Raw genomic sequence first — 52,069 nt, forward strand, 5'->3', positions numbered from 1 at the left:
TCTTTTTCTTTACTGTTTCGCTTGCGGAAATTATCAAAATCGGCAGCAATTCTGAGATACTGGCTTTGAAAGGCATCCCGTTGATTGGAGATCTCAGCCAACTTAATCGTCAGTGATTGAATTTCCGATTCAGAAGTCGCAGCAGGTTCGGATTCCACATCGAGTGATGGCACCTCTCCTGGGGTATTAGCTTCCAATCCCGCATTTGTTGCAACTGCTTCAACTACCAAGTCTGGAGTAGCACTGGGTGCTGAATCAGTTGGGGGTGATGTCACCGTTTCCTCTGGTTTGGGTGGAGATTCGAGATTGTCTAATGGTAGTTGTGATGAGAGTGTCTCATCATTTGGGCTACTTTGCTGTTGTGGGGTTTCGCTCATCGTTCATTTATTCTCTGTTAACAGACTGCTAGGCGATTTCGATGGTAGATGCTCCAGAGGAGACGCTACGCAAACGAGTGTGTGCAAGCCAATGGTCGATCGTTAAATATAGACCTATCGGAGAGGCTAATTCAGTGAATCTGCTTTTTGAGTATAAATCTGATTTGGGTCGATCGTGCACTTTTTCAAGATTCGTTGGCATAAGCCTGCTGCTTTAGCACAGCGTCTATATAAAGAGTATCGTTGACACTATCGAGATTTATAGTCGGAAATCCGACCATCTTTTTGTTAACCTAAGTTTAATGCTCCGATCTCATTGTGCCCAAATTATCGCCAGAGTATCACTCTTTGTTCGCAAAGCCGCTCTAATTAGGATCGACTTATTGACTCAACAGCACTCTCCATCCCAATCTTTGCCATTAGGGCAGCAATCCCAATCACTGCGGATTGCCAAAGGAGAAAGGACAAGTAGGCTTAACCCCAGGACTGCACTTTTCGCTTTCAACTTTCTGTCTTGATGCGCTGAACCGTCGGGGAACAAAGACGTGCGCGCATCGCAACTTTCAACTTACCTAGCTTCCCAGCTTAAATGCTTCAACAAATAAACCATAAATTAGTCCTAATTTCAGACTATTTAAGATCGCAATCCAAATCGGACGTTGACCAAAAATCGAGTTTTGATCGTCCAATTTACGCCGACCTAATCCACTTCCATAGGTGAGCCAACCGATCGATTCGGTCATCCCTAACAAAATGATACTGATAAAAATATCTAAATCGGCTTTTTGTCCAGTCGATGTCGAGATCGCGGAAGCCATAAAATTGCCAACCAACAAACTAATAATAATAATTGATAGTCGTCGCCAAGGATTTTCAACCCATTGAATAAATTGTCGATTTAAACGATCTATCAGTGTGTTGAGACGGGTATTTTGCATAATTATTCCTTCCGAATGCGATTATTTTCTTGCCAAATATTCCCGACTCCTTTGATTATCCCCCGACCGATTAAACCAATGCCTCGTCCGATAATTTCCGTCAGTAAATAAACAAGGCTACTACCCAGAAATGTAGTTGCTGACTTTAATCGTGGTGAAAGAGCATCTCTGGTCTCAAGTGCTAAGGTTACTATTAAGGGAATCCCATTTAGTTGAGCTAATTCCAGGGGACGATGAGCATAGATCGTCATTCGATCGATTCCATAACTTGCAAAAATAAACAAGTGATATTGACTCTCAAAAATGGCTTGAGGTTCGCTAATATATCGATCGATCCGATATCTCCAAGAGAGGTTGTTCCGAAATCGTTCTATCTCTCGACTGGAAAGTAGTCGCCGATCGTAAAAACCCGCTTTTATTGATTCCATATTGCCAAAATTGTTGAGCAAAGGTTGCATCACCGCATTAGCCATTTGAATCGTGAGATTTTCGAGCAGGGTGCAAGCGCGCTCTTCGGCGGCGTTACTGTCAAATGCACAGAGCATATTATCGATCGTTATTGGTGCTTTAAATAGTAAGTAACTTAATAACTCGATCGGTTGAGGAATTTTAGCGAGAATTTCGATCCGAACGATCGCAGCATCTTGAAGTAATGTTGGGACAATTTCAATCTGGTCATGCTCGATCGACAAGGTTTGATATCTTCCGAAAAAATCGATCGTTACCGATCTCCATAAGTCTGGTAATATAGTAGCTTGTTTTGCTGATAATTGTCCGATGGTGACTTGAGAAAATCGTAATTCATCTACCAATCCTTCAAACTGCTGCAAGATTAAATAAAACAATTCTCGCTTCTTTTCCTGGCGCAGGATATCAATTTCTAGGGTGGTGGTAGTGAGATTTTCTAGTCTAGACTGTAATTTTGAGGCAATGCGTTCAAACAGCATATCTGTTAAGCTATTAAAACTGCTAGATTCAGTTAGAGCTGATGATGTTGCTGGTAAAGTTGAGGAGATCGAGCGATCCGCTACCCTGTCAGTCGAGACAACTGGAATTGTCGGCGAAAATAGCCGATCGACTAGCCACCGAGCGGTGTTTAATTCGCGTTTTCGTCCTGTTAAAATTAATCGATCTAATTTTGAAAGTCGATCTCGATCGAGATTAGTATTTAGTTGTGTTAATGTACTTTCAATTTGCTGGAGACTAGCAAATCGCCATCGATCTTGCCATGAACTACTCGATCGAGTTTTTGCGTCGATTGTTACCTGTTGTAAAATTGCTAGTGCCCAACTAGTTTGCCCTGCAGCGACTTGCTTAATCCCTGTAACTAAATCTAAAATGGAATTACCGCGAACGCAACAACCCTCAATTCCTAATTGAAATGCAGTTGTTAAATCTCGATTTTGAGGAACAGCGAGTAACAGAATCGGTAGATGGGGATATTCAGCTTTAACTTGTTGACAAAATTCCAGATTCGATCCGTCTTCATGACGATCGTTTAGTGGTAGTCCTAACAAAATTAAATCGACCTCGATCTTTTTTGCCACTGGAGCTGTGAGGATTTGCCAAGCACTGGATAGAGTTTCCGCTTCAGCCGATACTTGTAAATCTGGAAACCGATTCAGACAAGTAACTAGCCCCGAAAGGATGACGGGATCTGATTCGATCGCTAAAATGCGAATAGATCGATCTACGAGAGGAGATTCTGCCATTGGCACTCGAAGCAATTACTAAGATCTATCATACTGGTGTAAGTTGCGAGCTTTTGGTATTGCCCATCAAATAAAGTAACGCCATCCGAATTGCTACCCCATTTGTCACCTGTTCGGAAATCAAACTCAAAGCGGGATCGTCCATCAAATCTGAAGTAATTTCTACCCCGCGATTAGTCGGTCCAGGATGAAGAATTTTAACATCTGGATGACATAATTTTAACCGTTCGCGCGTAATCCCATAATGTTGATGATATTCGCGCAAACTCGGTAACAAATGTTCGGTCATCCGTTCTTGTTGGAGCCGTAATGTCATCACAAAATCAGCATCTTTTAAAGCAGGTTCGACTTGCCAATGAACGAATAAATTCGACTTGTCGATGCCATCTCGCGGCTCCTGACAATAGTCAGCAAATTCAGCAGGGAGTAATGTCGGTGGTGCGGCGAGATGGACTTGGGCACCGCTAGCGGTGAGACTCCAGATATTCGATCGAGCCACGCGGGAATGTAAAATATCCCCAACGATCGCGATTTTTTTATCTTTAAGTAATGATAACCGAGGATTTAGCGGGTCGATCGTCGCACAGATAGTGAGTAAATCTAATAATGCCTGGGAAGGATGTTCGTGTTGTCCGTCACCAGCATTTAAAATCCCTACTTTCATCCCCATGTCATCCATTGCGGCGGCGATTGCTTGCGGAACTCCAGCTTGCTTGTGACGGATTACCATCAAATCCGCACCCATTGCTAAATAGGTTTTGGCTGTATCGAGAATGGTTTCACCCTTGGTGAGCGAAGAAGTCGCCGCTGCAAAATTGAGCGTGTCAGCAGAGAGACGTTTGGCGGCTAATTCAAAACTACTGCGAGTCCGAGTGGAGGATTCAAAGAAAAGATTAGCAACTACTCGTCCTTGTAAGGTAGGTACCTTTTTCACTGGGCGAGATAAGACTTCCTTGAAGCTAGCTGCCGTCTGCAGGACGGTATCATACTCCACTGGGGTAAAATCTGCCAAGGATAAGATATGTCGTCGCGTCCAAGTCATTTTAGGGGGAAGGGTAAAGGGACGTAATCTTAGGCTTTTTTCCTTTTCCCGATCGATCGATATCAATCGGACAAATTCATCGGACTCATGTCATCTTAACAGGGGCGCAGTCGATATAGTTATGCTAAATCCCTATCTTCGTTTCTCCAGGCGGAGAGTCTAGTAACGAAGATAGGGATAAGCATGATATTTTTAGCGATTCTAGCTAGAGAATACTATGAGACTGAAATTATCGAACATTTTCAGTTTCGACAACTTTATCGATCAGTCCATATGCTGCTGCTTCCGCTGCTGACATAAAGTTATCTCGATCGGTATCTTTTTCGATCTGTTCTAGCGTTTGCCCAGAACGCTCTGCCATCAATTGATTGAGCAAAGTCCGAGTTTCGAGAATATGCTTGGCTTCGATTTGAATATCCGATGCCTGCATCCGTCCAGTGCCCCCTAAAGGTTGATGGATCATAATCCGCGCATGGGGCAGTGCCAGCCGCTTCCCAGGGCTGCCAGCAGCCAGGAGAAAGGCACCCATCGAAGCCGCTAAACCAACGCAGATGGTGACTACTTCTGACTTGATGTGTTGCATCGTGTCATAAATGGCCATTCCCGCCGTGATTTCACCACCAGGGGAGTTGATATACAGATATATCGGTTTGCTGGAATCTTCGGAGTCTAAATACAGCATGTATGCAACGATCGCATTAGCCATACCAGCATCGACTTCCTCAAACATGAAGATAATCCGCTCGCGGAATAATCGATCGTAGATATTAATCCACTGTTCGTTAGAACTACCAGGGAGACGATAGGGAACGCTAGGAACGCCGATTGACATATGATTTAGGGGATAGGGGATAGGGGATAGGGGATAGAGGGTAGAGGATAGGGGGTAGGATAGTGGTTAGATGTTGGAAAGTCTTTTCCCTATTCCCTATTCCCTATCCCCTATCCCCTATTAAAGTTCTTTCGGGCTTTCTAGCACTCGATCGATCAGTCCATATTCTTTGGCTTCATGAGCCGTCATATAGAACATTCGCTCGCTGTCTTGCTCGATTTTTTCGACAGATTGCCCTGTCGTTTTGGAGAATACATCGATGATGTCGGTTTTTTTTGCCAGAACTTGAGCGGCATTGATGATAATGTCAGAGGCTTGTCCTCTGACACCCGCACGAGCGGGCATTAACCCGATGTTGGCATGGGGTAAACTCGCTCGTTTACCTGGACTACCCGCCGACAGCAGCAGAGTGGCAATTCCCATTGCTTGCCCCAGACAGATGGTGTATACCTCAGACTTAATGTGTTTGATGGTGTCGTAGATTGCCAATCCAGCCATCACAGACATCATCCCCACATCCGATTTTGCCATTCCTGCGGCGACAGGATCGCCGAGGGAGTTGATATATAGATAAATCGGTTTGGTATTATCGACTGACTCTAGGTACAGCAAGGATGACACCATACTATTTGCCAGTCCATCGGTAATCGGCGCATCGAGGAAGATAATTCGATCCTGGCTCATCCGCGTGTAGACATTAATCCACTGCCAATAAGAACTCCCAGGAAGGTTATAGGGTACTTTTAAAATCCGATCGATAGACATAAGAAGGGGGGAGGGGGGAGCGGGGAGCGGGGAGATAAATAGAAAGAGTAGTAGCCGTAGGGTGGGCATTGCCCACCATCTAGGTTTCAGGTTTACTACTTACTTTTTCATATTCACCTATCCGCTGATTTCGTACCTTTAAACTAAGGCAGGAATAGCTGTAGGCAAGTCTTTCGCACTATTAAGAACGATATCGATGATGCCATATTCTTTGGCTTCTGGGGGAGTCATGTAGAGCATTCGATCGGTATCTTTGGCGATTTTCTCCGCCGACTGTCCAGTACTGTGAGAGAAGATATCCAAGATCGCTGCTTTATTATCTAGGACTTCCTTCGCCCGAATCTGGATGTCGCTGGCTTGCCCCTGTGCGCCACTGCGAGGCTGGTTGAGGACGATCGTGGCATGGGGGAGACTCGCCCGACAACCTTTCGTCCCTGCGGCTAAAATCATTGCGGCTGTGCCCATTGCCTGTCCGATACAGATGGTATGGACGGGAGGCTTAATGTAGCCGAGGGTATCGCAAATCGCAAAGGCTTCAGTTTCAAACCCGATCGAATCGCCTGTGTACCAAGATGTCCCCGTGGAGTTGATATAGAAGTAAATCGGTTTTTCGGGATTGTCAAACTGCAAGTATAACAACTGGGCGATCAGCAATTTGGTAGGATCGTAGCCCATTTGCCGTTTGTAGTCATCCGATGATACCAAAGGGCCGCCCATGTAGACAATCCGCTCTTTCACTAGCAATGAGGGTAAATCTGGTGGCGGTGTCCGGTAGTAGCTATCGCCGCCGTAATATTGGGACTGAACCATGTCGTTATTCCACTAGCATCACTTTATATGGATCTATGGTAACTTGTTGGTGACTGGTGGCGGTTGGGTTGATAACCGATATCTAAAAATTTAGTTCTTTTTTTTAATCCAGCTAAATATCTGTTCTACAGTGATTTGAATTGCAGCGGCAAATTCTGGTACTGGCAGAATAGTGCTAGGTTCATCGATAATTTGAAAGGTTCGATCGGGCATACATACGAAGATGGATCGATCGTTAGGATCTATCAACCAGACCATTTGAGTGCCATGAGCCAGACAATGATTAATATTCTTCAGGACTCTAGTAGTGCTTTGTTCGGGTGAAAGTATTTCTATTGTCCAGTCAGGCGGAATACTAACAGCATTGACAATTTCCCCATTATCATCGTAGGAAATATTAGCCTCTTCAAAAACAACTACATCAGGAACAACTGCTCGTCCACAAAACCTCCACCGGAGTTCGGTAAAGGCTTTATAAATATCTTTTTCACTCCAAGCATGATTAAACTCAAACAACACACGACCCTGAATGACACTATGTTGAGTCTGAGGCATAGGTTTCTGAATAATTTCACCGTCGATATATTCACTAGCAGGCTTCGTATCTGGCAGAGCCAAGAACTCTTCTAGGGTGATTTGTCTAATTGGGGTCTGAACCATTTGCGACATGCTCCAAAAGTCTTACTTATATTATGCCTCAAGGCTCGATGATAGCAGCGTCTGGAGTTCCGCCGCGACTTGCCACGGATTGCGACTTTTGAATGGGGCGGCAATTATAGCTTCATAAGGATTGCGTCCAGTTTTCTGGACAGCCGCAATCGCCGCTTTACTAGAGAATCCGCGCCCAGCTACGAGCCATGCGGCTAAGATATGTCCTGTGCGCCCAATTCCACCAGAGCAATGAACGACTACTTTCTGATTTTGTCGATCTGCAATTGCCAAAAAAGGTAAAATCCGATCGACAAGCATTTCAGGAGTAGCTAAACTAAAATCTTCAATTGGTGCCCAACAAACACGTTCGATTCCAAAAGCTTGTTGATAATTACCAAGCAAATCAGCATAGCGATTTAGCTGCTTTTCACTCAATAAACAGCAGACATGCTGAATATCTCGACCGCGCATAAATTCGATCCATTCACAGACTCGATCGTGACTATATCCAGGTCGAGTAGATCCAAATACAATCAGTTCATTGTCTGAAGCTGCCGCAAATTTGTACATTTGTAGGGTGCGTTAGGCTTAATACCATATTTTAGATTATGTCAGAATCGCTTCAAGCTATACTTACAGCCGTTGCTGCTGGAGAAATTACACCCGATCGAGCATTGCTCAAATTACAATCACAAGGATACGAATCGATCGACGAATTTGCCAAGATCGATCGATCTCGTCAACAGCGCACTGGTTTTCCTGAAGTGATTTGGGGCTTGGGTAAAACACCCGCCCAAATCGCGAGCATCATCCAAGTCATGCGCCAACAACAGTCGGTAGTGATGGCGACAAGGATTACCCCCGCCGTCTATGCTGAACTCCACCAACAGATCCCCGATCTTGTCTATTACCAAATGGCGCAAATTTGCGCTCTCACACCACTGCAACCCACGCCGATACATTTGGGCAGAATTACCATTCTCACCGCAGGTACGGCCGATTTACCCGTGGCAGAGGAGGCGGCTTGTACAGCTACTCTCTGTGGTTTTGAAGTCGAGAAGTTATGGGATGTCGGCGTAGCTGGCATTCATCGGCTATTGAGCAATCACCATGTTATCGACAATGCGGATGTCTTAATTGTTGTTGCAGGCATGGAAGGAGCTTTAGCAAGTGTCGTCGCTGGTTTAGCCGATTGTCCGGTCATTGCCGTGCCCACGAGTATCGGTTATGGAGCTAGTTTTGGTGGCATTGCTCCATTATTGACGATGCTCAATTCCTGTGCCGCTGGAGTCGGAGTCGTCAATATCGACAACGGTTTCGGCGCAGCCATTTTAGCCTGTCAAATCCTCCGCACAGCTACCAAAATCACAACTCGTTCAAATTCTTAATTCTTCACATGACGGAACGAAGGGATGATTTTCGGCGTTACTGGATCAGGATGCAAAGCATCCTGATCCGATTCGGTACTTCCGCGAAAAATTAGCATTTCCGAATCCCAAATCCCGATCGACTAATTATCTCAGTATACCCGCCCGAAAGAGTGTCAATTATTGCTAACTAATGGCATTATTCACAAGGTTTTCGCTTATGGTACAATGATTCATATCACACACAAAATTTAACTAACCTTAATACTACGTAGTCAGTAGACTAAACTTGCCGTTGTCTCAATGGCCACAATCTCGAAACATTGACAGTTTCAAATGCTTCAGTATTAGCAACTGGAAACTCCCAGTTGCTGACCTTGTTTACTGCTGCGACTGATGTTCTCGACTTATTTAATCCTATGTTTTCTATCCAAATGATGCCTGCATCAACCCCCAAGTTGGATGATTTATCACTCAAATCAAAGCCCGACTTATCCCAACTGAATCAGATTAGTACAAAGCTAGATTTGGTGATGATTGCACTAGCAGCACTCACTCGCATCGATCGGATGGCAATGAAGCAAATCGCTCAAGATTTGCAATTAGAGACAATTGTCGTTGATTGGCTCGAGGAATGGCCGCTGGATCGAGCTACATCAATTACACAACTCGATGTCGAACAGATTCGATCGATAGTATTGATTGCCAGTCATGTGGCTCAATCGCGTCAGACCCTAGTACGTCAAACTATCAATGATTGGCAACAAATCGTCCAATCAGACCGACTACCACTACAATCGCCATCATTGGCAGATTATATCGGCAATTTTATTACAATATATCAAACTCGCCTTGGTAGGGAAACTAGTCAATCCTTTGAAGCACTCTCAGAAGCTGCCCTGACCTTACTGGTCGAACTATTGTTCTATGGTAGTCCCAACGGACATCAAAGATTGTGGGGAGCTATCCTACAACGGTCTCAAGTCGTTACCCCCAATTCGATTTAAATTAGGGGTAAGTGTTTCGCCAAACGCCAAGCCACTTGTTTGGAGCCTCTTGCATCAGAAGAAATAGAGATCGGAGCCAGGGGTTGTCAGAGCATAGACTAAAATCCCCGTCCGAACGCACATTCTGCAGCTAGAGATCGAAAAATAAACCCCAAATACTTTATTAAATTAATATATTCTCGAAAAACAGATGGAATCTAATAACTTAACAACACGCACATATACAGCACCGACTTGCACTTTAATTGTTGCCAGCAAAGACAAACAACAATCGCGCCTTAATCCACGGCATCAAACTAATCCCGTCGATTTTATCCTGCATCTAGACGATCCAGATCGCAGCGAACTAGTGGATTGCATTACCTTGCAGGGAGAACCCCCTCAATTAGATTGTCTGCAACAGGCAGTTAGCAAATATATTGCCGAACTAGTCGCCAAATTCCCCCTGCCAACCGCACCAAATAACTCTACATTATCAGAACCAGCACAACCCCAGGCAGCAGAACTGGATGATGCGTCGATCAGCAACCAGCTCTATCCTAATCGCGAGATTCCATCAACTCGATCGGGACTAATGAAAAATTTACCCGGATTGCGAAATAGTGTGCCGCAATCGATCCCAGGCAGCAACACAACGCCGCAACCCAATCCTGGTGCAAAGCCCAGTATCTCGGCGTTTTTCCTGGGTCGCTGGAATAAGCATAAAGACACCGATCGAGAAGTTGGGCAGCAGAATTTAACGGTTAGCACAACTGTGCCCAACCTACTGGCAACGCCCGCAGCAGTAAGCGATCGCTCGCCCACAACACCATATCTGACTGGTAGCGAGAGATCCCTCGATCACCACCTCCATTTAGGCAATTTAGCAACGATCGCCTCTGGTGAAGTGCTGACCCTGTCTGCAATCCAACTGTTCGACCTCGCCACGGTATTAGATGAATATGTATCAGGGACTGTAGCTGCCCCCGCGAAAGTTCAACAACACGTTACTCTCAACAAATCGAGCATCCCAGCTAATAGCAATCGCACCGCTCCGGTAGAAGTCACCGCCACCCCCCTCTCACAGTTGCCCAATTTACCCAGAATACCTGCAACATCAACCAACAGCCAAGTTTATTATCAAACTCGTAGTTCCCGATCGTCATCATTTATCTCTGCCATCCCTTGGGCGGTAGCAGCAGCGGTTACGGTGGGCGTGCCATTGTTATTACTCGATCCCAACCCCAATCCTGTCAAAGATATCGCCAGCAAGGTGAAAATACCCGATGGAGCCAAAAAATCTGTAACAGCACTACTGCCAAAAGAGCAGGCATCTAAACCCGATCGAGCCAGTAATACTCCTGCTACTTGGCCTACTTCGCCGATTGCTAGCGTTCCCAGCCCCACTCTCCCTGCACCTTGGCAAGCGCAACCAGTTAAACCGCCAGTTACCCCCCAAACCTCAGACACGGGGGTTCAAACACCTCAGCTTGGGAGCAAAATTGGGATTGCCCCATTACCCGCAGCGATTGTTGGTACTCCCAGCGGAAATCTTCCCACCACAAACATTTCGACAGGTGGAAATGCCAAACCAGGGTTAGTATCTAGCATTTTGCCCCGCAATGGTGCTCAATCTGGAGTCGCACCCAACCCCCTCAACTCCAGTGCCTCGCCATCAGTGCTTCAGGGGATCGACAGTATGACTGGATTACCCACAGATCGAGCCACCTCTACGACGATCCCTAAATCTATTACTGCCGCGCCCACTAGCAAATACCCGCTCCCCTCTACCACCGCGCCACGCGGACAACTCTCGACTGGCGTTGGTGTTTCGCAACAAGAGAAGCTGCGCCGCACAGGAGCAGCAAAAGCGAATCCCAAAGGCAAGTCAACGATCGATGAATCAAATCTGATTCCGAGCAGCTCCCCCATCAATCCTGGCACGATCTCGATCTCCAGACAGCCGATCTTAACACCACCAGCAGATCTACCCGCAATTCCCATGAATGCACCCAGTATTCAAAAAATGCCGTTGAATCCGATCGGGATTGATGGATCGAGTCGGGTAAGAGTTACCAAGCCAAAGGCCAAACCAACCGCAGTAGCGAGCAAACCCAAGCCCAAACCAGTCGTCAGACCAACTGGCATTCAAGCCACCCCACAGCCAGCCTTTGAGCCATTCACTCCAGTCCCAAGAAATCCCAATCTAATTAACCCCGAAGAAATTACGCCAGAGGCAGCCCAGCCTCAAAATCCCCCAGTCATTCCCAACCAACCCTTACAATCTAATAATGGTGCGGGTTTTGGTGCCGATCCTGCCGATAGCCCCTCACTTCAGGAAACCAAACGCTACTTCCAAGGTAAATGGAAAGCGAATCCCACTCAACCCAATTCTTTGCAATATGTAGTCCAAGTTAACGGTAAAAGCGGTACCGTGCGGAGTGTCAGCCCTCAAGGTGAAGCTGCCACTAACTATCTCCAGCAAACTAAATTTATTAAACCTGGACAAAAGCTGATTTCGCCAGCAGCCGCCGGAACTAGCGACCAAAAGATTCGGGTTCTACTCGAACCCGATGGAAATGTCGATACTTTTTCCGAACCATAGGATTAAGTGTAATTAAGATTGACAAGACTAATTAGTCCATTATTATTGTAGAGATCGGGTTGTGTTAAATCGTCATCGTTGGGTACTTAATTTAGTTGTAGCTGTGTCTCTGGTCGCCCTAACTGGGTTCTCGCTGTTTCCACTGGTCAATTTGGTGTTGGATGGTGGTGCAGCAGTAGCCACCGAACCAAATCATCTTTCTACTGCGCAAACTAGTCAAATTCAAGCGCAGGTACAAGGCTATACTCAGGTATTGCAAAAAGAGCCAGAAAACCAAGTTGCGCTCAAGGGTTTATTGAATGCTCGATTGCAATTGGGCGATATCAAAGGAAGTTTGTTACCACTCGAAAAAATCGCCGCACTCAATCCCCAGACTCCCGACTATACCGTGCTGTTGGGGCAAACCAAGCAGTATTTAGGCGATCGAGAGGGTGCAACAGCTAGTTATCGAATTGTCTTAGCCATTCAGCCGCAGAATATTAATGCTCTCCAGGGGCTAGTGAGTTTATTAATCGATGCCAAGCGTCCAGAAGCAGCAATTGGTGCCGTCCAAGCAGCTTTAAGGTCGAATCCAGCAGGGATGGATGCCACACCATTCAAACTGCTGTTGGCGCAAATTTATCTCACCCAACAACGCAATGCTGATGCACTAGCAATCTATGATGCCTCGATCGAGGCGAGTAAAGAGGATTTTCGTCCAGTATTGGCTAAAGCATTGGTATTCAAACAGATGGGTAATCTCACTGGAGCCGCTTCGCTACTAACTGCGGCGGTAGATCTCGCGCCTGCGGAGTATAAGGATCAAATTAAGCAATTGGCTCAAGCGACCCAACCGCCAAAGGTGCAGATTTCACCAAATCTTAATGCGCCCTTTCCGGCTACTGCGCCGATTAAGTCTTCAACGGCACCAACGGTGGTGAAATAGTCAGCAGTTAAGATTAGTTGTAGGCAATTTCAACTTCGCAGGGTAGGGGTAATTCTTGAATTACCCCTACCCTGCGAAGTTCAGTTTAGCCGCGATACCTACAAGATTTCACACCAGTAGGTTTATTGATGAAACTATCAATCTTCCAGACTCGTTCGCCTTTTTTGACAGTGCTAGCAATCACCGTTGGTAATTGTCTAGATTTAGGCATTTGGATACCTTGGATTTCCACTGAGTCGCGCACTTGAATGTTGAGACGAAGCTGCTTTAGATACTGACTCGATCCTAAATAAATGGAATTTTCTTCCCCAGTTGCCGTTTTCACCCGCAACCATGTAGCTAGTTCTTTCTGAACAATCTGCTGATTTTTGCCATGCTCGATCGCCACTACTCGACCTCGAATCGTCGTCATCGTCTGCGGATTGTCGATCGGACGCATGACGATCTCTCTAGACCAACAACCACCTTTAGGTGTCGGAGCTTCAGCTCTCACTACGGTTGGAAATAAACAACCGATTGAGACAACTACCAGCATTGCGACCTTAATTTGTTTCATATTCCCAGCCTTGGATAGTAAATCGATTGGTTCCCAATAACTACAGGCTAGATTGCAACTCCCATCTCTATTAAAACAGATAAATTTGGGAAACTTGTGAAGATGTTAATTTTTAGTAGTTAATTAAAGACCCAGTGTAACAATGTCGAAACAATCGATAAGATAATCGAACCGACAATCGTTGGTGCGATGCCATTAATCTGAAATCCAGGAATATACCACGAGACAAATGCCAAACACAAAGCATTTATACCTAGTGATGATAGTCCCAATGTCAGTAGTGTTAACGGAAAAGTTAGTATTTTCAGAACTGGACGCACGGTACTATTAATCAATCCTAGGGTTAACGCCGCAATCATTGCCGTCACAAAATCGCGAACCCGAAAATCTCCCGGCAAAATTTGGTCGATAATTCGCTGCGTAATTAAGAAGGCGATCGCATTGAGAACCCAGTTAATCAGTAATTTGGGCATAGTAGCTAGTAGCAACACTAATGGGGGTTATCTTAATTTTAATATGCAGTGGTGATGGGGTAGATACCATCGCCGATCTAGGGACAAAATTCGGGAGTTTCCATATCATTAGAGGTTTGCCAAATGATGTATTGTATTGTCTCACTCAGACGGTTGGGAAACAAAGGCGGGAGTGCGCCACTGGTGTAAGATGTGAATAAGCAAAAATCAAAGCTTTGTAGATATCTTCAGGTATCCATACCCCACAAACACCTCAAAATTATGTCCGAACTGTGGAAATATGTATCGCCAGGGATTCCCGATGAATTATTTGAAAGGTTGCCAGGGATTCCGATGAGTCAGCGAGAGATTCGACTACTGCTGATTTCTGCTTTGAGATTGGAAGCAAATTCAATCGTGTGGGATATTGGTGCGGGAACGGGGACAATTCCAGTAGAAATTGGGTTACTATGCCCTCAAGGACAAATTATCGCGATCGAGCGCGATGAGGAAGTGGCAAATCTGATTCAACTTAACTGCGATCGATTTGAAGTCAAGAATGTTCAAATCGTCACTGGTAGCGCACCACAATGTCTCAAACAAATTACAGTACGACCCCAACGAGTATGCATTGAAGGCGGTCGATCTCTCAAATCTATTTTGCAACAAGTTTGGGAATACTTACCAATAACTGGAAGAATTGTTGTGACAGCCGCCAGTCTAGAAGCTCTCTACGAAGTGTCCGAAAGTTTTACTCAGCTCCAAGCGCGGAATGTAGAAGTTGTGCAAGCCGCTGTCAATCGACTTGAAACCAGAGGAAATAGCCGTCGTCTCGCCGCCGTCGATCCGATGTTTATTCTTAGTGCAGAGAAGTTGGAGTAATTAGACGGAGGAAATGGGAAAATTTTGGATTTTGGATTTTGCGGCTCGCGCACGCCTTTGTTCCCCGACGGTTTAGCGGCGTTTTTATTCGGGGGGAACCCCCGAATAAAAAAACGACAAGACAGCGAGACAAGACAGGATTTTGGATTGAAATAGTCTCCTTTCCCCTTTCCCCTTTCCCCTTTCCCCTTTCCTCACACCCCTTTCCCCTTTCCCCTTTCCCCTTTCCTCACACCCCCACACCCCCAAATCCCAACTCCCGAAATGTCATTAACCCGCGTCATTAGTAGCCTCGTAGCAGGTGCTGTAGCTATATGTATGTTATTGCTAGGTGGCTGGTACTTTACGATCGGGATGTGTATTATTGTCTATCTAGGTCAGAGCGAGTACTTTAGACTAGTCCAGGCGAAAGGCATCGAACCAGCCACCAAAATTACGCTCGTCGTCAGTCAAATTCTGCTGCTAGTGGGGGCAACTGGCTCTAATATCGACGATGCACTGTTTCCCGTCGCAGGTACCCTAATTTGCTTTTACCTGCTGTTCCTGCCCAAAATAGCCTCGATCGCGGATATTTCTACTTCCCTGTTCGGACTTTTTTACAGTGGTTATTTACCTAGCTACTGGATTCGGTTGCGAGTAGGATTAGATCCACTGACAGCACATTCATTTCCATTTAGCACTGATTGGGCTGGGTTCCTGACAAATTTCGATCTGAGTATTCTCCCGCGTGCTTTCACGATTACTTTACTCTCATTTCTGTGCATTGCGGCAGCAGATATTGGAGCTTATTTGTTTGGCAAATGGTTGGGGCGCACGCGGTTGTCCGAAATTAGCCCCAATAAAACGGTGGAAGGGGCGATATTTGGAATTTTGGGGAGTGTTTCGGTGAGTTTGACTGGTGCGTGGGCATTACACTGGCATCATTGGTACATCGGTGGTGTAGCCTTAGGGAGTCTGATTGGGATGACTAGTCTGTTGGGCGATTTGACAGAATCTGTGATGAAGCGCGATGCGGGGGTGAAGGATTCGGGTGACTTGATTCCTGGGCATGGTGGTATGCTCGATCGAACCGATAGTTATATCTTCACCGCACCGCTCGTTTACTATTTTGTCACATTAGTTCTACCGCTGATTTAGAGGGTTGAGGGTAGGGAGTAGGGATAATTCGGACGCAAGCGTCCTTTTCTTGTTGGTACCCTCTACCCTCTACCCTCCACCCTCTCACTCCTGATGCCACAGTCTTTCTAGTTGATATTGCCAAGCTGTCATCATCTCTGTGCGGATATCTTCTGTCGCGCCTAAATCGCCTAAAATGCCCTCTGCATAAAACCTGTCGAGTGTTTGCATTGTTTGGGCGAGAGTATCCCCCCGTTGTTTGGCGATATTGACGATCGCTTTAACCTGTTTGGTGGCAAAATCTTGAAAGGCTCGATCGATCCCAATTCTTTTTAGGTCGATCGATCGGTCGATCGCTGTATTAAAATCTTCCGTAGTTAGTCCAGCTACGCTATGTTGCCACACCCCCCAGAGAACCCCCTGATTCATGGCGTAACGGGTCTCTAAGGTGACATCAAAGTTGGCAGAGAGGAATTCCTCAACAAAGGTCATTGCCTCTGCTGCTGGGGCGATTGGTACCAACATCCGAATCCAAGATTGTTGAGCTGAAAGAATAATTAACAGCCGATAATCTGGCGTTTCCACCTGATAGGAATCGGTATCGACAATTTTTATAGTGGTACCAAAACGGTTGCTAAGAAATGATTGAATATCTTCAGGTGTCACAGAATTATTTTATTTGGGTAAAGGTTAAGGGGGAAAGGTTAAAGGGGTAACGCCAAGTACCGTCGAAGCGTTATTGACGAACTCAGGTTAAATAGCATCCAGAAATAGGAAGCTTTTGTTCGTAAGAAAGTTCAAAGCATTCAGGCTTTGTTTCCTTTACCCCTTAACCTTTACCCTTTCCCCCAATATCACAATTAACGCAAGTTGAGTAATTTTAATGTTGCTCTTCTTCCTGATACTCGACTTGCTTAACAGTTTGGGGAATATCTACTTTTTGGGGAGGTTCGGGGATATTTAGTTTTTGAGGCTGATAGGAAGGCGATTGAGTGTCGTCACCCCACATGTCTTCATCGAGAGTGAGGATATCTTCTTCCTCTTTTTCTGATAGTTTCGCAGGTGTGGAGATCGGCGTGTAGGCGACATCCTGATAAACTTTGGCGGTGCTGGTTTGCTCGCGGCTGGTGTCATTCCAGTTTTCGCCCTCATCCTCGTCATCGTAATAGAGTGGTTCGGCTTTGAGACGTTGGGGTAAGGGAGCTGCAACTGCTTGAACTTCTTCCCAGTTGTCATCTTCCCAGACAGTTTGTTGGACTGGCGGTGCAGCGCGAACTATTGGTACGGGGGGTGCAATTGGGGTACCCGCTGCTAATTGATTTTCCGGACGGATCACCGCAGGGCGATAGCTGTACTCGTCTTCCCAGGGGGCTTTACCGAGTCCGATGCGTTCGAGGAAGCCGACGGAGAGCTGTTCGAGACGTTCTTCGGAGCCTTCAAAGACAATTAGCCGATTTGGGCCGCTACTGACGACTTCATCGATCGAGAATTCGTAGGTACTAATGACATTATCGGGGATTAGGGGCAATCCGATCGCGGCAATAATAATTGAAGTTAGTTTGCCATCGTCGCAGCTAAATTTAAAGCCCCGAACTTTCCCTAGCATGTCACCAGTTTCGGTGATTACTTCGCAATTGATCAGATTAGTGTAGTTTTCGGGATCGAGATCTTCGATCGCATCATCGTTGGGTACAAGGATTACATCACCCATTTTTTCGATCGAGGTGAGAAACATGTATTTTACCAGTCCCCCAGGCGAAGCCAACCAACCATCGCGCAAGCCTAGCGCAGCTACTTCCCGACTATCGATATCTACGAGCAGCTCTTTGACGATCCCTAGACGTTTACCAGTGTCTTTGGCGATAACTTGAGTATCGATCAGATCGGAGCGTTGACGAATCAGTTCGGATGTCATATTACCAGATTGGATGCGGAGTACGGGGCGCAGGCAGATGGAGATCGATCTAACTATATTTTATCCCGACCAAGGCTCACATCTATTGTACGGTTTTCTCTACCACATGTTATCGATCGACCTTTCAGGGATTATTTTTAAACCACACCAAGATGACTTTAGATTGAGATTAGATTGAGAAGGGAAATAAAATATTGTCAGTCTATTGCTTTTTCTAAATATCTAAACTATGAACTTTAATGTGACAATCGATTCTCGTTACGAGACGCTTTGCGAACGAGATAAAGATGGTGTTTGGATTGTAGAATTTCCGAGTATCCGTGGTTGCGTGAGCCAATGTCAGACAAAGAAAGAAGCTCTCCTCGATCTTCAAGCTGCGATTGCCCTTGACTTTTAAAAAGATTTATCGAGAGCGAGACTGGGAAACTAGTGTTTTGACTGCTGCTAATTGGGTTTGATAGATATGGATTTGGTCGGTTAAACCAGGAATACCAGGAATATCATTATCATAAAGTTTAAATCCTTGCCCGATCGATTTTGTCAGGACATCGGACGCAAAGCCTTGATAATATACTGGTACGGGGCGATTGCTATGATTTCCCCAGCCATATTTACCAGTTTCTGGTAATTCTTTACCCATTACATCTTTGGCAACTACTGGCTGAGAACCCCAGTAATGACCAGCGTCCATTGCTATATTGGCGGCTGTAAGACTCTTGGCACCCTGTTGACGGAGCTTGGTGGGGAAATCGTCATTTAGCGTAAAATAATGGTCGTGGTCAGCGGTGACGATGAGTTGATTCCGGTTCCAACCGCCATGATTTTCAATCCATTTAATCACTGTACCGACGGATCGATCGAAGTCTAGAACGGTACCGATGAGATTATCTAGGTTATTGTCGTGGGCAGACCAATCGATATCGCCGCCTTCAATCATCAGCCAGAACCCATCGGGATCTTTATTCAAGACGGTTAAAGCGGCGGTAGTAAGATCGTTGAGGGTGGGATTTTCATTCGATTCTCGTTGAATAAATTTAGCATTGGTTTCACCCTGGGCGAGGGGACGTTCGGTATCTGGTTTTAAGCCCCGCGTGCTGTGGACTTTAAACAGATCGAAGCCTGTCGTACCGTAGTCGCGATTTGCCGAACTGACGGGGATGTTGCCATTTTGCCCGCGTGCGCCATAAACACCGAGCAATCGTTGTCCGCGATTTGGATCGATTTTGGCGGCGGTTTGGGCCAATGTTTTGGCAGCGTTGGCACCGCGTTCGCGGAAGGTGTATTTATAGATATTACGATCGGGATGGGTTGTAAGTTCGCGATAGGTAGTTTCGCTAATGTAGGTATGGTCTGGTTCTACGCCCGTTGGTAGTGGTTTTTTGATGTTGGAGAGCGGATGTCCGCCGCCGAGCAAGACGGTGGGTTGATAGATCCGCAGTTCTTGCTGGAGAATATTATCGAGGGGAGTTGCATCAGGAGCATTGAGATCGTATTTTGTCCGCCGATTGACATTTGCTGCTGCGGCTCCAGGTGTAGCATGATCGATCGGGACTGAGGTGACTAATCCAGTTGATTTACCCAAGCTGGCTGCAGTTTTGAGGATGGTTGTCAGGGGACGTTCGTAGATGTCTACAGCGATCGCGTTATTGTAACTCTTTACGCCAGTGTAGAGAGTGGTAGCGGTATTGGCAGAGTCGGGATAACTGGCTTTAATATACTCTCGATCGATCCCTGGAGTCCAAGGATTTACACCACCTTTGATGGGATCGTAACCTACTAAATTCCCCACTTTTGGAGCGGTTGAATCGGGACTATTCTTGCCAGCTTGTCCTGGATTAAAGTTAGGGTCAAATTTGAAGTTGGGACGGACTGGGCTAGCTCCAGTAAGCTTGTGAGTGCCATCTAGGGCACTATTATTGCCACTATACTTACCATTACTATCGGCAATCGTCGTACCATAAGTGGTACTGAGAGCGTATTCTGCCAGTGTTTGCATGTTCAATCCAGAACCGCGCCCTCGAACATAAAAATCTTTGAGAGTTTTCCCCGATTTGCCCTTGTCGATTGAATTTTGAATCGCAGCAGCTCTAGCCATTTCCCAACCCATCCCATCACCAATCATCAAAATCGTATTGTGCTGTCGATTGGGTACCGATCTCGATAACACTGGGTTAATCGCAACTGCGATAGAGAGAGTAACTAGAGCTAGGATCGACCATTTATAAGCTGTCCGTTGAAACTGTTTTAACATTGAGTTGTAATAATATTCGGATAAACTTTGGGTCTGGATATTCTATCTATTGCTCTGTTCTAATAATGTGACGGCAAGATCTTGCCATTCTTGCCGGAGTTTGTTATCCTCAGGTCTTGAGCTAAGAGGACGATTATTTAGTTCTGGATGTTTGGCATAAAATGCTCGATCAACTTGACGATAAAATTTTGCTGCGGGGATATTTAGTTGTTTTAATTTTTGATTTAAATCTTGTTGGCGTTGTTGTACTGATGGCTGAGATTTAAGGGGATTGGGAATAGATTTGATGATTCCTGCGGTGGTGTCATTGATTTTATCATTGACCATTTTGAGCGGATCGATAGATTGTACCCATTTGATGATTCCACTAACTGCTAAACAGGTCGCAAAAATCACTGACATTACTTTGGTTACTTGCCAAGCAGGTTTTTTCCATTCATTCGGATCTCTAGTCGGTAATGCTGTTGGTGACGTGGAAACTGGCGGATTTTCTCTTGGGCTAATTTCTAGAGTTTTGAGTTGCGAGATCTGATTTGTATGGGCAATCGGGGTGGCATTTTTTGGTGATGCGGGATAAGGGGAATTAGTTGGCGGATAATGACGATCGGGCAGAACTACTAAAACTTCGGCTACTGATTGATAGCGATGTTGAGGATTGTATTGGAGTAATCGATCGATTATCGCGCCAAATTCGGGACTGAGATTGACATATTTTCGCCATTCCCAAACTGCCTCAGCCGGACTATAAATCTTACTAGCTTCCTTACCTGTTAGTAAGGTAAGTGCAGTTGCAGCCACAGCATAAAGATCGCTTGGTGGCGATACATTTCCTCGAATCATTTGTTCATCTGGTGCATAACCTTGCTTGCCAATTCGAGTAGAAATTTTCGCACTACTATAGCGAGAAACGATCGTAGTTGCAATTTCTTTGACACCACCAAAATCGATTAAAACTGGCAATTTATCGCGATAACGATAGATGATATTATCAGGAGAAATATCTCGATGAATTACGCCAAGTCGGTGGATATAGTCGAGAACTGGTAACAAGTCATGTAAAAGTTCAACTACCTCTCGTTCGCTAAATACTTGCTGTTGTTTTAGCAATTGATTTAACCTGTCGAGATATGTTTCTCCCTCGATATAATCTTGCACTAATAATAGTGATTCATTTCCACCCTTGTTCACACGTAACAATTCTCGAAAAGCTGGAATCTGTGGATGTTTAAGCTTGTATAAAACTCCCGCTTCTCGCTCGAATAATTCCTTCGCTTTGATTAATTCTGCTTGTCCGCGAACTTGGGGTGCAAATTCTTTGAGGACACATTTCTCGTTAAATTTATTGAGATCGATCGCCAAATAACTCCTTCCAAACCCACCGCGTCCCAATTCGCGCACGATCTCATAACGATTACCTAATACATTACCTGGCGTGAGCAAGGATGACTCTATCATAGAAGGGAAGAAGAATTTAGCCTATTAAATTCGATCGCCATGTTTATCGATCGACAGATACACCTTCACACTATTTTAGCTCTAGATCTGACACCAATCCCGATCTGTATGACAATAGATAGGCGCGAGATTCGCTTTTTATGGTTAAAGTAGCTCAATTAAATTAAATGTATATTGCTCTAAATTGGTTAAAAGAACTAGTAGACTGCCACCTAGAGCCGGAAGAGTTGGCAAAAACCCTTACTCTAGCTGGATTTGAAGTTGAATCGATCGAGGATCGCAGTACTTGGGCGGATGGGGTAGTCGTCGGGCGCGTGTTGACGCGGATTCAACATCCCAATGCTGATAAGTTAAGTGTCTGTACCGTCGATGTCGGCTGCGAGGAGCCGTTGCAAATTGTTTGCGGAGCTGCAAACGTTCGCGCGGGGATTCATGTAGCTGTGGCGACTATCGGTACCTATTTACCAAAAATCGATCTCAAAATCAAACCTGCTAAACTGCGGGGTGAAAAATCCGAAGGGATGATTTGTTCGCTGTCGGAAGTAGGATTGAGTAAAGATTCGCCAGGGATTCATATTTTCGGCGAAGCGGAAGATCCCAATACACCAGCGATTGGTACTGACGTTCGATCGATCTTAGGTTTAGATGATGTTATTCTCGATCTATCTTCTACAGCTAATCGCGCCGATGCTTTGAGCATGGTAGGGATTGCGCGAGAAGTCGCCGCGCTGACTGGGGGAGCGTTAAAATTACCCACCGTTGACAAGTCAGCGATTACGCTACAACCGCAATTAAGCGTCAAAGTTAGCGAACCTTTAGCCTGTTCGATTTATGCAGCCACGTTGATTCAAGGTGTCCAAATTGCACCCTCTCCCGAATGGCTCCAACGTCGCTTACAAGCTGCGGGAATTCGCCCAATTAATAACGTGGTGGATGTGACTAATTACATCTTGCTAGAGTGGGGACAACCTTTACACGCCTTCGATGCAGATAAATTGCAAGCGGTGGGTGGAAATGAAACTGTCCAAATGGGCGTGCGCTATGCCGAGAAGCAGGGTGAGAGCCTGAAGACGCTAGACGGACAGGAACGTCAGTTGCAGGCTCTAAACCTCCTAATTACTGCTAACAACACCCCCGTCGCTCTCGCAGGTGTCATGGGTGGCGAAAATACCGAGGTATCTGAAGGTACTCAAAATATCGTCCTGGAAGCTGCAATTTTCGATTCTGTCGCCGTGCGAAAATCGGCGCGGAGTCAAGGCGGAATGCGATCGGAAGCATCAACTCGGTACGAGCGCGGTGTAAACTTAGCCGAACTAGAAACAGCAGCTCATCGGGCGATCGAGCTAATTATCCAACTCGCTGGTGGTAAAATAGTCTGTCAGGATATCAACGATAATCGCCCCGATTTGACGCTCCAACCTCGGACAATTAAACTCCGGTTAGAACGGTTGAATCAAATCTTAGGTCCGATCGATGATGATGGCGAACCTGGGGATATTACGCCCGAAGATGTCGAGCGGACTTTGACAGCTTTGGGCTGTACATTAACAATCACTGAAGGCGATGCCGAAGAAACTGTCTGGAACGTCATCGTACCGCCTTATCGTTACCGCGATTTAGAACGAGAAATAGACTTGATTGAAGAAGTCGCCAGACTGTATGGTTACGATCGATTCATGGATACCCTCCCGTCAGAATCAGCAGCAGGTTTTCTCTCCCTCGACGAGGAATTATTACGTCAAATTCGCGCCGCTTTTCGCGCTGTCGGTTTAAATGAAGTCGTTCAATATTCTTATGCCATTGAGAAACTAAATAACGGCTCCCAAGTAGAAATTGTTAACCCGATGTTTACCGAATATTCTACCTTGCGATCGGAATTAATCTCTGGTTTAATTCAAAGTTTCCAGACCAATCTCGCCCAAGGAAACGGCGCACTTCAAGGCTTTGAAATCAGTAAAATATTCGGACGCGACGAAACCGGATTAACCGAAACCGACGTATTAGCTGGCATCATCGGCGGCGATCCTGGTGTCGGACGCTGGACGACTGGCGGTAAGCCTCAACCCCTCACCTGGTATGAAGCTAAGGGGATGCTAGAAAGCGTCTGTAGCAGCCTAAAAATACCCGTTGAGTATCAAGCAGATCGATCGGATGAAAAGCTCCACCCAGGGCGGACAGCCTCTTTGTGGTTGCAGGGACAAAAGCTGGGTTACTTTGGACAATTACACCCCCAACTCCGTCAGGAAAAAGATCTCCCTGCAGCGGTATATGTGTTCCAACTCAATTTAGATCCAATTCTCAATTATCTCGCAGCAGAAGAACGATTAGTCCCAGTATTTAAAACCTATTCTAGCTATCCTCCATCCGATCGAGATATTGCGTTCTTTGCACCTGTAGATCTATCATTAGCAGATATTCAGCGATCGATTACCAAGGCTGGCGGCGAACTATTAGAAGAAGTAGAAGTCTTCGATGAATATCGCGGTACTAACGTCCCAGATGGACAACGGAGTCTCGCAATTCGGTTGATTTATCGCGCACTAGATCGAACTTTAACAGATACAGATGTAGAACCATTGCAACAGAAAGTCCGCGATGTTTTAGTCGATAAATTTCGGGTGACTCTACGGAGTTAATTGAGGTATCCCCGCTGGTTAGTCACTGGCGGGGATATTTTCGATGATATGTCTCCGAATACCCCATCCGATTACTAGAGCGGCGACTCACTATTTAGTTGGGGATGAGATCGCGATCGACTGATAAGTTTGAGCCTAGCGGTTAAACTGGTAACTGCTAACTGCTAACCGTTTATCATGCCCATACCTGCAATTCAGTGGTATCCAGGACACATTGCCAAAGCCGAGCGTCAACTTCAAGAGCAGCTCAAAAAAGTTGATGTTGTGCTCGAAGTGCGAGATGCGCGGATTCCTTTTGCCACATATCACCCGCTGCTAGCGACGTGGATTGGGAATAAACACAAAATACTAGTGCTCAATCGAGTAGATATGATCCCGCCAACAGTCAAAGAATTGTGGACGGAATGGTTTCTATCCCAGGGCGAACAACCTTTTTTTGCCAACGCTCAACAGGGGACTGGAGTTGTCGCGATCTCAAAAGCCGCTCAGTCAGTCGGTGTCGCCATCAACGCCAAACGCAAAGAACGGGGAATGCTACCCCGTCCAGTTCGAGCTGTCGTAATTGGTTTTCCCAATGTGGGTAAATCAGCTCTGATCAATCGGTTGGTAAATAAGCGGGTAGTCGAAAGTGCCAGACGCGCTGGGGTAACTAGATCTCTCCGGTGGGTAAGGATTTCCGACCAATTAGAGTTATTAGACGCACCAGGGATTATTCCTGGACGTTTGAGCGACCAATCGGCAGCGGTAAAGCTGGCAATCTGCGATGATATTGGCGAGGCTGCATACGACAGGCAAGGGATGGCAGCAGCCTTTATCGAGCTATGTCAGGAGTTGGGTTATCTAGATACCTTGAACGCTAGATACGGTTCCGTTCCCACGACGTTGAGCGGAGAAGAATACTTGCATCAACTGGCGAACGAAAAATATCGAGGCGATCTCGAACGGACATCCCATCTGATTCTCAATGATTTTCGGACTGGAGTATTGGGCAATATTCCGCTCGAATTACCAACCAAGTCTAAATCCTAATTATTAATCGCCACGTTTCTGGTACAGAATCTTCTCTACCTAACTATGACAGAAAATAAGCTGTCATATAGTCCCTAGCTCTCTAGTAGACTTTACTGGTATATTAAGAAATACTAATCGCTTTCAACACTTAGGCTCTGCTCAGTACAAGCTTTCAACCTATTCAATATCCGATGTTTACTGAATACCGATCGATTTAACGAAAAATGCATATTGCGTGGCTGGGAAAGAAAACGCCTTTTTGTGGCAATGTTACCTATAGTCGAGAAATTACTGGTGCCTTAACTAATCGTGGGCATAAGGTAAGTTTCATGCATTTTGCTGACACCAAGGCGGATGGTGATGAAGTGCCACTACCATTTCTTTACACATCTCAAATTTTTACAATTCCCACAATTAGAGCAAAACGGGTACTCGAAAGATCGCTCCGTCGCCGCAAGCCAGATATCGTTCATGCTTCGCTAAGTTTATCAGCCCTCGATTTTCTCCTGCCGGAAATTTGTCAGGAGCTAGACTTACCACTAATTTCGACATTTCACACGCCCTACGATGCCAAGCGACGAAATGTGACTTCGACTAGTCAATTTTTAGCTTACCAATTATATGCACCATTTTTAGCTAAATACGATCGCACGATTATTTTCTGCGAGGAACAGCAAGACTTATTAGTCAAACTAGGCGTACCACGCAATCGCATCATCGTCATTCCCAATGGTGTTGACAATACAAAATACACCCCAGGTCCTAGCAATATTAAAGCCGAATTTAACGCCAAGCAAATCTACGTTTATCAGGGACGGATTTCGACCGAGAAAAATGTTGAATCCCTACTTAAAGCGTGGAAATATTGCAATATGCGCGATTACGGTTGCAAACTACTATTAGTCGGTGACGGTCCACTCAAGCCGAATCTCGAACCATTTTACGGTCTCGAGCATGGTGTGGTTTGGTTAGGCGCGATTCGGGATGATGCTCGTCGCATCGAAATTCTGCGCGGTGCTGATGTCTTTATTCTCCCTTCTCTAGTGGAAGGTTTATCGCTCTCGCTGCTCGAAGCAATGTCTTGTGGCACAGCTTGTATTGCCACCGACGCAGGCGCGGATGCTTCGGTAATTGCTGACGGTGCTGGAGTTGTTATCAATACCCAAGGTGTCTCTGGACAACTCCGTACTCTACTGCCCATCATCCGCGATCATCATGGATGGCGAGAGATTTTGGGCAAATCTGCCCGTCAGCGGGTGTTGGATCGCTACACCCTGACAGGAAATATCGATCGGATCGAAGACCTCTACGGGGAGATTCTCGCCCCAGTTCGGGCGGCCGGTTAGAATACCACCCAATCAAAACTCTTCTCTTTTAGCAAAGCTGATATCTTCTTTATTTGATAGTAGTTGAAAATATCAATATCATCGCGATCGTAGATCGTATTCATTCTGCCTGATATTTGTAGTTGCAATTAAAACGTCACGGCATATTGTTCTGCGTCGGTGGGTTCTGGTTCAAAATAGGGTAGACCATCCCGAATTCTGGCTTCCTCGGAATTAAGCTCGGTGAATTCATAACCACCATCTGTCATTGGATCGAATTCTGGTTCGGTGGCGGCTAAATCTAAAATATTTACTAATTGGCGCAAGAATTGACGGGGTACTATGCCGACATCGCCGCCAAATCCTTCGCTGACTTTGGCTACTAATAAATCTATAAATTCAGGGGTAACTTTTTTAGTTAATTGTTTACGTTGTTTTGTAGGATATAATTCTCGCAGTTTGAGGGCGACATCTTTTAATCGATCGCGATCGAATGGTGTGAGAACTAGTTGCGGTTGACGGGGATTGGCAAAGTTACCCGTTTTAATTAGTTTTAACCTGTCGTGTAAGGGTGCTAACCCAGCTACGCCGCGATTGGTATCAAAAAATTCGGGAGTACCTGTAAATACCCAGAATAACCCAGGATAGCGATCGGCTGCGTCGCAAATTTGGCGAATTCCATTCAGGGATTTGGCGCGAATATCGGACTTCATTCGCAACATTGTTTCGGCTTCGTCGATGACGATTACTAGCCCCTTGTAGCCCGCTGCCTTAGTGATGGCTAAAATGCCCTGAAGATAGTCCATCGCCTCTTTGGAGCCAATATCGCCCTTAATCCCCGCGATTCTTTTGGAGACTGCAGCGACGTTTTCGCTTCCCGACAACCAAGAGAGGAGTGCGCTGGCTTCGGCGAATTTATTCTGTTGTTTGAGGGCAAACATCGCCCGCAATACCCGCGCCATATCTTCTGGTGCTTTCCCGCCAGTGAGGGAGGCTAAATCTTCTTCCAGCCGCTGCTGTACTTGAGCATCGAACTCTGGAACGTCGGGATTTGCACCACCATCGATCGTCGCATCTTCGATCCGCGCAATCCATCGATCGATGATAAATCCCAACGCGCCTCGATCGCATCGATCGGTTGCCAATTCCTGCACCACTTTGCGATAGACATCATCAAACCGATGAAAGTGTAAATCATTATCCGACACCACAACAAAGCTGGTTGCAAACCCCTGAGCTTGAGCATCGAGCAGTGCTAACCGCGCCATAAAGGTTTTACCACAACCATAGCCACCCCGCAGGAATTTAAACACTCCTTCGTTATTTGCAGCTAGATCTAATTGTCGCCCAATCTCACCCCGCGCGCGATCGATTCCCACTGCAAATGCTTCTAATCCCCGCTCTGGCACTACACCCGATCGTAATCTTTCAAATATATGTTCGATATCGCGCGGGTTAATATTAGTCATTGGGGGTTATGGCTCGTAAGTTTGGATCGTGTGACGATTATATATTATCGATCGACCCCAATACTTCAGACTCTAGTTTCGGGAATAATATATGAAAGATTTTCAAATAGGGATAATATTGTGGATAACGATCTATTCGCAGGTCACTCGATCGAGATATTCATAGAAATAGACCGCAGTTTTAATGAAGCTCATTTGGCTGGTTAACTCTATATATCTAGGTTGAAGGATGAAAAAAAAGCAGCAACCCATTAAAATCGAACCAATCCTGATAGTTCAAACAATCCACTCATATTGGACAAAAGCATCGCGAGGTGCGCCAGGAGCTATTGCACGAAATAGTGTCCCGGAATGTTTTTCTATTCCACTCAAACAAGTCAATATACAAGGTATTCGCGTGCTTTATCATCAAATTGTTTTTAAAGAAGCAACTAATTTTAAAGTACCAGAAGAACAGATCTCGATCGATCCAACAATTCATCCACCGCATAGTTGTATCAAGGTTGAGCGGATAGCCAAAACCATATTTGCTACTTACAAATACCATAGCGGTGGTGGTGCGCCTAATCGTAGCACTTTGAAAGGCATAGTAAAAGCGGATGTAGGTAATTGGGTGCAGATCCGCGAAAATGGAAGATTCTCGGCAGCCTGGGCGGGCGATTGGTGGTATCAAAAAATTGTTGTCAATGCTGGAATATTCGATAATATGAATATTGATAGCGAACATTTTTTGCATACGTCACCAGTTGAAGTATTTAGTGCAATGGCAGACTTGTGGTGATACTTAATTAAGTAGTAAAGGTATTAAAATCAATGGAAAGATTACTTCCCCACCCGTTCTAGCTCTTCGCGCAAGACTCTTCGCAACGTCGTTTCTAACGGCTCATGTTGTTGTTGAATGTGTTGGCACAATGCCTCATTAATTAAACTTTGATAGTTACCTCCTCCCGCTGCATGAACTTGCGCTCGAAACCAATCGAGGACTTCATCATCTAACCGAATTGTGATGCGAGTCTTCCCTGCTGGAATCGGATCGATCGCGCCCCGTTTCCCCTGACTAAAATCATATTCTGCGTCCATTATTTACCCCTGTTCATATTACTTTCGTTCTGAGCGAGTTGCTGTTCGAGCGGAAATTAACCGAATCTCATTGCCTCGCAATGCATACACCACCACGAGAACTCGACCAAACGCATCGATACCAATGGTGATGAATCGCTCTTCCTCAAATCGCTCATCATTAACGGTGGTTGACAAGTCATCTGAAAATACTGATACGGCATCAGCGAAATCGATACCATGTTTGTTGAGGTTGCTAGCCGCTTTGTTTTTGTCCCACTGGTATGCCATGCCTTTATTGTATGCATATTAGTACACAACAGCAGAACAAATTGAGGAGATCGATTACCCCAGTTTACAATGAGCTTCTCCCCCCAGTTCGATCCAACCGCGAATCAGCCCAGAGGTGGACTGAGCCGCAGCACAGCGTCCGGTATGGTCGATCGCGATTACTCCACCTTCGCCATTCACCTTGGCGACCAAATAGTCAATTCCCGCCTGGGTTGCAGCCGCCGCATCCATGCCCCTGAACTGGACAAAATCGGAAATAGTCTTCGCTAGCACCGTGCGTAAGAATTGTTCGCCATAGCCCGTCGCAGACACCGCACAAGTCTCATTATCGGCAAATACTCCCGCCCCGACGATGGGTGTATCACCAACCCGTCCCCAGCGTTTATTCACCAATCCACCTGTAGATGTCGCCGCTGCGAGATTGCCGTGAATATCTCGCGCTACAGCTCCAATGGTACCCAGCTTTTGGGCTGGTTTAATTCGCTCGTGATCTAGTGTCATTCTCCCTGCTACCTGCGCTTCGGCTAATTGCTTAATTCGCGCCTCGGTAATAAAGTAATCGTCAGGGTAAGTCTCGATCTGACAGAATTTAGCAAACTCCAACGCGCCGTCTCCCATTAGCAGGACATGTTCGCCATGTTCTAGCACCCGTCGCGCGAGGGAAATCGGATTTTTGATATTGCGAAGACAAGCCACCGCGCCCGCTTGAAGGTTGCGTCCGTCCATCAGGGCAGCATCCATTTCTACTTTACCCTCAGCATTTAACACCGAGCCGCAGCCAGCATTGTACAACCTGTCGTCTTCGAGCAGACTAGCGCAATATTCTACTACGTCTAAGGCACTGTTACCGCGTTCTAAACGTTGACGACCCTGTTCTAAGATGGCGATGATACTCTGTCTAAAGGCTGATTCGCTGGCTTCGTACTTCAGATCTTCGAGAGCACCAGCACCACCATGAATCATTAGGGAATAAGACATAAATTAGGAGATAGTGAATAGATCGAGTGTTATCCGCTATACTTGTACGAATAGTTGTACGAGTATAGCATGAAAGTTGTCTCCTTCAGTGAAGCCAGAAATAGCCTCAAGGCGGTTCTAGATCGAGTGGTTGCAGATGCAGATTATACGATTGTGACTAGACGCGATGCTGATGACGTGGTGGTGATGTCGCTAGAGTCTTTTAATAGTTTGATGGAAACAGTTTATTTATTAAAGTCTCCAGCAAATGCTGCTCATTTGGATCGATCGATCTCCCAGTTTAAGCAAGGAAAAGCAGTAGTGCGAGATTTGCTAGATGACTAGAAAAATGGCTTGGACAGATGAGGTTTGGGATAGTTATATTTATTGGCAAGGGCAAGATAAAAAGACGCTCAAAAGAATTAATAAACTAATCGAAGCGACGATGCGCGAACCATTTGAGGGTATTGGTAAACCCGAACCTTTACGCGAGAATTTAACGGGGTTTTGGTCGCGGCGAATTGATGAAACAAATCGGTTAGTTTATGCAGTTGAAGATGAGTATTTGACCATTATTTCTTGCCGATATCACTACATATACTAGGGAATTAGTCCCCTATCTTGAAAAGGTAGTTGCGACTTCAGTCGCTGGAACTGTAGCTATTAAAAAAATTCATCATTTCCATTGATGTTTTCGACAATAGTTCTAGCCCATCTATACTACCAAATAGACCGATCTTTTTCTCGATCGTAGATCGAATAATGAGTGGTAGATCCATGAAATTAAAATGACTGGCTGACTGGAATGAGCGTTGATGTAAATTTACCTTGGTTGCAAGCTGTTCTCTCTGAATTTTATCTTTAGCGACGATTATCTCGATTCTACTTTGAGATTTTTTATCTTTGGGACTATACTTCTCCCAGTTAGAACTAATTAGTAATAACTCCTTGTTTGCATAATTTGTATTAGCTGGATTTACAAAGATTCCATCAAGATTAACACCCTTAGCAATTCGATCGTCTTTTCCACAGGCAACAAAACTTGCTGCGCCACCAATTGAATGTCCAACCGCAAATATTTTAGAATTAATTTTCTGATGCCACAGTGAATTAGCAGTATTATTTGCATTGATGATTGCATCTAAAACTTTAGATATATTATCGGCCTGTTCTACTACCAGATCGCTAAATAACGATTTGGGTTGCTCATATTCAGCGAACACTGACTCTACATCGATCGGATTGAATCCTACTTGCGATCCATCTACAAGGAGAGTCACTGCGCTCGTACCAGGATGATTAATTCCAATCACAATAAAGCCATGACTGGCAAATTCCAAGGCATAAAAAGTATTGAGGAAGTTTATCGATTGAAAACCAGGCGAAAAGAGAACAATAGGACAGCCATCTTGATATTGAATCGGCGTTGCGTTGATGAATGAGGGAGTTGTAATGTGACTTATATAAAGCTTGATAATACTCTTGAGCAAGGGATTAATTATAGCTAAAGTTCGATCAATCTTATCTATATAAGGACTGTGAATACCCTGATTATCGCTAGTTGGATACCAAATTTTTGCAATTATCCCCGCTCGATCTGGCGCATCCCAAATAAAATCGGATACACCAACTCGCCACTGTCCTGATGGTTGTGGAAATGGACGAGCCTTAATTAGCCAGTAAGGTAGAAGGAAAATACCGATCGCACAAAGAATAAGAAAAAGTATCGCCATAATTATTTAACAAGATCGAGAATTTCAGCTATTGCAGCAGTACATCTGCGGTGATTTTTAAACCTCCTCTCCTAGCTCACTCAAAAATAATTCCCTCATAGACATCCTCAATTGAGAAGGTTAAATCAACAGATTTTAATTCGACTAAATCCCCTGCTTGGTAGTTGATAATCTGCCAGTTGTTGCCATCATTCTTACGAAACATTTCAATCGATACCGAATCCGCATCAACCAATACATATTCTTGTAAGACTGGATTCTGCCGATACATCCTGAATTTATTACCTCGGTCATAAGCTTCTGTGCTAGGAGATAAAACCTCAATAATTAAGCAGGGATAAGTAATATATTGAGTAGTTGCTTTATCTCTCTCATTACAGGTAACACTAAGATCTGGATAGACATAATTAGTCGATTCGACAATATTAACTCTAAGGTCAGAATTAAATGTCTTGCAGCCACTTCCTCGTAGATGAGATTTAAGCAATATCAAGAAATTTCCTGCGACATCACTATGGTTTTTAGTTCCACCACTCATTGCATAAACTTCACCATTGATATATTCATGACGATCTAATTGTTGTTCCTCCCAGGCAAAATATTCTTCAGGCGTAAATCTTGGAAAATTTTCTCTTACAGCAACCATCTTTAAACCTCCAAATAATCTGATACGATCGATCTATTGTCTCTACATCACCAGGATTGCAAGTCAACAAAGTTTTGAGTTTTTTTGGAGCGGGGACGTTTGGCTTTGGACAGATCGAGATATTTGGTAATATCTTCCTCACGATCGAATTTTTGGTCAAATTCTACAGTTTTCATAAAATGTCTCCAGGAATTAGCTCGTCTAAGATCCGAAAACGAATGTGGTTGATGGCTAAATCTCCCATCGAAATATGCTCGGGTTTGTCAGCAGCTTTCATTTTTTCAAATGAGATCCCCTTGCCAATTTCGGTATGATACCAGGCTAAACCCATGAAAAACCGCTGGGGATATGGCCCGCGTTCGATCGTGTCGTCCATATTCGATTCCATTGGGAGCCAGCCGATTTCAGGTACATAAAACTCTAACCAGACATGGTTAAAATCGGGCTGAAGGGGCATGTTTTGTCGATCGGGATAGGCAGGACATTTATACCGTCCGATCGTCCGACAGGCAATTCCATTCAGGCGGGAGAGGGCGAGGAGGACTCCGACATATTCACCGCAGGAGCCAACGCCACGAGCGAGGGCGACATCGGGGGTGTCGATGTGGGGTTGGATGCCGTAGGACAGGCGATCGTAAACATAATTACGAATTTTGAGCATCTTCCGCAGCACATTTGTTTCTGTACCAGCGGCTTCTGTGGCTGCCTGACGCATCGTTTCTGTATCCATCGCTAAATCATCGTCATCGACTAAATAGCGTTGTTCTAACTCGGTTGGCAGGGTGGGGATATCTTCAATATCGCTGGGGGCGAGGGAATATTTGAGTCCGTACATTTCGATAACGGCTTTCCAACCAATTAAGCCGCCTTGATGGGGATTGATGCGATCGAATTTGAAGACTGCAACTTTTTGCCCTTCTTTTTCTTCGATCTCAAATTCATGTCCGATGGGTTCAAAGTGGCGCACCCGTTGGCGCAGGGTATCGGAGGGTAATGCAATCCGCCACTCCACGTTGTTCAGGGTGACAGCTTCGAGAGGGAGTAATTCTTCGACGTAGGACATTTCCACCAGGAAGCCGTTGGAGAGGGTATAGTGGTCTACGGGGTTGTGGTGGATGTAGAGTGGATGAATGAAGGTGCGATCTCGGAATGTTAATTGATAGGGGGATTTGGCATTAGGATCGTCGCGAATGTATGGTTCTTCATCGGCATAAGCAACATAACAAGTCGGCTCTTCATCCCCAGGCGGATAAAATGTAATCCCAGTCGGGGAGCTAAACGGCGTGAGCGCACTGAATTGAATCGCCCCAGTGGTACGATCTAGACAATAGACAGTTTGCTCGGCTCGATCGCATACCCAGAGAGCATCTTTATGTACTGTCAGTGTCTCAGTTCCCACTCCAGGCTGGGGAATCTTACTGAGCAATTCACCTGTATTGCGATCGAACAGATGGATATAGCCAGATTTCTGGCAAGTCACATATATATTTGATTCCCAAACAGCAACCCCCGTCACTGGATAAGGAAGACGAGTAAAGACAGTTGGAGTGAGGGTTTGACGATTGCATGACAGAACTTCCTGTCCCTTGGCAAACCAGAATGTATCATCCCAGAGAGTTAAACCCGTCACCCCAATCCAATCGGAAACATGATGCGGATTGAGAATAGTTGTATTATTACTGAGTGGATCGATCGAGACGAGATATCCACGCACAGTATCGATCGCAAGTAGTCGATTTTCCTCTGCCGCAAGTCCTGACAGGGCATACAGACCGATCGGCAGAATTGTACCATGTGGCAACGAACGATCGGATAATGTGCCTTCAGACTTGAGCATGATGTCGATCGAGATATTTATTAATCAGTATATCTTGTCTGCTGGTGGGTCGATTAATACGTCTAGATTTTGCTAGTGTAAATTGCCCATTACACCTCTAAAACATAGCTCCATATGTCCTGATAAATTCTTTGCATCATATCTCCAAAAGAACGATCGAGATCTGCTCCAAGAATTTTTGCACCAAAAGCCCACGCTTCCCACTCCCCTCTTTCATCTACATTTGACATAAATCGCTCGCTCGACAGATTTATCGATTAGTTCTGTCTCACTTTTGCTGTTTCTTGAAACTACGAGCCATTGCTTTGAATTCGGGTAGATATTCATCCCGAACCTTGGTGCCAACAATACCCTGAATCAAGGTGTAAGATCGATCGTCAAACAGCATCACTTGATATATGACAACTGGAGTGCCTGTAGCAATATCCTGGGCACTAGCAAAAATCTCATAACCATCAAGACCATCGATCGTAATTGTGTCAGTTGTAGTAACTGAATTTATCTTGATGCTGCTAGTCTGGGATAGTCGCCGAGTGGCAAACTCTTGTTTGTCAGAGATCGTAATCTGGGAGAATGATGGAGCGACGATAAATATGGGATCTTCTGGGGACTTGGCTGGAATCGTCCCATCTTTGGTATACAGCAGCATCTTCCCCATGCTCCGTGCGAGTTTTACTTTGTTGGAAGCGACGATCTTAAAGCCCAGATCAGAGCCGAGAGTGGGTGGCGGCGTAGTGTCATTTTTGGCTGTAAGTACGACAGACTTGAGTGAGGCGGACAATTTGGCTGTGCGAGTTTTTGGGAAGGTAGCCGTCACCATTTTTGTTTCTTTATCGTTGCCAAAAGCGACGATCCATTTGGCAAAATCAATGCCGTATGCAGTTTGAGTCAGACTAATTAAGATACCTTGATTGCCGTCGATCGTCACGTTTTCTTGACTTCTGAGCGTCATCCCTCGCGTTTTTAATCGTTCGGCGGTCAGACCATTCGTGACCTCCGTAAATGGCCCAGGAATCGTCACCAGCATGACGGATGACTGAGTGCTAGCCTGTTGGAAGCCATCAAAACTCTCAGCAGCTTCAAACCCATCTGGTCGGATCAATTTGACACCAGCAGTCGGAAAGCTAGTATATTGTGGTTGCCGATCTTTTTTACCGATTGGGGTTGTGCCCTGTGCTCGTGCAGATATCATCTGCGGTGCGAGGTTAGTAGCAACTAAAATACCACATGTAATCGCGACAAGGTTTAAGGTCGATCGGATCTTCATTTGTTTACTCTCTGGCATAGCTATAGATTTTTTATAATGAAGAGTCTGGTGAAATCCGATCTTTCATCTATGATACGGACAATCTCGATTTGAGTCATCGTGACCCGATCGAAAATAATCTGTCTTTCAGCAAGTAATCCTCGAATGCTAGGATGGAAAGGTCGGACAAAGTAATTCATGCAGACTCACCCATCCGTGACATCGCCACCAGATCTCTACATATCGGTAAATGAGATCGACACTCGTTATTGGCAGATGGGCGATAGCGGGAGTACGATTATCTTGCTACATGGCGGCAATGGATCGATCGAGTTTTGGCTCTATAATATCGCCGCTCTAGCCCGACACCATCGCGTTTATGCTTTTGATATGGTCGGTTCGGGGAAGTCAAATTGTCCAGATGTTTCTTATTCTCTCGCCAATCAAGCCGAATTTTTACATAGTTTTATGACCGCACTGAACATCGATACAGCTACGCTGATCGGTAACTCAATGGGTGGTGGAGTTGCTTTAGAATTTACTAGATTATATCCCGATCGAATCGATAAGTTAGTGTTGGTCGATAGTATGGGATTAGGTCGAGAGATTAGCTTAGGAATTCGCTTAATTACTTTACCAATAATTGTTAATTTGCTGCGTCCAGGACGATGGATGATTCCGGCAATGTTAAAATCTAATTTCTATCAGGGTAAGCAACTACCACCAGAATGGCTCGAACTTCGCTATCCGATCTTTGCTATTCCTGGTAGAAATCGCGTCATTCTTCGCCTCGGACAAAGTAACTTTAATTTAGCTGGCGTTCGGCCGCAAGTGTATCAACCAATTGTGAATAGTTTAGCTAAGATTACCCAAAAGACATTAATTATTTGGGGCGAATTCGATCGCATTATTCCTGTCAAACATGCCTATATCGCCGCTACAGGCTTGCCAAACAATCAATTGTGTATTTTCCCAAACTGCGGACACCATCCCTATCTAGAATATCCAGCTAAGTTCGATCGATTAGTTCTAGAATTTCTAGCAAAATAGGGCATTAAAAAAGTTGGATCGACCTAAATCAACCCAACTGCTTTCAATTAATTATCAATTATTAATTACCTTACAGATTGCCACTAAGTTGTGTATCTGAATTTTTTTGATTGCTGTCTGCTGACTCAAAGATCGCATTGTAGAAGAATCCAGCCACGATTGCGCCCAAAATCGGCGCAACCCAGAATAGCCAGACTTGTCCGAATAACTCCATTTTTCCAAATAATCCGACAATCAGAGCAGGTCCGGTACTCCTAGCTGGATTTACAGATGTATTGGTGACGGGAATACTAATCAGGTGAATCAGTGTCAGCATTAACCCAATCGCAATTGGGGCAAAACCCTGAGGTGCTCTGCGGTCTGTAGCACCTAAAATTACCATCAAGAACATGAAAGTCATCACTGCTTCCATCAGAAAGCAAGCTCCCATGGTATAACCTTGGGGTGAATGGATACCAAACCCGTTAGTTGCCAACGGCCCAGTTCCATTCAGCGAATAGCCATCTTTCCCATTGGCAATGAGATAGATAAACAATGCCGCTAAAATTGCCCCACCAACTTGGGCGAGAATGTAGGGGAGTAAATCCGAAGCCGGAAAACGCTTACCTGCCCACAAGCCGAAAGAAACAGCCGGATTGAGGTGACAGCCAGAGATATGTCCGATCGCAAATGCCATCGTCAATACAGTCAATCCAAATGCGACCGATACCCCAAAAGTTCCAATTCCCAAAGAAGCAGCGGCGGCTGCCTTTGCCTGACCAGCCGCCTGTGTATTGGCTTCTGTATATGATGCGGCAAGTACGGCACTACCACAACCACCTAAAACCAACCAAAATGTTCCGAAGAACTCAGCAATACAACGTTTTGTCAAAGGCATACTTGTTTACTCGATCTAGATCTAGGGTACGATTAACGATCATTGTCATCGGTAAACTAGATTTCGATCTGACCCTCGCAACATTTAGTAATATTTTTTACCAGTTTTTGTCAAATTTGATTTGTCAACAGCCAATTAAATGAATTAATTGACGGTCGCACACCATTAATTGTCAACTTTCAACTAACTTTGCTGTTTTCTTCTGCGTACCGCCGAGCGTCGGTAGATCTGAGAGTGAGAGCGTTTGGATTCGTGACTGCAGCAGTGCAGCTTCACGTTCGGCAGCAGTGTTGTAGCCCCATTCGGCTAGATACAGTTTGACCGACTCTAGTTCTGGTTGCGCCGCAACCTTGGAGAGCGTACTCAGACGATCTTCAACGAACCAAACAGTCGGAGATTTCTTGGCTCCTCGATCGAGAATCTGCTTGAGGCTGTCTGTTTTACTCCGTTTGAGTTCTTTACCCCAGATAAACTCACTGGCTATTTCTACACCCTGCTCTTGCAGCAGTTGAGTGACAAATCTACTTTCCTTCGTCGTGATAATTACTGGCTGGATTTTCCGGTTGGGGAGTTCCTTGAGCATGTCGATTACGCCAGGATAAAATTGGTGTAACCGCAACCAGCTAGCGGGGTCTTGTTGAATCCAATTATCTCGAACCGAGTCCAACTGCTGACTGACTTTCACCCCACTGAGCCGACTATCAGCTAAAATTCGATCGCGAATTCGCTGCCAAGAACTCTGCATCCGCTCAGTAGAAATACCTAAAGAAAGTGCCCGAATCAGTACGGGTAGTTCCCACCCCACTTCAATCAGTGGGCGCAATTCCCGAAATTTTTCAGCAACTCCGGGCGATGGCTCCAGCCTGTCGAGTTGCCACACTTGCGTGTAAGTTCGCCATGCCGTCTGCCAATACTCTGCCATTCCATCGCAGATTACCCCATCGAAGTCGAGGGCGAGAATTCGCGCAGCATTCATATTGTTATTGTTCCTTTGACTAGCATGAAAAACAGCCAGGGCGTTGGTAACTCGACTCTGACTGCTCTATCTGAATAAATTTAACTGGGGTGCAAGGATTCGAACCTCGGAATGTCTGGACCAAAACCAGATGCCTTACCACTTGGCGACACCCCATTGCAATAACATTCGTAATCATAACATAGGTATCTGGGTCAGTGTCAAGGGGGTGGGGAGATTTTTTTTGAGGAGAGTGTGGGAGTGGGGGGAAGGGGTACAGGAAAAGACTGCGTTCTTCGATTACTCTGACTGCACGTCTTTCTACCCCACCCTTGTTGTGGTTATGGTGAAAAAGTGTCGTAAACTGCCAAAACATTCTGGTGTCTTCGCCTTTACCCCTTCTAAATAAAGTGAATCGATCGCCATCATTGCTGGAGAGCCGATGTGAGCATACCAAAGGTCAAAATACTTGGTATTAAATATTACGCCAGCTAAAAAAATAGTGATGATTTTCGATCGATTGGCTGCTAGTTAATGAATATCAACTTTAGAAAATATTTGTTGTCCAAGCTACATTATTCGTCAAATCTAAGCATTCTCTTGCCTATCTGTCGATCCGTGTTTCCCAGGATGACAAAATATAAAGAAGTTGTTAAGATAAGTGAGATACGAAAAATATACGTTAAACTTACAATAAATTAATAAATCGAATACGAAACTAAATAAATCAAATCGCGACGTGCAAAAATGTTGCCAGATAACGCTTTTGCGATTCTAGTGCGAACTCGTCTCAGACATTTTTTGTGAGTTATTAGTGAAGAGTAGTTGGGTTTTGGACGCTGAGATAGCGATTCTCGATCTCGATCGATTGAATAAAACTCGTAATTCTTATTCGCTAATAGCCTCATGTATTTAGGAGGATATAAAATGAAAATTGCCCAAATCGCACCTTTGTGGGAAAGGGTTCCCCCACCAGCATATGGAGGGATAGAATTGGTCGTTGGACTGTTGACAGATGAGTTAGTTGCAAGGGGTCATGATGTTACCCTGTTTGCATCGGGAGACTCGATCACGTCAGCAAAACTAGAATCAATTCATCCCCAAGCATTACGGTTGGATGCAACAATTACAGAGCCGAGTATCTACGAGATGCTCCAATTAGCCCAGGTATACGAACGGGCCGGAGAATTCGATCTAATTCACTCGCATATGGGCTGTGCAGCTTTGCCATATAGCAAGTTGACCCAGACACCGACAGTTCACACATTGCATGGAATTTTCACTCCAGACAATGAGAAAATGTTCGTCCATTCTAAGTCGCAGCCATTTGTAAGTATCTCTAATGCCCAGCGGGAGGAAAGATTGGGGCTAAATCATGTGGCAACCGTCTACAACAGTGTGGATGTTAGTATGCATCACTTTTTCCCTGTTGCTGACCAGCCAGCCTATCTAGCCTTTTTGGGCAGAATGTCGCCAGAAAAAGGACCGCATCACGCGATCGAAATTGCTAAAGCCACAGGTATCCCCCTGAAGATGGCGGGCAAAGTCGATCCGGTCGATGTGGAATATTTCGATCGACAAATTAAGCCACACATTGATGGCGTACAGATTCAGTTCTTGGGTGAAGCAGATCACTTCATGAAGAACGATCTGATGGGCAGGGCGATTGCGACGCTGTTCCCCATTACCTGGCGGGAACCATTCGGGCTAGTGACGATCGAATCGATGGCGGCAGGTACGCCAGTAATCGCGATGAATCTCGGCTCCGTGCCAGAAATCATTGCTGATGGGGTAAGTGGATATATTTGTAATAACGTAGCTGAATGTGTGGCGGCAGTAGCCAAAATCTCCACCATTTCCAGAGCTGGTTGTCGCGAATATGTGGCTCATCGATTTGGAGTCGAACAAATGGCCGCAGGCTATGAGGCCGTTTATCAGCAAATCTTGGCGGAGAAGTTTTCCACAAATGGACATCTGCTCGCAGCAAGATAGATGGATAAATCCCCTCCCCTGAGGGGCTACTGATAAACTCAGGGGTTTGATTTCCCCTTCAACTGCCATCCGATGGGACAGCAGGCGCGTACAGCCGCTGTGTTGATTTGTATTCTTTGCTAAGGCGATTTACTACAAATTCAACTTAACCTCATCGGAACGAGGGACTTCCTGGCAATCAAAAATTTATCAGCCAACCGACGGAAGTCAATCGTCAATGTGGCAGTAACAATTTAAGTTGAGATCCACACCAGAATTCCGATCGATCTGCTGGATCTATCGAGCGATAAACAGGCTGTAGCCCTTTGGAGTAACTACTTCGGACTCTACATCTTGGCTCGATCTTATAGCTAACTACTGTAATCAACTTATTTTAAAATCTATGTCAATTCTTTATAAAGGTGCAGATATGTCAACAGGAAAATTTCCTTTAACCATCGGTAGTAATTCATCAGTTGTGCAACCAAACCAACCATTTGCTTCTGCTCGTGCTAAGATTCCTACTCGTCAAGCGATCGCGTTAATTTCCGAGCATGGAGATCCCGCTGCCGAAATTGGTAAAGATGCCGCTGGCGGTCAAAATGTTTACGTCCGTCAAGTCGGTGAATCCTTAGCCAAGCTCGGTTGGCAAGTAGATATGTTCACGCGCAAGAGCAATCCCAACGATGAGACAATCGTGCAACATACCCCTCACTGTCGGACGATTAGGCTCACAGCAGGGCCTGAGTGTTATATTCCCAGGGATGAATTGTTTCAGTATATGCCGGAATTCGTCACGGCATTCCAAAAGTTCCAACAAAAAGAAGGGACGAGTTATCCTTTAGCTCATACTAACTACTGGATGTCTGGTTGGGTCGGATTGGAGCTGCAACGGCTCCAAAATATTCAACTAATTCATACCTATCACTCTCTCGGTGCGGTTAAGTACCAATCGGTGAGCGAAATCCCCACAATTGCCCAAACCAGGTTGGCAGTAGAGAAACAAATCCTCGAACAGGCTCATTCCGTCGTTGCTACCAGTCCACAAGAAATGGACGATCTAGAGACATTAGTATCCCGCCTGGGCAAGATTGATGTGATTCCCTGCGGTACCGATGTCAGTACATTCCGGCTGATTTCTAAAGCTGAAGCCAGAAAACAGCTCGGCATCAGCTCTAAAGAGAAGGTAGTACTATATGTCGGTCGCTTTGATAAGCGCAAAGGGATCGAAACTCTCGTCCGCGCTACGGGTGAATTGCGGGCGCAATTGGAGCAAGGTGAAGAAATAGACCCCCAACACTTAAAATTATTGGTTGTGGGTGGTAGCGATCCCAATGAGGCTGATGGAGCCGAACGTCAGCGGATTGAGGAGATCGTCAGTCAATTAGATTTAACTGCTAATACTGAATTTGTCGGGATGGTGGGACACGATCGATTAGCACTGTATTATACTGCTGCCGATGTCTGTGTAATTCCCAGCCACTACGAACCGTTTGGATTGGTCGCGATCGAAGCAATGGCTTGTGGTACTCCAGTAGTCGCTTCGGCTGTCGGCGGTTTGAAATTTACAGTGATTTCGGAAGAGACTGGATTGCTAGTACCACCCCATGATGTTAGCAAATTTGCTCACGCGATCGGTCGGATTTTGACTGACGATCTCTGGGCGCGGAAAATCCGCAAACAAGCATCGACGCGGGTACAGCAGAATTTCAGTTGGACGGGTGTCGCCATTCAACTCAGCGATCTCTATCGTCATCTGTTAGCTCAATCTCTACTCAGTCCTGGCATCGCACGCGGATCGAGTGCTACTTCGACACTCTTACCCAAGCAGGTTGTTAAAGCGTCTTAGATTAGTTGAAAGTTGAAAGTTGAAAGCGATTAAGCTCGATCCACAAGGATCGAGCTTAATCGCTTTTAAGCCGTTTCGGTTATGATTAGACAACTTTAAGATCGCACTCAGATGACTACTACACCCTTAAACTGGCAAGAACTAGCAGATCTGGCGAACTCTCAATTTGCTCCTGTCGATCCTGTTAATGGAGCCACCAATGCTCAAGCTAGGTTGCGACTATTCGGACGAGCCGAATCGGATGTGCGAGTCACACTCTACCGCGACAATCATGCTTGGTGTCCTTATTGTCAGAAAATCTGGCTGTGGCTAGAGGAAAAACAAATTCCCTACCGGATCGAAAAGGTAACTATGTTCTGTTATGGGGAAAAAGAAAGCTGGTATAAGCGTAAAGTACCATCGGGAATGCTCCCAGCCATCGAGCTAGATGGACGTATCATTACTGAAAGTGATGATATCCTCATTGCGCTAGAAAAGGCTTTTGGTTGTTTGAGTTTAGGGATGACAGATCCCGCCGTTATTCGGCTGCGACAATTGGAGCGACTATTATTTCGCGCTTGGTGTGGTTGGTTGTGTCGTCCGGCAAATTCACCACGAGAGGAGCAGTACAACCGTGAGCAATTTGTCAGTGTTGTGGCGATGGTAGAAGCTGCCCTCGCCAGCACACCAGGCGCATACTTCCTGGAGCAATTTGGCACCGCTGATGTGATTTTTACGCCCTATGTCGAACGGATGAATGCCAGTCTTTATTACTATAAAGGGTATTTCCTGCGGGATGAAAATCCCCATTTGTCCGACTGGTTTGATGCGATGGAGAGTCGAGAAACTTATCGTGGAACTCAGAGCGACTTTCATACCCACGTCCACGATTTACCCCCGCAGATGGGTGGCTGTTGGGAAAATGGCGAACCTCAAATGTTAATTAATAAGAAAACGATCGATAATGGTCCTTGGGATGGATTGCCAGATGCAACTTTTCCCGAACCAGACAATGCTCGTGCTGAAGCCCTTCATCGCACGGTTAAGCATCATGCGAAGATCATTCGCGTCAATCCGGCTGATGACAAGTTAATGGATGAAGCTTTGCGCTGTGCGCTGACAACAATGATGACGGATGTTGTTTGTATGCCGCCACCAGGATCGGCTGCTGCCTTGCGATATTTACGCGATCGAATCAGTGTCCCTCGCGATATGTCCATTTATGCCGCCAAGCGGCTCAGACAGGCTCTAGAAGCTACTGCTACGCTGGTAGGTGATGCCCAAGGTGAGCCAATTCCCTTCAATCATCGGCGAGATCAAAACCCAGTTAATTTCGCGAAGAATTAGAATTTCAATCCCATCACTCAAGCTTGGGTGATGGTTGAGGAGGGGCGAATTTATCGTAATTAACTAATTTTTCGGAAAGGAGGAAGATGCTGCTGTAGTTAGCTACAACCTCATCTATTTACAGGGATTTACTATGAAAATTTATCACTCTTTACCTGCGATCTGCCTAATCTTATTTGCAACATTTCCAGTCGCCCCATCTATTGCAGATGAAGAAACAAATTCAATCCAAGGTGAAAAGAATAATCGATCGGAGAGATACAAAAACCTTAATCGTCGCCAACAACCTTTATTATCTACTCCCAAAGTACAATCGAATCCTAAAGAGCAATCGACCCCAATTAACAGCAAACAAAGCTGGAGTGGAGTGGTAAAAATCGAACTACGAAAAGAAGCCCCACGAAAAGGTTATGTCACTAACAATGTAGAATGGTCTAAATTATGGACAACTTATCGTGGAAGTGAGGCATTACCAAATGTTGATTTCGATCGGGAGATTGTCTTGGTGTACGTACATAGAGATCCTAATGCAGTCGGTCTTAGTCTATCATTGAGCGCGGCAGGTAATCTCACCATCGAGACGACTATGACCCTAATGGGCTACAACAATCCCACGAAATGTTCTTATAAATTCGTGCTAATCGATCGAGCCGGAATTAAAGCTATTAAAGGTCTACCGATCTCTAATCATTAAGTCGATCGAATCGTTAACTACATCAACCGATCTTAAATTCCAAAACCTGCCCCTCCTCACTACCAAATTTAAGCTGCATTCCCGATTGTAGTGGAAATTCTTGAGCGTGAACTTTATTCCATTTACCCTCACTAGTCATCACATAACTGCCATAGCGGGAGGTATCGCGAAGATAATAGCTCCCCGTAGTAGTTTCATTCATTGCAATCGCGCGATAGATAATCTCCGCATGACGTTGAGAGACCCAAGGTTCGACAACAACTAGATCGTTATCAGCAGATCTACCCACTCGCATTAAACCACCGTTGATGGGATAGTCAGGATGAGTGTGGAAACTCAGCGATCTCAGGTATGCTGATGGCATCGCTTGGGGAATAAAAGGAATCTCGGTGACTGCCTCCGTAAGTGTCCCGATCAATTCGCCATTGAACTCAGGATGCATATACAGAATTGGCAGCGTCCAAGCAGGTTGATTGAACTTATATAAGGTCAACAACTGCTGTCTGGAGATCGTTACGGCTTCGTCAATGGTGCGACGATCTGCCAGAGCCTGGGTAAAGGATTGGATAAAACTCAGAGCTTCTCGATCGGCGATCGTATCTCGCATGGCTAGCACCGCCGGAACGCCATAGTGCAGCAAAACTTCAGCCAGACTGCTACGGGGTACTGCTTGTTGTTGGTGTTGATAAGGCTGCGCGCCCCAACAGGAATTAAATACTGCTAGTTTGACTCCACACCGAACGAGTAATTGTGCCAACTCCATGCCACTCAAACCACTGAGATCGTTGAGGAGTAATAATCCCCCATCGGGGGCGGGCATCCCGTGTCCGGCATAGAAAAATACGTTGTACTGCTGAGTCTCTAACTTGGCAATTAGCTCGGCGGGAGTAGGTTGAACTAAGGTATCGACTTGACAGCCTGCTGGATTGAAGCGATTGGGCGGATTAAACCCGCTCGGCATGGTATTGCGCAAGACTTGAGCGATGGTAGCTGATTCTTGCTGAAGATCGAGATGGGGACTACCAGGAATATTCTGACCGAGTACCAAGAGAATTTTAATCGATCGATCGAGTCGTTGGGGCGGTAGCGGATCGACATCGCTATTCGTTCGACTGAATAACACCTGTTGATTTAGCGAGATTGAGGGCTTCCCCGCCTGTGGCTGGATGATTTCCCAGGGCAATGGGATCAAGTCTGGATCGCGGACTTCCAGGCGCAGACGCAGGGATTTGCGTTGACCAAACGCCATGCCCTGACTTTGAGCAAAGGCATTGCCAATTTGCTTGCAAAATAACCACTGCCACAAATTCACCCCTAAGTGCTGCATCAGTTTAGCACTATAGCTTTGGGGTTGAGGTGCATCGGCAAGGACAACAGCAGTTAAATCTAGATCGGGAATGAGTCGATTGCGATCGCATGGCAGATAGTAGGGTTTACTCCCAGGACTAAATAGCCCTTGCCATCCCAACCAAATTTGGGACAGATCGATCGTCCAATGACAATTTTCGATCGCATGACCGCTTGGATATGGTGCTTTGAGTACCCATACCGCATAGCTATCTAGCTCGGTCGCACCCAGACGCGCCACCGCAATATTTAGAGAAGGATGTTCATCCACGGATAGAGGACAGAAAATAGGGGATAGGGATCGGTTATTGTGTAGCTAAATTGAATTGTGAAGTCAGGATAAAGGTTAAGGGGTAAGGGGTCAAGTTGCTCGTTGGCGTAGCCTCGGCTTTGCCGAATCGATCGTGAGATTGGTAAATATCTAAATTTGAGTACCGAACGGGCTGTGTGGGAAATTTGAATTATTGATAGTGTTCAGTGCTATTATCGGCGATCGATTAGCTGTTGTCACGAGTATATGTAGCAGATCTACTATCGACCTGCTGTGACTTGCACCAAAGTCGCTATACTTGCACTATATCTTTAAATCTGTCCGACTATTCAGCTTATGGGCTTGATTCAATTACTCATCCTATTGGGTTTAGGCGCGGGAACAGCAGGATTTATCTACAAGTCCGATCGACGCAAACGCCTAGAAGCCGCTTTCTACCAACTATTACGACAACAAGATAGTTGTATATCCTTGATTCAGTTGATGGCGATTTCTCAAGTGAGTAGCCAAACTGCCAAAATTTTTCTCGACGAACAGGTGCGTCTGCTCAATGGTATTCCCGAAGTTGACGATGACGGTGATACCTTTTATCGTTTTCCCAAGTTGCGTCTACCCGATCTGTTGGCAAATGATGGATGGTGAATTTTAGTGGAAAGTTGAAAGTATATGGATGAATTTATGGATCTGTAGGGGCGGGTTTATGCCAGAAATTTCCGCCTAGCACTAGTAAATTCAAACAAACCCGCCCATCCCCGCCAATATCTATCGCTCGATTCTTCCTAAAAAGATCTCAAATGGGTTCTATACTTCTCCTTCCGTCAGTGCTGTGCCTACAGCAGACTATCGGCTACTCTCGGTCGAAGAAGTTGGTGGAAGATAAAGTGAGCCAAAGTGGTACGCAATGAAAGAGTCAGAATGTTGATGGTGGTGGGGTTGGGAGAAAATTAAGGAATGTAATGTTTTCGGGTCTGGGTCAGAAATGGAGACCGAATCGGGATTATGATGAGAAAAATTTGTAAAGTTTCGTAAGAAGAGAACTTTAATATATATGGCTATTCCATTATTAGAATACGCTCCCTCTACTCAGAATTCTCGCGTCAGCGGCTATGAAGTAGGCGGAGACGAGCAATCAAGAATATTTTCTACCGATAACTTGCTCTCATCTGGTCAGGTCGGCGATTTAATTGAAGCTGCTTATCGTCAAGTATTCTTTCATGCTTTTGCTGCCGATCGCGAGAAATTTCTAGAATCCCAACTCCGTAGCGGCCAAATCACTGTCCGTGACTTTATCCGTGGATTGTGTTTATCAAATACCTTTACTAATAGTTTCTACAACCTCAATAGCAACTATAAATTTGTCACCCACTGCATCCAGAAGGTGCTAGGACGCGACGTATACAACGAAGCTGAAAAAATCGCTTGGTCGATCGTCATTGCGACCAAAGGTCGTGCAGGCTTTATTAACGATCTGCTCAATAGCAACGAATACTTGGAAAACTTCGGTGACAACATCGTCCCATTCCAACGTCGTCGCGTATTACCTTCCGGTGCCAGCGAGCTACCATTCAATATCCAATCGCCTCGCTACGATGCTTACTATCGTCGCAAACTAGGCTTCCCCAAAGCTTCTTGGCAAGCTGCTGTCCGTGGCTACACGCCCCAAGACAAAACACCCAAAGCAGGTTCCCCCGACCTATTTAAATCAATGGCAGCTAGTCTGGGCAAGATCGGCAACATGCCTCAAACGATCTCACCCTACAACATTGACTACAACAATTTAGTACCCCGCCGCTAGTTAGTGGATCGTGAATAGTACATTGCCAAAAGTAATGTAACGCTCATTAATCCGCTTACTAAAAAACGAACGATTGTATTCCTCTGCATGATTTCGTGCAGGGGATTTTCATCAGAAATTAGCGGGATGCGGGTAGTTCACTCGGTTTACCGCTGAGAGTATCAAGAGATAAGTACTCCGATGAGAATTACTACCTGTAGCGAATGTGATGAGAGGTAGAATAGAGAGACTATGGATCTTAATTATTAGGATTGCTCTAAATTATATCTCCGCCTGCCAGTATCCTTAAATTCAGTATGGTTAACACTTCCACGCCCAAGAAGCTCGCTAAAGTAGAACACTTAAAGACAGATAGTAACTATCTGCGAGAACCTGTTGCCAGCGAGCTACTCCTCGATACAAATTATTTCACTGAAGACGCAATTCAGATCCTCAAGTTTCATGGCTCCTATCAGCAGGATAATCGGGATAATCGCGTCAAAGGTGCCGAAAAAGATTATTCAATGATGTTGCGTACCCGCAATCCTGGGGGATTTATTCCACCCCAATTATATTTGGCACTCGATCGATTGGCGAGTGACTACGGGAACGAAACCATCCGCGCGACTACCCGTCAGGGTTTCCAGATGCATGGGATTCTTAAGAAAAATCTCAAGCCGGCAATTGCCGCAATCGTTCAAAACATGGGTTCTACCCTCGGTGCTTGTGGTGACTTAAATCGCAACGTCATGGCTCCTCCCGCACCGTTTAAGAAGAAGCCAGAATATAGACACGCCTGGAAATACGCCGATACTGTCGCTGATTTACTCACACCCCATACAGGCGCGTATTATGAGATTTGGTTGGATGGCGAAAAAGCTATCAGTGGCGAACCCGCACCCGCAGTCAAAGCAGCCTTAAAAAATAACCTCAACGATACAATTTTCCCCGCAGGCGAGGAGCCGATTTACGGTACCCAATATATGCCCCGCAAATTCAAAATTGCGGTGACAGTTCCTGGTGATAATTCGATCGATATTTTCTCCCAGGATTTAGGATTAGTCGTAATTACTAATCCTAAAGGCGAACTATTAGGCTTCAATATTTATGCTGGTGGTGGATTAGGACGCACCCATAATAAAGAAGAAACATTTGCCAGGATTGCCGATCCAATTGGCTATGTAACTAAAGCAAATATCTACGATTTAGTTAAAGCAATTGTCGCAACTCAACGGGATTATGGAGATCGTACTAACCGCCGTCACGCGCGGATGAAATACTTAATTAATGATTGGGGCGTAGCTAAATTTAAAGCCAAAGTAGAAGAATATTATGGCAAAAAAATTCAACCCCTCAAACAGATTGCCGAATTCCAATATCTCGACTTCCTAGGTTGGCACGAACAGGGCGATGGTAAAGTATTTCTCGGGATCTCGATCGTCAATGGACGGATCAAAGATGAAGGTGATTTCAAACTCCGTACCGCCCTCCGAGAAATCGTCCAAACATATCAAATCCCGATGCGCGTTACCCCCCATCAAAACGTGCTGATTTATGATATCAAACCAGCCGACAAAGCGGCGATCGACAAAATCTTAACTGATAATGGAGTCGAACCAGATCCCGCCAAGATCGATAGCCTCGTCCGCCTCTCGATGGCGTGCCCAGCCCTACCTACCTGCGGTCTAGCCGTCACCGAATCCGAGCGCGTAGCCCCCAGCGTTAACGAACGTTTCCGCGTCCTCCTGACCAAATTAGGCTTACCTGACGAGCAATTTGTGATCCGCATGACTGGCTGTCCCAACGGTTGCGCCCGTCCCTACATGGCTGAAGTCGGCTTTGTCGGTAGTTTCCCCGAAAGTTACCAAGTCTGGTTGGCTGGATGTCCTGCGCAGACTCGGCTAGCGCAGGTGTACACCGAGCGGATGCACATCGACGATCTGGAAACTTTTTTCACACCAATGTTTGAATACTTTAAGAAGGATCGGAAATCTGGTGAAGGTTTCGGTGATTTCTGTCATCGTGTTGGCTTGGAATCCATCCGCGAAGTTTGTAAGCATTAAATTTTTCTTCTCCACCAACCCTCTCTCAAACTTGGGAGAGGAATATAGATTATTACAAATCAAGTTCACCATCGATAACCCCCTAATCCCTAAATCATGACTTATTGTTTGGGAATTATTTCTACTCACGGATTAGTGATGGCGGCTGATTCTCGCACTAACGCCGGGGTTGATTATATATCTACCTATCGGAAAATGTTTGATTTTTCCGTACCTGGCGATCGAACAATTTTACTATGTACGTCAGGAAATCTCTCGATTACGCAATCAGTAATGCTAAGTATCGAGCAGGATTTGCGATCTCTAGAAGCGGAGAATTTGCATTCCTGTCACAGTATGTATGATATTGCTTGTTATCTGGGGCAAAAGTTGCGCCATGTTCAAGCACGAGAGCGGGAATGGTTAGAGAAAGATCGAATTGATGCTAGTTGTAATATCTTACTAGGTGGACAGGTACGGGGACAAGCGACGGAGCTGTATATGCTCTACAGTCAGGGTAATTTTATCAAAGCGATGCCCGAAACGCCGTTCTTGCAAATCGGCGAAATCAAGTATGGGAAGCCGATTTTGGATCGGATGTTGACGTTCGATACGAGTATTGAAGATGCGGTGAAATGCGCCCTATTATCATTCGATTCGACGATGAAATCCAATGTTTCTGTCGGCCCACCGATCGATCTAATCATGTATCGTAATAATAGTCTGGAAATTCTCCACCAGCGCAGTCTCCAACGGGGCGATCCTTATTTATTGCAGGTACGGATGGAGTGGGAATCATTTTTAAAAACCGCATTCGATCGGATTCCGCCGATCGATTGGGAGCAAAGTAACGAGCTAAAATTAGAGCATGTCGATTTTTCAGGCTTTCTCAATCACTAGTCGATAGTTCATTTGATTAGTTATTACCCCCATCGTGCGGAGTTTGCCATCAACGGGGGTTGTTTGGGCAGGGAAGGGACTAGAATAGAGCGCGATGTGATTGTCGGCAACGAGCAAGCCATGAGTGGGATCGTAGCCCCGCCAGCCTGCTCCAGGCAGATATATTTCCGCCCAAGCGTGGAGATGTCTATCGTCGGTTTCGGCTCCAGCTTCATAGCCGCTGACAAATCTTCCAGCTAATCCCACGGCACGACAAACTTCGAGCAATAAGACGACGAAATCTCGACAGGAACCGGAGCGATGTTTCCACACGATTCCTGGGGGAAGTGATGCGCCAGTATCGCGAATCGAGTATTGACAGTTATGGTAAATTTGTTGGTTGAGTTCGCTCAGAAAGGGGATGGTTTGACCATCGACAGTTTGCCAAATTTCGGCTGCTAATTCTGCCGCAATTGGATCGATCGAATGCCCCAGATATCCAGTTAAATATGGTTGCAGTTGTTGGGACAATGATACCGGATAATCGATCGGTAAATTAGCCGCCCAGGGTTCGAGCAGGTAATTAAAGGGATTGGTAAGATTGGTAGATACGGTGGTTTTGGTAGTGATTTTTAGATTAGTAGTTAAATTATTCTCAAACCAAACCAGCGTTGAATTATTGCCATCTAGATCGACAGATTCGGCAACTTGTTGGGGTGTGGGTGAGATTGCCAGATCGAATGATAATACCGATTGATTGACATTCGATCGCGGACGCAATCTGAGCTGATGGGGTGCAAAAATTACTGGTTGACTGTAGGTATATTCGATCGAGTGTTCGATCTGAAAAGTACTCATGATAACGCCTCAAGATCGATCGTCATAAAAGTATCACCAATTTCTTTAGATACAATATTAATCCGTCTTTGGGTTTCATCAAGAAATTCATGCAAGCCGCGCTCGATTACTTCTTCGATCGATAAAAAGTCTAATTCCGATCTCAGTTTACCCAATTTAAGTTCGGCAGGATTGCACCAGGTATTAGAATGATTATTACCACTAATTAGATGTAAAGATTTTTCAGCCGAGCGGAGAGAGTGCTGGATCGATCTGGGGAATTCTCGATCGAATATCAAAAACTTGGCGATATCTGGCGGACTAATTCGGTGACAGGTTTTGCGATACAT

At 45.4% G+C, this 52,069-nt stretch carries 52 protein-coding genes and 1 tRNA gene (1 of these 53 running past the window's edge); 22 read left to right on the forward strand and 31 right to left on the reverse strand.

The genetic code is table 11. From position 1 onward, the window contains the following. From grpE to RMO55_RS10250, 9 genes are all read right to left on the reverse strand, one after another. A protein-coding gene (grpE, locus tag RMO55_RS10210; RefSeq protein ID WP_310426257.1) for a nucleotide exchange factor GrpE crosses the window boundary here: on the reverse strand, positions 1-377 show its 5' portion. Its footprint begins 385 nt before the window's first position; only the first 377 of its 762 coding nucleotides appear in the window; it begins with the start codon at positions 375-377; its stop codon lies beyond the left edge, outside the window. Between the two features lie 572 nt (positions 378-949). Further along, complete coding sequence (locus RMO55_RS10215) at positions 950-1,315, reverse strand: DUF565 domain-containing protein (protein ID WP_310426259.1); 366 nt, start codon at positions 1,313-1,315, stop codon at positions 950-952. Positions 1,316-1,317: 2 nt separating this feature from the next. After that, a complete protein-coding gene (locus RMO55_RS10220) occupies positions 1,318-3,027 on the reverse strand; it encodes a DUF3685 domain-containing protein (RefSeq protein WP_310426260.1) in 1,710 nt (569 codons plus the stop codon). Positions 3,028-3,055: 28 nt separating this feature from the next. After that, on the reverse strand, positions 3,056-4,069 hold the full coding sequence (locus RMO55_RS10225; protein ID WP_310426261.1) for an aspartate carbamoyltransferase catalytic subunit: 1,014 nt from the start codon (positions 4,067-4,069) through the stop codon (positions 3,056-3,058). A gap of 229 nt (positions 4,070-4,298) precedes the next feature. After that, positions 4,299-4,901, reverse strand: a complete 603-nt coding sequence (locus RMO55_RS10230; RefSeq protein WP_310426262.1) for an ATP-dependent Clp protease proteolytic subunit — start codon at positions 4,899-4,901, stop codon at positions 4,299-4,301. Positions 4,902-5,021: 120 nt separating this feature from the next. Beyond that, the gene (locus RMO55_RS10235; RefSeq protein ID WP_310426263.1) at positions 5,022-5,666 is read right to left on the reverse strand and encodes an ATP-dependent Clp protease proteolytic subunit; all 645 of its coding nucleotides are present in this window, start codon (positions 5,664-5,666) and stop codon (positions 5,022-5,024) included. A gap of 138 nt (positions 5,667-5,804) precedes the next feature. After that, positions 5,805-6,476: an ATP-dependent Clp protease proteolytic subunit gene (locus RMO55_RS10240; RefSeq protein ID WP_310426264.1), complete on the reverse strand. Its 672-nt coding sequence runs from the start codon at positions 6,474-6,476 to the stop codon at positions 5,805-5,807. Positions 6,477-6,566: 90 nt separating this feature from the next. After that, entirely contained in the window at positions 6,567-7,136 is a 570-nt protein-coding gene (locus RMO55_RS10245; RefSeq protein ID WP_310426265.1) for a Uma2 family endonuclease, read from the reverse strand. Between the two features lie 30 nt (positions 7,137-7,166). Further along, entirely contained in the window at positions 7,167-7,697 is a 531-nt protein-coding gene (locus RMO55_RS10250) for a dual specificity protein phosphatase family protein (protein ID WP_310426267.1), read from the reverse strand. Between the two features lie 38 nt (positions 7,698-7,735). Between RMO55_RS10250 and larB the strand changes: the two genes are divergently transcribed. From larB to RMO55_RS10270, 4 genes are all read left to right on the forward strand, one after another. After that, positions 7,736-8,515, forward strand: a complete 780-nt coding sequence (gene larB, locus RMO55_RS10255) for a nickel pincer cofactor biosynthesis protein LarB (protein ID WP_310426268.1) — start codon at positions 7,736-7,738, stop codon at positions 8,513-8,515. 302 nt (positions 8,516-8,817) lie between these two features. Next, positions 8,818-9,501, forward strand: a complete 684-nt coding sequence (locus tag RMO55_RS10260) for a DUF3038 domain-containing protein (protein WP_310426270.1) — start codon at positions 8,818-8,820, stop codon at positions 9,499-9,501. Positions 9,502-9,691: 190 nt separating this feature from the next. Continuing rightward, entirely contained in the window at positions 9,692-12,085 is a 2,394-nt protein-coding gene (locus tag RMO55_RS10265) for a DUF4335 domain-containing protein (protein ID WP_310426271.1), read from the forward strand. Positions 12,086-12,146: 61 nt separating this feature from the next. Beyond that, on the forward strand, positions 12,147-13,010 hold the full coding sequence (locus RMO55_RS10270) for a tetratricopeptide repeat protein (protein WP_310426272.1): 864 nt from the start codon (positions 12,147-12,149) through the stop codon (positions 13,008-13,010). Positions 13,011-13,095: 85 nt separating this feature from the next. On the opposite strand, the gene RMO55_RS10275 is transcribed toward RMO55_RS10270, so the two are convergent. Beyond that, positions 13,096-13,566, reverse strand: a complete 471-nt coding sequence (locus tag RMO55_RS10275; protein WP_310426274.1) for a hypothetical protein — start codon at positions 13,564-13,566, stop codon at positions 13,096-13,098. 119 nt (positions 13,567-13,685) lie between these two features. Then, on the reverse strand, positions 13,686-14,039 hold the full coding sequence (locus RMO55_RS10280) for a phage holin family protein (RefSeq protein ID WP_310426276.1): 354 nt from the start codon (positions 14,037-14,039) through the stop codon (positions 13,686-13,688). Positions 14,040-14,297: 258 nt separating this feature from the next. On the opposite strand from RMO55_RS10280, the gene cbiT reads away from it, so the two are divergent. After that, positions 14,298-14,900 (forward strand): precorrin-6Y C5,15-methyltransferase subunit CbiT, encoded by a 603-nt coding sequence (cbiT, locus tag RMO55_RS10285; protein ID WP_396134253.1) that lies wholly within the window; start codon positions 14,298-14,300, stop codon positions 14,898-14,900. Between the two features lie 264 nt (positions 14,901-15,164). Beyond that, the gene (locus RMO55_RS10290; protein ID WP_310426279.1) at positions 15,165-16,037 is read left to right on the forward strand and encodes a phosphatidate cytidylyltransferase; all 873 of its coding nucleotides are present in this window, start codon (positions 15,165-15,167) and stop codon (positions 16,035-16,037) included. Between the two features lie 84 nt (positions 16,038-16,121). Here the strand turns inward: RMO55_RS10290 and RMO55_RS10295 are convergent, their stop codons facing one another. Both RMO55_RS10295 and RMO55_RS10300 read right to left on the reverse strand, forming a co-directional pair. Further along, a complete protein-coding gene (locus tag RMO55_RS10295; RefSeq protein ID WP_310426281.1) occupies positions 16,122-16,682 on the reverse strand; it encodes a hypothetical protein in 561 nt (186 codons plus the stop codon). 214 nt (positions 16,683-16,896) lie between these two features. Beyond that, the gene (locus RMO55_RS10300) at positions 16,897-17,931 is read right to left on the reverse strand and encodes a PRC-barrel domain-containing protein (RefSeq protein ID WP_310426282.1); all 1,035 of its coding nucleotides are present in this window, start codon (positions 17,929-17,931) and stop codon (positions 16,897-16,899) included. A 229-nt stretch (positions 17,932-18,160) separates the two neighbouring features. On the opposite strand from RMO55_RS10300, the gene RMO55_RS10305 reads away from it, so the two are divergent. Next, positions 18,161-18,328 (forward strand): type II toxin-antitoxin system HicB family antitoxin, encoded by a 168-nt coding sequence (locus RMO55_RS10305; protein WP_310426284.1) that lies wholly within the window; start codon positions 18,161-18,163, stop codon positions 18,326-18,328. Between the two features lie 6 nt (positions 18,329-18,334). Here the strand turns inward: RMO55_RS10305 and RMO55_RS10310 are convergent, their stop codons facing one another. Beyond that, the gene (locus tag RMO55_RS10310; RefSeq protein WP_310426286.1) at positions 18,335-20,182 is read right to left on the reverse strand and encodes an alkaline phosphatase; all 1,848 of its coding nucleotides are present in this window, start codon (positions 20,180-20,182) and stop codon (positions 18,335-18,337) included. Between the two features lie 42 nt (positions 20,183-20,224). After that, entirely contained in the window at positions 20,225-21,637 is a 1,413-nt protein-coding gene (locus RMO55_RS10315) for a serine/threonine-protein kinase (RefSeq protein ID WP_310426287.1), read from the reverse strand. Between the two features lie 167 nt (positions 21,638-21,804). On the opposite strand from RMO55_RS10315, the gene pheT reads away from it, so the two are divergent. The 3 genes from pheT to RMO55_RS10330 all read left to right on the forward strand — a co-directional run bounded on the left by pheT (position 21,805) and on the right by RMO55_RS10330 (position 26,630). Continuing rightward, positions 21,805-24,273: a phenylalanine--tRNA ligase subunit beta gene (gene pheT, locus RMO55_RS10320; protein WP_310426288.1), complete on the forward strand. Its 2,469-nt coding sequence runs from the start codon at positions 21,805-21,807 to the stop codon at positions 24,271-24,273. Between the two features lie 177 nt (positions 24,274-24,450). Further along, entirely contained in the window at positions 24,451-25,302 is an 852-nt protein-coding gene (gene ylqF / locus RMO55_RS10325) for a ribosome biogenesis GTPase YlqF (protein WP_310426290.1), read from the forward strand. A 206-nt stretch (positions 25,303-25,508) separates the two neighbouring features. Next, positions 25,509-26,630 (forward strand): glycosyltransferase family 4 protein, encoded by a 1,122-nt coding sequence (locus RMO55_RS10330; RefSeq protein WP_310426291.1) that lies wholly within the window; start codon positions 25,509-25,511, stop codon positions 26,628-26,630. Between the two features lie 128 nt (positions 26,631-26,758). On the opposite strand, the gene brxD is transcribed toward RMO55_RS10330, so the two are convergent. After that, positions 26,759-28,078 (reverse strand): BREX system ATP-binding protein BrxD, encoded by a 1,320-nt coding sequence (gene brxD, locus RMO55_RS10335; protein ID WP_310426292.1) that lies wholly within the window; start codon positions 28,076-28,078, stop codon positions 26,759-26,761. A gap of 229 nt (positions 28,079-28,307) precedes the next feature. Here brxD and RMO55_RS10340 point away from each other — a divergent pair, with 229 nt between their 5' ends. Then, positions 28,308-28,859, forward strand: a complete 552-nt coding sequence (locus RMO55_RS10340; protein ID WP_310426293.1) for a hypothetical protein — start codon at positions 28,308-28,310, stop codon at positions 28,857-28,859. Between the two features lie 41 nt (positions 28,860-28,900). Here RMO55_RS10340 and RMO55_RS10345 read toward each other — a convergent pair whose 3' ends face one another. The 3 genes from RMO55_RS10345 to RMO55_RS10355 are packed head-to-tail and all read right to left on the reverse strand — an operon-like array spanning position 28,901 to position 30,406. After that, on the reverse strand, positions 28,901-29,158 hold the full coding sequence (locus RMO55_RS10345) for a BrnA antitoxin family protein (RefSeq protein ID WP_310426295.1): 258 nt from the start codon (positions 29,156-29,158) through the stop codon (positions 28,901-28,903). Positions 29,159-29,176: 18 nt separating this feature from the next. Then, positions 29,177-29,428 (reverse strand): BrnT family toxin, encoded by a 252-nt coding sequence (locus RMO55_RS10350; protein ID WP_310426296.1) that lies wholly within the window; start codon positions 29,426-29,428, stop codon positions 29,177-29,179. A 54-nt stretch (positions 29,429-29,482) separates the two neighbouring features. Continuing rightward, positions 29,483-30,406, reverse strand: coding sequence for an isoaspartyl peptidase/L-asparaginase family protein (locus tag RMO55_RS10355; RefSeq protein WP_310426298.1), 924 nt, complete (start codon positions 30,404-30,406; stop codon positions 29,483-29,485). Between the two features lie 69 nt (positions 30,407-30,475). Between RMO55_RS10355 and RMO55_RS10360 the strand changes: the two genes are divergently transcribed. Next, a complete protein-coding gene (locus RMO55_RS10360; RefSeq protein WP_310426300.1) occupies positions 30,476-30,730 on the forward strand; it encodes a type II toxin-antitoxin system prevent-host-death family antitoxin in 255 nt (84 codons plus the stop codon). Then, the gene (locus tag RMO55_RS10365) at positions 30,723-30,989 is read left to right on the forward strand and encodes a Txe/YoeB family addiction module toxin (RefSeq protein WP_310426302.1); all 267 of its coding nucleotides are present in this window, start codon (positions 30,723-30,725) and stop codon (positions 30,987-30,989) included. Before RMO55_RS10360 ends, RMO55_RS10365 begins: the two co-directional genes overlap by 8 nt. Positions 30,990-31,026: 37 nt before the next feature. On the opposite strand, the gene RMO55_RS10370 is transcribed toward RMO55_RS10365, so the two are convergent. The 6 genes from RMO55_RS10370 to RMO55_RS10395 form a co-directional block, all read right to left on the reverse strand. Continuing rightward, positions 31,027-32,118, reverse strand: a complete 1,092-nt coding sequence (locus RMO55_RS10370; RefSeq protein WP_310426303.1) for a hypothetical protein — start codon at positions 32,116-32,118, stop codon at positions 31,027-31,029. Between the two features lie 76 nt (positions 32,119-32,194). Next, a complete protein-coding gene (locus RMO55_RS10375; protein WP_310426305.1) occupies positions 32,195-32,764 on the reverse strand; it encodes a Uma2 family endonuclease in 570 nt (189 codons plus the stop codon). A gap of 47 nt (positions 32,765-32,811) precedes the next feature. After that, positions 32,812-32,940, reverse strand: coding sequence for a hypothetical protein (locus RMO55_RS10380; RefSeq protein ID WP_310426307.1), 129 nt, complete (start codon positions 32,938-32,940; stop codon positions 32,812-32,814). Then, positions 32,937-34,601 carry a transglutaminase domain-containing protein gene (locus RMO55_RS10385; RefSeq protein ID WP_310426308.1) on the reverse strand — a complete coding sequence of 555 codons (1,665 nt, stop codon included), beginning with the start codon at positions 34,599-34,601 and terminating at the stop codon, positions 32,937-32,939. Before RMO55_RS10385 ends, RMO55_RS10380 begins: the two co-directional genes overlap by 4 nt. An 89-nt stretch (positions 34,602-34,690) precedes the next feature. Next, positions 34,691-34,831 carry a hypothetical protein gene (locus RMO55_RS10390; protein ID WP_310426309.1) on the reverse strand — a complete coding sequence of 47 codons (141 nt, stop codon included), beginning with the start codon at positions 34,829-34,831 and terminating at the stop codon, positions 34,691-34,693. 38 nt (positions 34,832-34,869) lie between these two features. Further along, positions 34,870-35,868: a hypothetical protein gene (locus RMO55_RS10395; protein ID WP_310426311.1), complete on the reverse strand. Its 999-nt coding sequence runs from the start codon at positions 35,866-35,868 to the stop codon at positions 34,870-34,872. A gap of 177 nt (positions 35,869-36,045) precedes the next feature. Here RMO55_RS10395 and RMO55_RS10400 point away from each other — a divergent pair, with 177 nt between their 5' ends. Next, a complete protein-coding gene (locus RMO55_RS10400; RefSeq protein WP_310426313.1) occupies positions 36,046-36,897 on the forward strand; it encodes an alpha/beta fold hydrolase in 852 nt (283 codons plus the stop codon). Between the two features lie 70 nt (positions 36,898-36,967). On the opposite strand, the gene aqpZ is transcribed toward RMO55_RS10400, so the two are convergent. From aqpZ to RMO55_RS10415, 3 genes are all read right to left on the reverse strand, one after another. Continuing rightward, complete coding sequence (aqpZ, locus tag RMO55_RS10405) at positions 36,968-37,774, reverse strand: aquaporin Z (RefSeq protein ID WP_310426315.1); 807 nt, start codon at positions 37,772-37,774, stop codon at positions 36,968-36,970. A gap of 172 nt (positions 37,775-37,946) precedes the next feature. Then, positions 37,947-38,750, reverse strand: a complete 804-nt coding sequence (locus tag RMO55_RS10410; RefSeq protein ID WP_310426317.1) for an HAD hydrolase-like protein — start codon at positions 38,748-38,750, stop codon at positions 37,947-37,949. 84 nt (positions 38,751-38,834) lie between these two features. Continuing rightward, positions 38,835-38,906, reverse strand: a tRNA-Gln gene (locus tag RMO55_RS10415). A gap of 750 nt (positions 38,907-39,656) precedes the next feature. On the opposite strand from RMO55_RS10415, the gene RMO55_RS10420 reads away from it, so the two are divergent. The 4 genes from RMO55_RS10420 to RMO55_RS10435 all read left to right on the forward strand — a co-directional run bounded on the left by RMO55_RS10420 (position 39,657) and on the right by RMO55_RS10435 (position 44,569). Then, the gene (locus tag RMO55_RS10420; RefSeq protein WP_310426318.1) at positions 39,657-40,721 is read left to right on the forward strand and encodes a glycosyltransferase family 4 protein; all 1,065 of its coding nucleotides are present in this window, start codon (positions 39,657-39,659) and stop codon (positions 40,719-40,721) included. Positions 40,722-41,103: 382 nt separating this feature from the next. Then, complete coding sequence (locus RMO55_RS10425) at positions 41,104-42,549, forward strand: glycosyltransferase family 1 protein (protein ID WP_310426320.1); 1,446 nt, start codon at positions 41,104-41,106, stop codon at positions 42,547-42,549. A gap of 111 nt (positions 42,550-42,660) precedes the next feature. Next, positions 42,661-43,875 carry a glutathione S-transferase family protein gene (locus RMO55_RS10430; protein WP_310426322.1) on the forward strand — a complete coding sequence of 405 codons (1,215 nt, stop codon included), beginning with the start codon at positions 42,661-42,663 and terminating at the stop codon, positions 43,873-43,875. A 133-nt stretch (positions 43,876-44,008) separates the two neighbouring features. Then, on the forward strand, positions 44,009-44,569 hold the full coding sequence (locus RMO55_RS10435; protein WP_310426323.1) for a hypothetical protein: 561 nt from the start codon (positions 44,009-44,011) through the stop codon (positions 44,567-44,569). A 22-nt stretch (positions 44,570-44,591) separates the two neighbouring features. Here the strand turns inward: RMO55_RS10435 and RMO55_RS10440 are convergent, their stop codons facing one another. Continuing rightward, positions 44,592-46,187, reverse strand: a complete 1,596-nt coding sequence (locus tag RMO55_RS10440; protein ID WP_310426324.1) for a CHAT domain-containing protein — start codon at positions 46,185-46,187, stop codon at positions 44,592-44,594. Positions 46,188-46,523: 336 nt separating this feature from the next. Here RMO55_RS10440 and RMO55_RS10445 point away from each other — a divergent pair, with 336 nt between their 5' ends. The 4 genes from RMO55_RS10445 to RMO55_RS10460 all read left to right on the forward strand — a co-directional run bounded on the left by RMO55_RS10445 (position 46,524) and on the right by RMO55_RS10460 (position 50,903). Beyond that, positions 46,524-46,829 (forward strand): hypothetical protein, encoded by a 306-nt coding sequence (locus tag RMO55_RS10445; RefSeq protein WP_310426326.1) that lies wholly within the window; start codon positions 46,524-46,526, stop codon positions 46,827-46,829. Positions 46,830-47,235: 406 nt separating this feature from the next. Next, the gene (locus tag RMO55_RS10450; protein ID WP_310426328.1) at positions 47,236-47,982 is read left to right on the forward strand and encodes a phycobilisome rod-core linker polypeptide; all 747 of its coding nucleotides are present in this window, start codon (positions 47,236-47,238) and stop codon (positions 47,980-47,982) included. 296 nt (positions 47,983-48,278) lie between these two features. Further along, positions 48,279-50,024 carry a sulfite reductase, ferredoxin dependent gene (gene sir / locus RMO55_RS10455; protein ID WP_310426329.1) on the forward strand — a complete coding sequence of 582 codons (1,746 nt, stop codon included), beginning with the start codon at positions 48,279-48,281 and terminating at the stop codon, positions 50,022-50,024. A gap of 96 nt (positions 50,025-50,120) precedes the next feature. Further along, the gene (locus RMO55_RS10460; protein WP_310426331.1) at positions 50,121-50,903 is read left to right on the forward strand and encodes a proteasome-type protease; all 783 of its coding nucleotides are present in this window, start codon (positions 50,121-50,123) and stop codon (positions 50,901-50,903) included. Here RMO55_RS10460 and RMO55_RS10465 read toward each other — a convergent pair. Both RMO55_RS10465 and RMO55_RS10470 read right to left on the reverse strand, forming a co-directional pair. Further along, a complete protein-coding gene (locus RMO55_RS10465; protein ID WP_310426333.1) occupies positions 50,883-51,740 on the reverse strand; it encodes a transglutaminase family protein in 858 nt (285 codons plus the stop codon). The two genes, RMO55_RS10460 and RMO55_RS10465, sit on opposite strands and share 21 nt — an antisense overlap. Further along, positions 51,737-52,069: alpha-E domain-containing protein (locus RMO55_RS10470; RefSeq protein WP_310426335.1), on the reverse strand; the 333-nt coding region annotated here is incomplete at its 5' end. The genes RMO55_RS10470 and RMO55_RS10465, both read right to left, overlap by 4 nt.

Source organism: Chamaesiphon sp. VAR_48_metabat_135_sub, from assembly GCF_031418915.1.
Lineage (GTDB): Bacteria > Cyanobacteriota > Cyanobacteriia > Cyanobacteriales > Chamaesiphonaceae > Chamaesiphon.

What these genes read in the sequence shown, in the direction of transcription:
- RMO55_RS10220 (WP_310426260.1), bottom strand. Translation starts at nt 3,027, where the DNA reads ATGGCAGAATCTCCTCTCGTAGATCGATCTATTCGCATTTTAGCGATC.
- RMO55_RS10280 (WP_310426276.1), bottom strand. Translation starts at nt 14,039, where the DNA reads ATGCCCAAATTACTGATTAACTGGGTTCTCAATGCGATCGCCTTCTTA.
- RMO55_RS10350 (WP_310426296.1), bottom strand. Translation starts at nt 29,428, where the DNA reads ATGGCATACCAGTGGGACAAAAACAAAGCGGCTAGCAACCTCAACAAA.
- RMO55_RS10345 (WP_310426295.1), bottom strand. Translation starts at nt 29,158, where the DNA reads ATGGACGCAGAATATGATTTTAGTCAGGGGAAACGGGGCGCGATCGAT.
- RMO55_RS10215 (WP_310426259.1), bottom strand. Translation starts at nt 1,315, where the DNA reads ATGCAAAATACCCGTCTCAACACACTGATAGATCGTTTAAATCGACAA.
- RMO55_RS10445 (WP_310426326.1), top strand. Translation starts at nt 46,524, where the DNA reads ATGGGCTTGATTCAATTACTCATCCTATTGGGTTTAGGCGCGGGAACA.
- RMO55_RS10385 (WP_310426308.1), bottom strand. Translation starts at nt 34,601, where the DNA reads ATGCTCAAGTCTGAAGGCACATTATCCGATCGTTCGTTGCCACATGGT.
- RMO55_RS10300 (WP_310426282.1), bottom strand. Translation starts at nt 17,931, where the DNA reads ATGACATCCGAACTGATTCGTCAACGCTCCGATCTGATCGATACTCAA.
- RMO55_RS10305 (WP_310426284.1), top strand. Translation starts at nt 18,161, where the DNA reads ATGAACTTTAATGTGACAATCGATTCTCGTTACGAGACGCTTTGCGAA.
- RMO55_RS10310 (WP_310426286.1), bottom strand. Translation starts at nt 20,182, where the DNA reads ATGTTAAAACAGTTTCAACGGACAGCTTATAAATGGTCGATCCTAGCT.
- RMO55_RS10450 (WP_310426328.1), top strand. Translation starts at nt 47,236, where the DNA reads ATGGCTATTCCATTATTAGAATACGCTCCCTCTACTCAGAATTCTCGC.
- RMO55_RS10275 (WP_310426274.1), bottom strand. Translation starts at nt 13,566, where the DNA reads ATGAAACAAATTAAGGTCGCAATGCTGGTAGTTGTCTCAATCGGTTGT.
- RMO55_RS10435 (WP_310426323.1), top strand. Translation starts at nt 44,009, where the DNA reads ATGAAAATTTATCACTCTTTACCTGCGATCTGCCTAATCTTATTTGCA.
- RMO55_RS10465 (WP_310426333.1), bottom strand. Translation starts at nt 51,740, where the DNA reads ATGAGTACTTTTCAGATCGAACACTCGATCGAATATACCTACAGTCAA.
- RMO55_RS10265 (WP_310426271.1), top strand. Translation starts at nt 9,692, where the DNA reads ATGGAATCTAATAACTTAACAACACGCACATATACAGCACCGACTTGC.
- RMO55_RS10425 (WP_310426320.1), top strand. Translation starts at nt 41,104, where the DNA reads ATGTCAATTCTTTATAAAGGTGCAGATATGTCAACAGGAAAATTTCCT.
- RMO55_RS10370 (WP_310426303.1), bottom strand. Translation starts at nt 32,118, where the DNA reads ATGGCGATACTTTTTCTTATTCTTTGTGCGATCGGTATTTTCCTTCTA.
- RMO55_RS10225 (WP_310426261.1), bottom strand. Translation starts at nt 4,069, where the DNA reads ATGACTTGGACGCGACGACATATCTTATCCTTGGCAGATTTTACCCCA.
- RMO55_RS10250 (WP_310426267.1), bottom strand. Translation starts at nt 7,697, where the DNA reads ATGTACAAATTTGCGGCAGCTTCAGACAATGAACTGATTGTATTTGGA.
- RMO55_RS10230 (WP_310426262.1), bottom strand. Translation starts at nt 4,901, where the DNA reads ATGTCAATCGGCGTTCCTAGCGTTCCCTATCGTCTCCCTGGTAGTTCT.
- brxD (WP_310426292.1), bottom strand. Translation starts at nt 28,078, where the DNA reads ATGACTAATATTAACCCGCGCGATATCGAACATATATTTGAAAGATTA.
- RMO55_RS10340 (WP_310426293.1), top strand. Translation starts at nt 28,308, where the DNA reads ATGAAAAAAAAGCAGCAACCCATTAAAATCGAACCAATCCTGATAGTT.
- RMO55_RS10365 (WP_310426302.1), top strand. Translation starts at nt 30,723, where the DNA reads ATGACTAGAAAAATGGCTTGGACAGATGAGGTTTGGGATAGTTATATT.
- RMO55_RS10380 (WP_310426307.1), bottom strand. Translation starts at nt 32,940, where the DNA reads ATGAAAACTGTAGAATTTGACCAAAAATTCGATCGTGAGGAAGATATT.
- RMO55_RS10395 (WP_310426311.1), bottom strand. Translation starts at nt 35,868, where the DNA reads ATGAAGATCCGATCGACCTTAAACCTTGTCGCGATTACATGTGGTATT.
- RMO55_RS10355 (WP_310426298.1), bottom strand. Translation starts at nt 30,406, where the DNA reads ATGTCTTATTCCCTAATGATTCATGGTGGTGCTGGTGCTCTCGAAGAT.
- RMO55_RS10400 (WP_310426313.1), top strand. Translation starts at nt 36,046, where the DNA reads ATGCAGACTCACCCATCCGTGACATCGCCACCAGATCTCTACATATCG.
- RMO55_RS10360 (WP_310426300.1), top strand. Translation starts at nt 30,476, where the DNA reads ATGAAAGTTGTCTCCTTCAGTGAAGCCAGAAATAGCCTCAAGGCGGTT.
- RMO55_RS10290 (WP_310426279.1), top strand. Translation starts at nt 15,165, where the DNA reads ATGTCATTAACCCGCGTCATTAGTAGCCTCGTAGCAGGTGCTGTAGCT.
- RMO55_RS10390 (WP_310426309.1), bottom strand. Translation starts at nt 34,831, where the DNA reads ATGTCAAATGTAGATGAAAGAGGGGAGTGGGAAGCGTGGGCTTTTGGT.
- RMO55_RS10240 (WP_310426264.1), bottom strand. Translation starts at nt 6,476, where the DNA reads ATGGTTCAGTCCCAATATTACGGCGGCGATAGCTACTACCGGACACCG.
- aqpZ (WP_310426315.1), bottom strand. Translation starts at nt 37,774, where the DNA reads ATGCCTTTGACAAAACGTTGTATTGCTGAGTTCTTCGGAACATTTTGG.
- RMO55_RS10235 (WP_310426263.1), bottom strand. Translation starts at nt 5,666, where the DNA reads ATGTCTATCGATCGGATTTTAAAAGTACCCTATAACCTTCCTGGGAGT.
- sir (WP_310426329.1), top strand. Translation starts at nt 48,279, where the DNA reads ATGGTTAACACTTCCACGCCCAAGAAGCTCGCTAAAGTAGAACACTTA.
- RMO55_RS10315 (WP_310426287.1), bottom strand. Translation starts at nt 21,637, where the DNA reads ATGATAGAGTCATCCTTGCTCACGCCAGGTAATGTATTAGGTAATCGT.
- RMO55_RS10330 (WP_310426291.1), top strand. Translation starts at nt 25,509, where the DNA reads ATGCATATTGCGTGGCTGGGAAAGAAAACGCCTTTTTGTGGCAATGTT.
- pheT (WP_310426288.1), top strand. Translation starts at nt 21,805, where the DNA reads ATGTATATTGCTCTAAATTGGTTAAAAGAACTAGTAGACTGCCACCTA.
- RMO55_RS10430 (WP_310426322.1), top strand. Translation starts at nt 42,661, where the DNA reads ATGACTACTACACCCTTAAACTGGCAAGAACTAGCAGATCTGGCGAAC.
- RMO55_RS10410 (WP_310426317.1), bottom strand. Translation starts at nt 38,750, where the DNA reads ATGAATGCTGCGCGAATTCTCGCCCTCGACTTCGATGGGGTAATCTGC.
- larB (WP_310426268.1), top strand. Translation starts at nt 7,736, where the DNA reads ATGTCAGAATCGCTTCAAGCTATACTTACAGCCGTTGCTGCTGGAGAA.
- RMO55_RS10460 (WP_310426331.1), top strand. Translation starts at nt 50,121, where the DNA reads ATGACTTATTGTTTGGGAATTATTTCTACTCACGGATTAGTGATGGCG.
- ylqF (WP_310426290.1), top strand. Translation starts at nt 24,451, where the DNA reads ATGCCCATACCTGCAATTCAGTGGTATCCAGGACACATTGCCAAAGCC.
- RMO55_RS10420 (WP_310426318.1), top strand. Translation starts at nt 39,657, where the DNA reads ATGAAAATTGCCCAAATCGCACCTTTGTGGGAAAGGGTTCCCCCACCA.
- RMO55_RS10375 (WP_310426305.1), bottom strand. Translation starts at nt 32,764, where the DNA reads ATGGTTGCTGTAAGAGAAAATTTTCCAAGATTTACGCCTGAAGAATAT.
- RMO55_RS10245 (WP_310426265.1), bottom strand. Translation starts at nt 7,136, where the DNA reads ATGGTTCAGACCCCAATTAGACAAATCACCCTAGAAGAGTTCTTGGCT.